General features: G+C 40.5%; 52 protein-coding genes and 3 tRNA genes (1 of these 55 running past the window's edge). 32 read left to right on the forward strand and 23 right to left on the reverse strand.

From position 1 onward, the window contains the following. Positions 1–21: 21 nt before the first annotated feature. The 4 genes from A6E06_RS00280 to orn form a co-directional block, all read right to left on the reverse strand. Positions 22–98: transfer RNA gene (locus A6E06_RS00280), tRNA-Met, on the reverse strand. Between the two features lie 157 nt (positions 99–255). Then, positions 256–332, reverse strand: a tRNA-Met gene (locus tag A6E06_RS00285). Between the two features lie 54 nt (positions 333–386). Further along, positions 387–462: transfer RNA gene (locus tag A6E06_RS00290), tRNA-Gly, on the reverse strand. 144 nt (positions 463–606) lie between these two features. After that, positions 607–1,152 carry an oligoribonuclease gene (gene orn, locus A6E06_RS00295; protein WP_065592932.1) on the reverse strand — a complete coding sequence of 182 codons (546 nt, stop codon included), beginning with the start codon at positions 1,150–1,152 and terminating at the stop codon, positions 607–609. Positions 1,153–1,250: 98 nt separating this feature from the next. Between orn and rsgA the strand changes: the two genes are divergently transcribed. The 3 genes from rsgA (at position 1,251) to A6E06_RS00310 (ending at position 4,221) form a co-directional block, all read left to right on the forward strand. Further along, a complete protein-coding gene (gene rsgA, locus A6E06_RS00300) occupies positions 1,251–2,306 on the forward strand; it encodes a small ribosomal subunit biogenesis GTPase RsgA (protein ID WP_065592931.1) in 1,056 nt (351 codons plus the stop codon). 58 nt (positions 2,307–2,364) lie between these two features. After that, positions 2,365–3,228: an archaetidylserine decarboxylase gene (gene asd, locus A6E06_RS00305; protein ID WP_065592930.1), complete on the forward strand. Its 864-nt coding sequence runs from the start codon at positions 2,365–2,367 to the stop codon at positions 3,226–3,228. A gap of 105 nt (positions 3,229–3,333) precedes the next feature. Continuing rightward, on the forward strand, positions 3,334–4,221 hold the full coding sequence (locus A6E06_RS00310) for a DMT family transporter (protein ID WP_065592929.1): 888 nt from the start codon (positions 3,334–3,336) through the stop codon (positions 4,219–4,221). A 40-nt stretch (positions 4,222–4,261) separates the two neighbouring features. Here the strand turns inward: A6E06_RS00310 and epmA are convergent, their stop codons facing one another. After that, positions 4,262–5,236, reverse strand: a complete 975-nt coding sequence (gene epmA, locus A6E06_RS00315; protein WP_176713265.1) for an elongation factor P--(R)-beta-lysine ligase — start codon at positions 5,234–5,236, stop codon at positions 4,262–4,264. Positions 5,237–5,642: 406 nt separating this feature from the next. On the opposite strand from epmA, the gene frdA reads away from it, so the two are divergent. Genes frdA through frdD form a run of 4 tightly spaced genes read left to right on the forward strand, consistent with a single transcriptional unit; the run spans position 5,643 to position 8,966 of the window. After that, entirely contained in the window at positions 5,643–7,463 is a 1,821-nt protein-coding gene (gene frdA, locus A6E06_RS00320) for a fumarate reductase (quinol) flavoprotein subunit (protein ID WP_065592927.1), read from the forward strand. Beyond that, a complete protein-coding gene (locus tag A6E06_RS00325; RefSeq protein ID WP_065592926.1) occupies positions 7,463–8,206 on the forward strand; it encodes a succinate dehydrogenase/fumarate reductase iron-sulfur subunit in 744 nt (247 codons plus the stop codon). Before frdA ends, A6E06_RS00325 begins: the two co-directional genes overlap by 1 nt. Before the next feature lie 2 nt (positions 8,207–8,208). Then, positions 8,209–8,592, forward strand: coding sequence for a fumarate reductase subunit FrdC (frdC, locus tag A6E06_RS00330; protein WP_012551226.1), 384 nt, complete (start codon positions 8,209–8,211; stop codon positions 8,590–8,592). A gap of 11 nt (positions 8,593–8,603) precedes the next feature. Next, entirely contained in the window at positions 8,604–8,966 is a 363-nt protein-coding gene (gene frdD / locus A6E06_RS00335) for a fumarate reductase subunit FrdD (RefSeq protein WP_017022845.1), read from the forward strand. A gap of 140 nt (positions 8,967–9,106) precedes the next feature. On the opposite strand, the gene efp is transcribed toward frdD, so the two are convergent. After that, on the reverse strand, positions 9,107–9,673 hold the full coding sequence (gene efp, locus A6E06_RS00340) for an elongation factor P (protein WP_012551228.1): 567 nt from the start codon (positions 9,671–9,673) through the stop codon (positions 9,107–9,109). A 32-nt stretch (positions 9,674–9,705) separates the two neighbouring features. Between efp and epmB the strand changes: the two genes are divergently transcribed. Next, complete coding sequence (gene epmB, locus A6E06_RS00345; protein WP_065592925.1) at positions 9,706–10,728, forward strand: EF-P beta-lysylation protein EpmB; 1,023 nt, start codon at positions 9,706–9,708, stop codon at positions 10,726–10,728. Between the two features lie 105 nt (positions 10,729–10,833). Here epmB and pfkA read toward each other — a convergent pair whose 3' ends face one another. From pfkA to A6E06_RS00360, 3 genes are all read right to left on the reverse strand, one after another. Beyond that, positions 10,834–11,796, reverse strand: coding sequence for a 6-phosphofructokinase (pfkA, locus tag A6E06_RS00350; RefSeq protein WP_065592924.1), 963 nt, complete (start codon positions 11,794–11,796; stop codon positions 10,834–10,836). A 218-nt stretch (positions 11,797–12,014) separates the two neighbouring features. Next, the gene (gene fieF / locus A6E06_RS00355) at positions 12,015–12,920 is read right to left on the reverse strand and encodes a CDF family cation-efflux transporter FieF (RefSeq protein WP_065592923.1); all 906 of its coding nucleotides are present in this window, start codon (positions 12,918–12,920) and stop codon (positions 12,015–12,017) included. Between the two features lie 161 nt (positions 12,921–13,081). Further along, complete coding sequence (locus A6E06_RS00360; protein WP_065592922.1) at positions 13,082–13,585, reverse strand: CpxP family protein; 504 nt, start codon at positions 13,583–13,585, stop codon at positions 13,082–13,084. A gap of 195 nt (positions 13,586–13,780) precedes the next feature. Here A6E06_RS00360 and A6E06_RS00365 point away from each other — a divergent pair, with 195 nt between their 5' ends. The 3 genes from A6E06_RS00365 (at position 13,781) to A6E06_RS00375 (ending at position 16,515) form a co-directional block, all read left to right on the forward strand. Next, positions 13,781–14,467, forward strand: a complete 687-nt coding sequence (locus tag A6E06_RS00365; RefSeq protein WP_065592921.1) for a response regulator — start codon at positions 13,781–13,783, stop codon at positions 14,465–14,467. An 18-nt stretch (positions 14,468–14,485) separates the two neighbouring features. Continuing rightward, a complete protein-coding gene (cpxA, locus tag A6E06_RS00370; protein ID WP_065592936.1) occupies positions 14,486–15,862 on the forward strand; it encodes an envelope stress sensor histidine kinase CpxA in 1,377 nt (458 codons plus the stop codon). 173 nt (positions 15,863–16,035) lie between these two features. Continuing rightward, a complete protein-coding gene (locus A6E06_RS00375) occupies positions 16,036–16,515 on the forward strand; it encodes a tRNA (cytidine(34)-2'-O)-methyltransferase (RefSeq protein WP_065592920.1) in 480 nt (159 codons plus the stop codon). A gap of 73 nt (positions 16,516–16,588) precedes the next feature. Here A6E06_RS00375 and cysE read toward each other — a convergent pair whose 3' ends face one another. The 4 genes from cysE to A6E06_RS00395 all read right to left on the reverse strand — a co-directional run bounded on the left by cysE (position 16,589) and on the right by A6E06_RS00395 (position 19,676). Further along, entirely contained in the window at positions 16,589–17,410 is an 822-nt protein-coding gene (gene cysE, locus A6E06_RS00380) for a serine O-acetyltransferase (RefSeq protein WP_065592919.1), read from the reverse strand. Between the two features lie 18 nt (positions 17,411–17,428). Beyond that, on the reverse strand, positions 17,429–18,460 hold the full coding sequence (gene gpsA / locus A6E06_RS00385; protein ID WP_141676850.1) for an NAD(P)H-dependent glycerol-3-phosphate dehydrogenase: 1,032 nt from the start codon (positions 18,458–18,460) through the stop codon (positions 17,429–17,431). 163 nt (positions 18,461–18,623) lie between these two features. Next, entirely contained in the window at positions 18,624–19,094 is a 471-nt protein-coding gene (secB, locus tag A6E06_RS00390) for a protein-export chaperone SecB (RefSeq protein WP_065592917.1), read from the reverse strand. Between the two features lie 129 nt (positions 19,095–19,223). Further along, the gene (locus A6E06_RS00395; RefSeq protein WP_065592916.1) at positions 19,224–19,676 is read right to left on the reverse strand and encodes a rhodanese-like domain-containing protein; all 453 of its coding nucleotides are present in this window, start codon (positions 19,674–19,676) and stop codon (positions 19,224–19,226) included. Between the two features lie 221 nt (positions 19,677–19,897). On the opposite strand from A6E06_RS00395, the gene A6E06_RS00400 reads away from it, so the two are divergent. Further along, a complete protein-coding gene (locus tag A6E06_RS00400; RefSeq protein ID WP_065592915.1) occupies positions 19,898–21,043 on the forward strand; it encodes a murein hydrolase activator EnvC in 1,146 nt (381 codons plus the stop codon). A 107-nt stretch (positions 21,044–21,150) separates the two neighbouring features. Here A6E06_RS00400 and A6E06_RS00405 read toward each other — a convergent pair whose 3' ends face one another. Continuing rightward, on the reverse strand, positions 21,151–21,684 hold the full coding sequence (locus A6E06_RS00405) for an FxsA family protein (RefSeq protein WP_065592914.1): 534 nt from the start codon (positions 21,682–21,684) through the stop codon (positions 21,151–21,153). 434 nt (positions 21,685–22,118) lie between these two features. Between A6E06_RS00405 and aspA the strand changes: the two genes are divergently transcribed. Then, positions 22,119–23,567: an aspartate ammonia-lyase gene (gene aspA, locus A6E06_RS00410; protein WP_065592913.1), complete on the forward strand. Its 1,449-nt coding sequence runs from the start codon at positions 22,119–22,121 to the stop codon at positions 23,565–23,567. Between the two features lie 168 nt (positions 23,568–23,735). Beyond that, positions 23,736–25,037 carry an anaerobic C4-dicarboxylate transporter gene (locus A6E06_RS00415; protein WP_065592912.1) on the forward strand — a complete coding sequence of 434 codons (1,302 nt, stop codon included), beginning with the start codon at positions 23,736–23,738 and terminating at the stop codon, positions 25,035–25,037. A gap of 68 nt (positions 25,038–25,105) precedes the next feature. Here A6E06_RS00415 and A6E06_RS00420 read toward each other — a convergent pair whose 3' ends face one another. Beyond that, the gene (locus tag A6E06_RS00420; protein ID WP_065592911.1) at positions 25,106–25,531 is read right to left on the reverse strand and encodes a universal stress protein; all 426 of its coding nucleotides are present in this window, start codon (positions 25,529–25,531) and stop codon (positions 25,106–25,108) included. Between the two features lie 213 nt (positions 25,532–25,744). On the opposite strand from A6E06_RS00420, the gene A6E06_RS00425 reads away from it, so the two are divergent. From A6E06_RS00425 to A6E06_RS00445, 5 genes are all read left to right on the forward strand, one after another. Further along, positions 25,745–27,595, forward strand: a complete 1,851-nt coding sequence (locus tag A6E06_RS00425) for a protein-disulfide reductase DsbD (RefSeq protein WP_065592910.1) — start codon at positions 25,745–25,747, stop codon at positions 27,593–27,595. Between the two features lie 107 nt (positions 27,596–27,702). Then, positions 27,703–28,503: a glucosamine-6-phosphate deaminase gene (gene nagB / locus A6E06_RS00430; protein ID WP_065592909.1), complete on the forward strand. Its 801-nt coding sequence runs from the start codon at positions 27,703–27,705 to the stop codon at positions 28,501–28,503. 675 nt (positions 28,504–29,178) lie between these two features. Next, positions 29,179–31,131 (forward strand): PTS mannitol transporter subunit IICBA, encoded by a 1,953-nt coding sequence (locus tag A6E06_RS00435; protein WP_065592908.1) that lies wholly within the window; start codon positions 29,179–29,181, stop codon positions 31,129–31,131. A gap of 79 nt (positions 31,132–31,210) precedes the next feature. Further along, positions 31,211–32,359 carry a mannitol-1-phosphate 5-dehydrogenase gene (locus tag A6E06_RS00440; protein ID WP_065592907.1) on the forward strand — a complete coding sequence of 383 codons (1,149 nt, stop codon included), beginning with the start codon at positions 31,211–31,213 and terminating at the stop codon, positions 32,357–32,359. A 49-nt stretch (positions 32,360–32,408) separates the two neighbouring features. Then, on the forward strand, positions 32,409–32,939 hold the full coding sequence (locus A6E06_RS00445; protein ID WP_065592906.1) for an MltR family transcriptional regulator: 531 nt from the start codon (positions 32,409–32,411) through the stop codon (positions 32,937–32,939). Positions 32,940–32,958: 19 nt separating this feature from the next. Here A6E06_RS00445 and arsJ read toward each other — a convergent pair whose 3' ends face one another. The 4 genes from arsJ to A6E06_RS00465 all read right to left on the reverse strand — a co-directional run bounded on the left by arsJ (position 32,959) and on the right by A6E06_RS00465 (position 36,121). Further along, on the reverse strand, positions 32,959–34,170 hold the full coding sequence (arsJ, locus tag A6E06_RS00450) for an organoarsenical effux MFS transporter ArsJ (protein WP_065592905.1): 1,212 nt from the start codon (positions 34,168–34,170) through the stop codon (positions 32,959–32,961). 68 nt (positions 34,171–34,238) lie between these two features. Continuing rightward, a complete protein-coding gene (locus tag A6E06_RS00455) occupies positions 34,239–34,736 on the reverse strand; it encodes a dual specificity protein phosphatase family protein (protein WP_065592904.1) in 498 nt (165 codons plus the stop codon). Between the two features lie 30 nt (positions 34,737–34,766). After that, a complete protein-coding gene (locus tag A6E06_RS00460) occupies positions 34,767–35,768 on the reverse strand; it encodes an ArsJ-associated glyceraldehyde-3-phosphate dehydrogenase (RefSeq protein ID WP_065592903.1) in 1,002 nt (333 codons plus the stop codon). Positions 35,769–35,791: 23 nt separating this feature from the next. Beyond that, positions 35,792–36,121 carry a metalloregulator ArsR/SmtB family transcription factor gene (locus tag A6E06_RS00465; RefSeq protein ID WP_065592902.1) on the reverse strand — a complete coding sequence of 110 codons (330 nt, stop codon included), beginning with the start codon at positions 36,119–36,121 and terminating at the stop codon, positions 35,792–35,794. A 243-nt stretch (positions 36,122–36,364) separates the two neighbouring features. Here A6E06_RS00465 and A6E06_RS00470 point away from each other — a divergent pair, with 243 nt between their 5' ends. Continuing rightward, the gene (locus tag A6E06_RS00470) at positions 36,365–37,351 is read left to right on the forward strand and encodes a sensor domain-containing diguanylate cyclase (RefSeq protein ID WP_065592901.1); all 987 of its coding nucleotides are present in this window, start codon (positions 36,365–36,367) and stop codon (positions 37,349–37,351) included. A gap of 64 nt (positions 37,352–37,415) precedes the next feature. Here A6E06_RS00470 and glmS read toward each other — a convergent pair whose 3' ends face one another. Both glmS and A6E06_RS00480 read right to left on the reverse strand, forming a co-directional pair. Beyond that, positions 37,416–39,248, reverse strand: coding sequence for a glutamine--fructose-6-phosphate transaminase (isomerizing) (gene glmS, locus A6E06_RS00475; protein ID WP_065592900.1), 1,833 nt, complete (start codon positions 39,246–39,248; stop codon positions 37,416–37,418). 120 nt (positions 39,249–39,368) lie between these two features. Beyond that, on the reverse strand, positions 39,369–40,133 hold the full coding sequence (locus A6E06_RS00480) for a DeoR/GlpR family DNA-binding transcription regulator (RefSeq protein ID WP_065592899.1): 765 nt from the start codon (positions 40,131–40,133) through the stop codon (positions 39,369–39,371). 226 nt (positions 40,134–40,359) lie between these two features. Between A6E06_RS00480 and A6E06_RS00485 the strand changes: the two genes are divergently transcribed. From A6E06_RS00485 to A6E06_RS00500, 4 genes are all read left to right on the forward strand, one after another. Next, entirely contained in the window at positions 40,360–40,989 is a 630-nt protein-coding gene (locus A6E06_RS00485; protein ID WP_065592898.1) for a response regulator transcription factor, read from the forward strand. 85 nt (positions 40,990–41,074) lie between these two features. Beyond that, positions 41,075–41,698, forward strand: coding sequence for a MarC family protein (locus A6E06_RS00490; protein ID WP_065592897.1), 624 nt, complete (start codon positions 41,075–41,077; stop codon positions 41,696–41,698). Positions 41,699–41,901: 203 nt separating this feature from the next. Continuing rightward, positions 41,902–42,168 (forward strand): DUF4212 domain-containing protein, encoded by a 267-nt coding sequence (locus A6E06_RS00495; RefSeq protein ID WP_065592896.1) that lies wholly within the window; start codon positions 41,902–41,904, stop codon positions 42,166–42,168. 10 nt (positions 42,169–42,178) lie between these two features. Continuing rightward, positions 42,179–43,882, forward strand: a complete 1,704-nt coding sequence (locus A6E06_RS00500) for a sodium:solute symporter family protein (protein ID WP_065592895.1) — start codon at positions 42,179–42,181, stop codon at positions 43,880–43,882. 105 nt (positions 43,883–43,987) lie between these two features. Here the strand turns inward: A6E06_RS00500 and A6E06_RS00505 are convergent, their stop codons facing one another. Further along, on the reverse strand, positions 43,988–47,434 hold the full coding sequence (locus A6E06_RS00505; protein WP_065592894.1) for a PAS domain-containing hybrid sensor histidine kinase/response regulator: 3,447 nt from the start codon (positions 47,432–47,434) through the stop codon (positions 43,988–43,990). Between the two features lie 133 nt (positions 47,435–47,567). Continuing rightward, on the reverse strand, positions 47,568–48,713 hold the full coding sequence (locus tag A6E06_RS00510; RefSeq protein ID WP_065592893.1) for a 3-phenylpropionate MFS transporter: 1,146 nt from the start codon (positions 48,711–48,713) through the stop codon (positions 47,568–47,570). A gap of 214 nt (positions 48,714–48,927) precedes the next feature. On the opposite strand from A6E06_RS00510, the gene A6E06_RS00515 reads away from it, so the two are divergent. The 8 genes from A6E06_RS00515 to dusB all read left to right on the forward strand — a co-directional run. Next, on the forward strand, positions 48,928–50,760 hold the full coding sequence (locus A6E06_RS00515) for a putative nucleotidyltransferase substrate binding domain-containing protein (protein ID WP_065592892.1): 1,833 nt from the start codon (positions 48,928–48,930) through the stop codon (positions 50,758–50,760). A 5-nt stretch (positions 50,761–50,765) separates the two neighbouring features. Beyond that, entirely contained in the window at positions 50,766–51,407 is a 642-nt protein-coding gene (locus A6E06_RS00520) for a 3'-5' exonuclease (RefSeq protein ID WP_065592891.1), read from the forward strand. Positions 51,408–51,611: 204 nt separating this feature from the next. Continuing rightward, positions 51,612–53,561 (forward strand): acetate--CoA ligase, encoded by a 1,950-nt coding sequence (gene acs, locus A6E06_RS00525; protein WP_065592890.1) that lies wholly within the window; start codon positions 51,612–51,614, stop codon positions 53,559–53,561. 452 nt (positions 53,562–54,013) lie between these two features. Then, a complete protein-coding gene (gene aroQ / locus A6E06_RS00530; RefSeq protein WP_065592889.1) occupies positions 54,014–54,463 on the forward strand; it encodes a type II 3-dehydroquinate dehydratase in 450 nt (149 codons plus the stop codon). Between the two features lie 31 nt (positions 54,464–54,494). Continuing rightward, complete coding sequence (accB, locus tag A6E06_RS00535; RefSeq protein WP_065592888.1) at positions 54,495–54,953, forward strand: acetyl-CoA carboxylase biotin carboxyl carrier protein; 459 nt, start codon at positions 54,495–54,497, stop codon at positions 54,951–54,953. Positions 54,954–54,964: 11 nt separating this feature from the next. Then, the gene (gene accC / locus A6E06_RS00540) at positions 54,965–56,308 is read left to right on the forward strand and encodes an acetyl-CoA carboxylase biotin carboxylase subunit (RefSeq protein ID WP_065592887.1); all 1,344 of its coding nucleotides are present in this window, start codon (positions 54,965–54,967) and stop codon (positions 56,306–56,308) included. A 115-nt stretch (positions 56,309–56,423) separates the two neighbouring features. Continuing rightward, positions 56,424–57,308, forward strand: a complete 885-nt coding sequence (gene prmA, locus A6E06_RS00545; RefSeq protein ID WP_065592886.1) for a 50S ribosomal protein L11 methyltransferase — start codon at positions 56,424–56,426, stop codon at positions 57,306–57,308. A 195-nt stretch (positions 57,309–57,503) separates the two neighbouring features. Next, a protein-coding gene (gene dusB / locus A6E06_RS00550) for a tRNA dihydrouridine synthase DusB (protein WP_065592935.1) crosses the window boundary here: on the forward strand, positions 57,504–57,671 show its beginning. 801 nt of this gene lie beyond the right edge of the window; the window shows 168 of its 969 coding nt (coding positions 1–168); it begins with the start codon at positions 57,504–57,506; its stop codon lies off the right edge, out of view.

The raw sequence follows: 57,671 nt of genomic DNA on the forward strand, positions 1-57,671 counted from the left end.
ATAAAGCATTCAATCTAAATATGGTTGCGGGAGCAGGATTTGAACCTACGACCTTCGGGTTATGAGCCCGACGAGCTACCAAACTGCTCCATCCCGCGTCCGAATGCATTGTTAAGTACAATGAAACTATATGCCATTTTTACTTAGTAAGTAAAAATATCGTAATACCAGATTCTGGAAACCTCAGCTAATGCGAAGCTTTCAATCGAATCGAATACTACATGATTAACGCTATAAAAGCATTAAATCAAAATATGGTTGCGGGAGCAGGATTTGAACCTACGACCTTCGGGTTATGAGCCCGACGAGCTACCAAACTGCTCCATCCCGCGTCCGGATGCATTGTTTAAGTACAATGAGACTTTAAGCCAATTTCAAAAAGAAATTGGAGCGACACACGAGGCTCGAACTCGTGACCTCAACCTTGGCAAGGTTGCGCTCTACCAGCTGAGCTAGTGTCGCATTCTGATAAGGAGTAGCTCCTCGTTCAGAGGCTGCGAATTATACGAGTAAAACGTGATGATGCAAGCGGATTTTGAAAAAAAAACGAAATTTCTTTAAAACCCGCAAAATTCGCTCAACAAACAATCAAATTGATCTAGTTCGTTAAATTGTGAAGATATTTTTACGGTAATACTTCAATTCAGCGATAGATTCACGGATATCATCTAATGCTAAATGTGCCCCTGTTTTTTCAAAGCCATCAAGTACTTCAGGCTTCCAACGGCGAGTAAGCTCTTTAATTGTGCTCACGTCAACATAACGATAATGGAAATACTCTTCCAATTTTGGCATGTGCTTATAAAGAAAACGACGATCTTGGCCAATGCTATTACCACAAATTGGCGATACGCCTTTTGGCACCCACTTTTCAAGAAACGCAATCGTCTCTTCAATGGCTGACGCTTCATCATGTTCACTTGCATTTACTCTAGCTACCAAACCACTATTAGTATGTGTATTGGTACACCAGTCATCCATTTTAGCCAACTCATCTTTTGATTGATGAATAGCAATAACAGGCCCTTCTGCTAAAATATTTAGCTGAGCATCAGTTACAATGGATGCGATTTCGATGATTTTATGAGTTTCAGGATCTAAGCCTGTCATCTCCAAATCAACCCAAATCAGGTTTTGATCATTAATTGCCATAGAGAGTTGCCTATTTTGTAACTAAAAAGGGTATGATACTCGGGCCGATTTATCTTTCAACATAAAACTGAAAGCCAACCTACAAGTGAAATCATTTCGTGGCAAAGAAGAAAAAGCTAACTAAAGGCCAAGTACGCCGAGTACGTTCAAATCAAAGCAAACGTATTGAAAAAATAAAAACCACCATCGAGTGGGATGAATCTTCATTAGAAGCCGCTAAAGAAGGTCTAGTGATCACTCGCTTTGGCCAACATGCGGATATTGAAGATCCAGATACTAAAGAAATACATCGTTGTAATTTACGTCGAGGTATTGAAAGCTTAGTTTCTGGTGACCGCGTGATTTGGCGCCCTGGAACAGAAGTACTTGCAGGAATATCAGGTGTTGTAGAAGCAGTTAAGCCACGAACCTCTATGCTGACTCGCCCAGATTATTACGACGGTATCAAACCTGTCGCAGCTAACGTTGACCAAATGGTGATTGTCTCTTCTATTCTTCCTGAACTCTCACTAAACATTATTGACCGTTACCTTATCGCTTCAGAAACGTTGCACATCAAACCGTTGATCGTACTGAACAAAGTGGATTTATTGTCTGAAAAAGAATTTATTGATGTGAGACAAATCCTAAGTTTATATGAAGATATTGGCTATAAAGTAAAATATGTCAGTAAAGAATCAGGCTATGGCGTTGAAGAGCTTGAAGCCGAACTAAAAGATCACATTAATATTTTTGTTGGTCAATCTGGTGTAGGGAAATCAAGTCTTGTTAATGCCTTAATGCCTGAGCTTGAAATAATGGAAGGTGCGGTATCGGAAAATTCGGGTCTAGGTCAACACACAACAACAGCGGCACGTTTGTATCATTTCCCTCATGGCGGTGATCTTATTGATTCCCCTGGAGTTCGTGAATTTGGCCTTTGGCACTTAGAAAAAGAAGAAGTGACTGAATCCTTTATTGAATTCAAAGGTTTCATTGGTGGCTGTAAATTTAGAGACTGTAAACATAAAGATGATCCCGGCTGCATTCTTCAAGAAGCCGTTAAGAGTGGTAAAATTGCTAAACTACGCTTTGATAGTTACCACCGGATCATTGAAAGTATGTCTGAGAATAAGGCGAACCGTCAATTCTCTCGCAGCAAAAAAGCCGATTAATAAACAAAGTGAAGATGTGGTAATATTCATCTTAATTGATAACTAGTAGGCAAATAACGTGTCAGATAATTTAAAAATAGGGTTACAGTATTTAACCCCAAAACACGCACTTACTCGTTTAGCTGGCAAATTAGCCTCAGCAAAAATGGGTTGGTTAACCACTGCGGTAATTAAGTGGTTCATTAAACAATATAAAGTTGAAATGAGCGAAGCTAAGAACCCAAATCCTGAAGCATATTCTACGTTCAATAACTTCTTTGTTCGTGAATTAGAAGACGGTGCTCGCCCAATCAATGAAGATGAAGATGTCATTTCTCATCCTGCAGATGCTTGTGTAAGTCAATTTGGTCCGATTACTGACGGTCAATTAGTTCAAGCTAAGGGTCATGTATATTCAGCTCAAGAACTGCTTGGTGGCGATGAAGAGCTGGCTGAAGAATTTATGGGCGGCGAATTCGCAACTCTGTATTTATCACCACGCGATTACCACCGTGTACACATGCCTTGCGATGCCACATTACGTAAAATGATTTACGTTCCTGGTGATCTTTTTTCTGTAAACCCATTAACCGCAGAGAACGTACCAAACCTATTCGCTCGTAATGAACGTGTGGTTTGTATTTTTGATACTGAATTTGGTCCTATGGCTCAAGTTCTTGTTGGTGCAACTATCGTTGGTAGTATTGAAACAACATGGGCTGATACGGTTACTCCACCTACAGGCCCTGCGGTTAAGACGTGGCATTACCCTCTTTCTGGTGATGATGTCATTCGCTTTAAGAAAGGGGAAGAAATGGGTCGCTTTAAATTAGGCTCTACGGTTATTAACCTATTTGCTCCTAATTCAATTAAATTTGATGCATCAATGGAAAATGGCGTTCCAACTCGTATGGGTACTCCATTTGCGCATATTGCAAAATAAATAATTTACTTAAAATAAAACCAAAATAGCGAACCTTGTGTTCGCTATTTTTTTAAGTTCAGATAATCTAAAACTAATGAATAAAAAATAATCAATGGAATGATAATGGGATATGAATGGTTAGCACTTGGTGCTGCGTGCTTATGGGCACTATCAAGCATGATTTCAGTTGCACCCGCTCGTCATCTTGGTGCATTTGCTTATAGCCGATGGCGAATGGGCTGCGTAACCATTATGTTATCGAGTCTTGCTTGGTTTACGGGTGGTTGGTCCTCTATTGAGTCCTCTCATTTATACCCAATGATGCTTTCTGGTTTTATTGGCATCTTCATTGGAGATACCGCTTTATTTGCCTGCTTTAATCGTATGGGCCCTCGACAAGCCGGATTACTCTTTTCTTGTCATGCCTTATTCTCCGCTATTCTTGGCTATTGGTTATTTAATGAAACCTTACAAGGGTGGGAGCTTATCGGTGCCATCTCTGTATTTTCTGGCGTCTCCATTGCTATTTTCTTTGGGAAAAAAACGGATAACCAAGATACATGGGAGGAAGTAAAAGGAAATATTTGGATCGCAATCGCTCTGGGCTTACTTGCCGCTTTTTGCCAAGCGCTTGGCGGTGTGATCGCAAAACCGGTGATGCTAACCAGTGCAGATCCTATTGCAGCTTCCGCAATTCGAATGGCCTCAGCTTTTGCGGCTCATAGTTTATTAAGATTAACTAACCTACCCATTTCACGCCCTATCACTCCGATTAACCTTCGTATTTTAGGCATTGTCGCTTTGAACGGATTTCTTGCAATGACAATAGGTATGACCTTAATCTTATATGCCTTACAAGAAGGAAATGTAGGTATGGTTGCCTTACTTTCTTCTACCACACCGATTATTATTTTGCCTTTATTGTGGCTATACACAAAAAAAGCACCTAACCGCTTTGCGTGGTTAGGTGCTTGTTTAGCGGTGATTGGCACTGGACTTATCGTTAGCTAATCGCTGTAAGTCAATGCACACTCACTTCTGTGGATTAGTATTACGCTCTATCAAAAGGAAAAGCCATCACTTGATCGATGTGCTTTTCCCCCATTGCTAACATGATCAAACGATCAATGCCTAACGCCACACCAGCGCAATCGGGAAATCCTGCTTCTAATGCTGCAATCAAATGATAATCGATCGGTTGCTCAATCAAACCCATTGATTTTCGTTTCGCATTGTCCTCTTCAAAACGAGCGAGTTGTTCCTTCGCATTATCAAGTTCATGGAAACCATTCGCTAATTCAATTCCTTTAAAATACACCTCAAATCGCTCAGCGACCCTAGAGTCTTCAGGATTAATTTTAGCAAGAGCTGCTTGAGAAGCCGGAAAATCATAAACACAAACTGGCACCGTTTGTCCTATTTTCTCCTCAACGCCCATACTAAATAGCAATTGTAATAATGTATCTCGGTCTTCTTCAACATCAGCAATGTCTGACAACCCTAACGGTGCTGCTACAGCTCTAAGTTCATCCATCGATGCTTCTAATGGACAAGCACCAAGCACTTGAATGAAAGCCTCTTGGTATGTCATTCGTTCAGCATCGTCACATTTTAAAACAAGTTTAAGTAACTCATTCATTTCATCCATCAATTGATGATGATCAAACGTTGGGCGATACCATTCCAACATCGTAAATTCAGGGTTATGAAAACGCCCAGCTTCTTCGTTACGGAAGGCTTTATTAATTTGGTAAATCGCACCACTGCCCGCAGACAGTAAGCGCTTCATATGAAATTCTGGACTGGTCATAAAATACAGATGTACGCCATCTGCGTAACCAGGGCCAACAAAATCAGTTTGAAACGTATGAAGGTGCACATCCGTCACGGTTGCATGACTCATTGCTGGCGTATCCACCTCCATCACTTTTCGCTCAAAGAAGAATCTACGGATTAAAGCAAGAATATCAGCACGTTGCTGTAATTGTTCAATTGATGCGCTCGGCATCCAGTTTTGACTAGTCATAATTTTATACATTAGAAAAACTTATCCAAAATGATACCTGATAACCGATTTCAAGGTTACCTATTTTTTAACTTTATAAATCCCCTTAACCTTCAAGGGGATACAGGTCTGATAAGAATCATTATCACTTACAAAGCAACAACTTAACTACAATTTAACGCCAAAATTAACAGCTGTAACTAGTTGACGGAGATCACATTATTCACAATAAACCACCCCATTAGTGGTACTTGCACTACAAAACTTTATCCATATCAATTTTTATTCTAAAAGCTCATTTAGAATGGCATCAGAATTTTTAAGTTATTATTTGCTCTTTTTTGTCACATGAGCAGGCTAGATTCACATAATTGATCATATTTGTATGGTTAATTTAATTTTTTATCTTTTATCCCGGAGAATAACTGTGAAAACTATAACCACAGATATTGCAGTGATCGGCGCGGGCGGTGCAGGTCTACGTACCGCTATAGCAGCAGCAGAAGCGAACCCAGAGCTTAACATTGCTCTAATCTCAAAAGTTTACCCTATGCGTTCGCACACTGTTGCCGCTGAAGGTGGATCCGCAGCCGTGACCAAGGAAGAAGATACACTAGACAATCACTTCAACGATACTGTTGGTGGTGGTGATTGGCTGTGTGAACAGGATGTTGTTGAATACTTTGTAAAAAATGCATACCGCGAGATGACTCAATTAGAACAATGGGGTTGTCCTTGGAGCCGTAAAGAAAATGGCGAAGTTAACGTTCGTCGTTTTGGTGGTATGAAAGTTGAACGTACGTGGTTTGCTGCCGATAAAACCGGTTTCCACATGCTTCATACTCTGTTCCAAACTTCAATGAAATACCCTCAAATCAATCGTTTTGACGAATATTTTGTTGTTGACCTTCTTGTTGAAGAAGGCCAAGTTCAAGGTCTTATTGCTATTCATATGGCTGAAGGCGAACTTATCTGTATTAAAGCAAAATCTGTTGTATTAGCAACGGGTGGCGCAGGTCGTGTTTACCACTGTAATACCAATGGCGGTATCGTAACTGGTGATGGTATGGCTATGGCATTCCGTCATGGTGTACCTCTACGTGATATGGAATTCGTACAATATCACCCAACAGGTTTACCAGGTACTGGCATCTTGATGACTGAAGGTTGTCGTGGTGAAGGCGGTATCATGATCAATAAAAATGGTTACCGTTACCTACAAGATTACGGTATGGGTCCAGAAACTCCTATCGGTGAGCCAAAGAACAAATACATGGAACTGGGTCCTCGTGACAAAGTTTCACAAGCATTTTGGCATGAACTTCAAAAAGGCAACACTATTAAACACCCACTGGGTGATGTAGTGCATTTGGATCTTCGTCACCTAGGTGAAGAATACCTAAATGAGCGTCTTCCGTTTATCTGTGAGCTATCAAAAGCTTACGTTAACGTTGATCCAGCTAAAGAACCAATTCCAATTCGCCCTACAGTTCACTACACCATGGGTGGTATTGAAACGGATAAGAACAACGAAACAAACATCAAAGGCCTATTCGCGGTTGGTGAATGTTCATCTGTTGGTCTTCACGGTGCAAACCGCTTAGGTTCAAACTCTCTAGCTGAACTTGTTGTATTTGGTCGTCTTGCTGGTGAAAAAGCCGCTGAACGTGCCGCTGAATTCACAACTTGGAACGATGCTTCTATCCAAACTCAAATCGAAGCTGTTGAAGCTCGTATTGATGCTTTACTAGCACAAGAAGGCGATGAAAACTGGGCTGATATCCGTACTGAAATGGGTCACTCAATGGAAGCTGGTTGTGGTATCTACCGTAAAGAACACGAAATGCAAGATACGGTTGATAAACTGGCTGAGCTGAAAAAACGTTACAAAAACATCAGCATCAAAGATAAAGGCAAAGTATTCAATACAGACCTTTTATACGCAATCGAAGTTGGTTATGGTCTTGAAGTGGCTGAAACAATGGCTCACTCAGCAATTTTACGTAAAGAATCTCGTGGTGCACACCAACGTTTAGACGAAGGTTGTACAGAGCGTGATGATGTAAATTACTTAAAACACTCATTAGCGTATTACAACGAAGATGCTGCACCAACAATCAAGTACAGCAGCGTAACTATTACTAAATCTCAACCAAAAGCTCGCCTATATGGTGAAGCAGCAGAGAAAGCAGCAGCAGAAGAAGCGGCAGCAGAGAAAGCCGTGAAAAACGCAGAGGAGCAAGCATAATGACAGCTGGCAAAAGAGTCCAAAAAGTAAGCATTCTGCGTTATAATCCAATGACTGATGCTGAACCACACCTACAAACATTTGATGTACCTTGTGATGATACAACCTCTGTATTAGACGCATTAGGCTACATCAAAGATAACCTAGATAAAGACCTGTCTTACCGTTGGTCTTGTCGTATGGCGATCTGTGGTTCTTGCGGCATGATGGTTAACAATGTTCCTAAGCTTGCATGTAAAGCGTTTTTACGTGATTACCCAAATGGCTTAACCATTGAACCATTAGCTAACTTTGCTATTGAGAAAGATTTAATTGTTGATATGACGCCGTTCATTGAGCGCCTAGAAGCAATCAAACCTTACATCATTGGTAATGACCGTACTCCTGAGCAAGGTCCAAACAACCAAACTCCTGAGCAAATGGCAAAATACAAACAATTTGCTGGTTGTATCAACTGTGGTCTATGTTACGCAGCCTGTCCTCAATTCGGTCTAAACCCTGAATTTATTGGCCCTGCAGCACTAACAATGGCACATCGTTATAACCTTGATAGCCGTGATAGTGGTTCTTCTGAACGTATGAAACTAATCAATGGCGACAATGGTGCTTGGGGTTGTACGTTTGTTGGTTACTGTTCTGAAGTATGTCCAAAACACGTTGACCCTGCTGCGGCAGTAAACCAAGGTAAGATTGCATCATCTCAAGACTTTCTTATCGCAATGCTTAAACCTCAGGAGGCATAAGGATGAGCAACCGTAAACCTTACGTTCGCGAAATGACACGTACGTGGTGGAAAGATCACCCTTTCTACCGTTTTTACATGGTTCGTGAAGCAACCATTCTTCCATTGATTTTCTTTACTATCTGTCTGCTTGTTGGTTTAGGTAGTTTAGTAAAAGGTCCACTGGCTTGGGCTTCATGGTTAGATTTCATGGCAAACCCTATTGTGGTTGCTTTGAACATTGTTGCTTTAGCGGGTAGCTTATTCCATGCTCAAACTTTCTTTAGCATGATGCCGCAAGTAATGCCGATTCGTCTGGGTGGTAAAACACTAGATAAAAAAGTGGTTGTGCTTGCACAATGGGCTGCAGTTGCAGCAATTACATTACTTGTATTGGTTATCGTTTAAGGAGAGTTATTGTGGTAAATCTTAATCCAAAGCGTTCTGACGAACCTGTATGGTGGGGCTTATTTGGTGCTGGCGGCACTTGGTTTGCGATGCTAACACCAGTAACAATCCTTGTTCTTGGTATTTTAGTACCACTTGGCGTGATCGGTCCTGAGTCAATGAACTACCTACGTGTTGCTGGTTTTGTAACAAGCATCATTGGTGCATTATTTGTGATTGGTTCAATCTCAATGCCAATGTGGCATGCAATGCACCGTGTACACCATGGTATGCACGATCTTAAATTCCACACAGGCACTGCAGGCAAAATTGCTTGTTATGCAACGGCAGCATTAGCAACCGTTCTTTCTGTTGTGTTTATCTTTATGATCTAGTCTGACTTCAGATGAATAAAAAAAGGTTGGCTTTATGCCAACCTTTTTTGTTTCTGTCATATAAATAACAACATATTCACGCAATAAAAAAGGCCACCGAAGTGACCTTTTATGCAAAATAATCTCGATCTATATCGAAATTACTTCACACGACCTACGTATTCACCCGTACGAGTATCTACTTTCACTACTTCACCAATAGCGATGAACAGTGGAACACGAACAACAGCGCCTGTTGCTAATGTAGCTGGTTTACCACCAGTACCTTGAGTATCACCTTTCAGACCTGGATCTGTTTCAGTCACTTCAATCTCAACAAAGTTTGGCGGTGTCACCGTAATTGGATTATCATTCCAAAGAGTCACAGTACAAGTGTTGTTTTCTACTAACCATTTAGCCGTGTCACCAACCGATTTAACATCAGCAGCGATTTGCTCAAAGCTTACGCTGTTCATGAAATGGAAGAATTCGCCATCGCTGTACAAGTAGTCAAGCTCTACGTCGACAACATCAGCAAGCTCGAAGCTTTCACCTGATTTAAATGTTTTTTCTAGTGTTTTACCAGAAAGCAATTTGCGAAGTTTTACACGGTTGAATGCTTGGCCTTTACCAGGTTTAACATATTCATTGTCGATAATTGAGCATGGCTCGTTATCAAACATAAATTTCAAACCGCCTTTGAATTCATTGGTACTTACTGACGCCATGATTTCCTCTTAACATCGTTGAGTTATAAATAATGTCACACATAATAACCCGAAATGACGCTCCTGTTGAGCAAAACTGGCTCAAAGAGATCTCAAATGCGATCTCAGATCCTCATCAACTGCTTTCAACTCTAGGAATTGATAGCTCACCTTGGGAGAAAGGATTAGAAGCGAAAAAGTTATTTGCGTTACGTGTGCCGACAAGTTTTGTCGATCGAATGGAGTTTGGCAACCCTTTTGATCCTTTATTACGCCAAGTATTGCCTTTAGATCAAGAATTCGAAGTACATGACGGATATTCGACCGATCCTCTTGACGAACAAGATAACGAACAACCCGGATTACTGCATAAATACAAAAACCGTGTTTTGTTAATTTTGAAAGGAGGCTGCGCGGTAAATTGCCGTTATTGTTTCCGTCGCCATTTTCCTTATGAAGATAATAAAGGCGGGAAATCCGTCTGGAAAAAATCCATAGATTATATTGCCGAGCATCCTGAATTAAACGAAGTGATTCTTTCTGGTGGTGATCCTTTGATGGCAAAAGACCATGAGATAGAATGGTTAATTCAACATTTAGAGACCGTTCCTCATATTAAGCGTCTTCGTATTCACAGCCGTTTGCCTGTGGTCATACCTAACCGAATTACAGATAAATTATGTTCGTTGTTTTCTGAAACTTCGATTCAAATAATTTTAGTTACGCACATCAATCATGCGAATGAAATCAATGCTGAGTTCACTGAAAAAATGACTCAACTAAAGTACGCTAACGTAACCCTACTAAACCAAGGTGTCTTACTTAAAGGGGTGAATGATACCGCTGAAACGTTAACTGATTTAAGTGAGGCATTATTTGATGCCGGTATTCTGCCTTATTACCTTCATGTATTAGATAAGGTTCAAGGTGCTGCTCATTTCTTTGTTTCTGATAAAGAAGCGAAACGGCTAATGGGAGAGTTAATCGAAAATGTATCAGGCTATCTCGTACCAACATTAACAAGAGAAATCGGTGGTCGTAAAAGCAAAACACCACTCGACCTATATCTGGAATAAACTCAGTATTTAAAATGGTACGTTAAAATACATTCCGTTTTTCAGATACAAAAAAACCGAAGCTTATACTTCGGTTTTTCTTTTATAACTTAGTAGTACTCTAAATTAGAATAACTCTTCCGCTACTTTATAAAGTTCTAACTTCTCAGGACGACGCATGTTTTCGATTGCATCGATGATATCGTGGTGAACAAGCTGTTCATTTTGAATACCAACACAACGACCACCATGGCCTTCAACAAGTAACTTAACACCGTAATTACCCATACGAGATGCTAAAATACGGTCGAATGCACCAGGCTGACCGCCACGTTGAATATGACCAAGAACCGTAGCACGAGTCTCACGACCTGTTTCTGCTTCGATTTCTTTTGCTAGAGCGTTTACATCAGTCATCAATTCAGTAATAGCGATGATTGCGTGCTTTTTACCTTTCGCAATACCGTCTTGAATATTTTGAATTAATGCTTCTTTATTTAAGCCAGTCTCTGGAGTAATTACGTACTCACAACCACCCGCGATTGCAGCCATTAATGTTAAATCACCACAGTGACGGCCCATAACTTCTACAATAGAAATACGTTGGTGAGAAGACGATGTATCACGCAAACGGTCAATCGCATCAATCACTGTATTTAATGCCGTTAAGTAACCGATTGTGTAATCCGTACCTGCGATATCATTATCGATAGTACCCGGAAGACCAATACATGGGTAACCCATTTCAGTTAGCTTCTTAGCACCCATGTAAGAACCATCACCACCGATAACGATTAACGCATCAATGTCGTGTTTCTTAAGGTTTGCGATCGCTTTTTCACGAACAGAGACTTCTTTAAATTCAGGAAAACGAGCTGAACCTAAGAACGTACCGCCGCGGTTGATCATATCAGATACGCTATGGCGCTCTAATTTCTCGATACGATCTTCAACAAGACCTAAGTAGCCATCATGAATACCAAATACTTCTAGGCCTTGCGTTAGTGCTGTACGAACAACACCACGAACTGCCGCATTCATACCCGGCGCATCGCCACCACTTGTTAAAACACCAATCTTCTTGACCATGGTTACCCTCTAATATGGTTGGGAATTTCAATTTCAATTTTTAATACAGCAAGCAAACTCCCTTATCCGCTCACCATTAATAATCTGTAATTTTTTTTCTTATGTAAGAGTATTACCAGTTTACTGAAAAAGTTCGTTGATTCACATCAGAATCAATCACAACTATTTCATTTTTCTGTTACGAACAAACAATAACTGCTAATAATACTACTGAACTCTTATGGAAACTCTGTTTGTTCTCTGTCTGAGTCTAGCACAACTGAAAGCGGGTCTTGATGAATTATAATATCCGAATGCGGAAATACGGTTAAAAGCTCATCTTCCACTTTATCGGCAATAATATGTGCTTTCACTAACGGCATTTGATCTGGCAACTCTAAATGCAATTGAATAAAACGCGTTGGCCCAGCAAGACGGGTTCTTAAATCATGAATACCTTCAACACCATCTACACGGCAACACGCCTCTCTTATCTGTTCTAACTCTTCAATCGGCAATTGTCTATCAAGCAATGACTGAATAGCTTCATACGCCATTTTAAATGCACTAACCAATATATAAACACCAATAATCAACGCAAAAATAGCATCCGCTTCATGCCAACCATACCAACTTAATGCCAGCGCCAACATAATGGCCGCGTTCATAAAGAGATCGGTTTTATAATGCAGTGAATCCGCCGCAATGGCTTGGCTTCCCGTTTGCTTAACGACCCATTGCTGAACCATGACAAGCCCAAAGGTGAGTACAATGGCAAAGCCACTAACATACACCCCAAGCTCAGGGTTTATAACGTCTTGAGGACGGAAAAAACGTTCTACCCCATTCAATAGTAAGAAACACGCCGAACCTGAAATAAACATCGCTTGAGCGAGTGCCGCTAAAGATTCAGCCTTCCCATGACCAAAACTATGCTCTTCATCTGGCGGCTGAAGCGCATAACGCACCACCAGTAAGTTGGTAATAGAAGCCGCCATATCCAGCAAAGAGTCGACTAAAGAAGCCAATAAGCTTACCGAACCCGTTACCCACCACGTACCTAGCTTCACAAGCATTAAGATTGTGGCGACAATCGTTGCAAGCCAAGCTGCCATCGTTACTAAAGAGGCGTATTTTTTAGTCATGAATCTTCCGTTTCTTATAAATCAGCTCTCTAGTATAAAGCCTTAACTTGATGATCGTTATTCAATTTATTAATAAGTACCTAACAAAGTTACCGCAATAAAAAAACGAGCCTTTATTATGCATAAAGACTCGTTTCAATTTATACGTAAAATACGTGTAATTATTTAGCGCAATCAGCTCTGTATTTATCTTGATTTTCTTTAAATTCTGCTTTTTGCTCTGGGGTTAAAATATTCATCATATCGTGACGTTTCTTAATCATATCAACACGGTGGTCAATTTGTTTTTGTGACATCTTCTCTGCTAAATCACGAACCGCAGATTCATCAAAGTTATCCGCTAAAATAAGATTTTGCATTGCCTCATGGTCAGCTTTCATTTCCGCTGTTGGTTGACGTTTTTCACCTTTTCTTGCTTTATGTTCTGCTTTACGAGCATCGCGCATTTCGTCTAGTTGATCTTCTTGAGCATCGGTTAACTCAAGATCTTTAAATGCTTTTTTATTGGCTTTCATCATGCACTTACCACCATGCATACCTTCACCACCCTTCATGCCGCCTTTCATTCCACCTTCATGATGACCACCAGCTGCAAATGCAGAAGCAGACGCTAAAGAAAGAGGAAGTACTACCGCACCTAAAATCATTTTTTTCATCATGTTCATTATAATATCTCCGTTACAGAAAATTCAGTTTGCTCAAAGGCAGCTCGTTGCTGCTTGGTATGGAATAAGAATAGCTCAAGTAAAGTAAATGAGTGTCTTTTGAGCGTAAATCAACGTAAAGAGCATTTCCAAGGTTGGTATTCACCCATTATTTGGCGATACTATATCCATAAGATATTAAGCAGGTGAATAATAATGGCAAAGATTTTATTGGTTGATGATGATGTGGAACTGACCGCATTACTTAAAGATATTTTAAGCTTAGAAGGCTATAACGTTGTAGAAGCCAATAATGGGATCGAAGGGTTAGCAGCAGTTACTGATGATCTTGATCTTATCTTGCTTGATATCATGATGCCAAAAATGAACGGCATGGATATGTTACGAAAATTACGTGAAACGAACGAAATCCCCGTATTAATGCTGACAGCAAAAGGCGAAGAAATTGATCGAGTCATCGGCTTAGAACTTGGTGCAGATGATTACCTACCTAAACCATTTAGTGACCGAGAATTACTCGCTCGTATTCGCGCTATATTGCGTCGCACACAAAGTAAAAACAAAGAAAATCATAATAGCAGCAGTATCAAATACCAAAACATTGAGATTTTCATTGGTAAGCAAGAAGCCTATCATGATGGCGTATTATTAGACTTAACCGGAACTGAATTTGGATTATTGTCTCAGTTTATTCAAAAGCCAGGAGAGATCATCTCTAAAGAAGAACTTAGTTTAGACGTATTAGGTAAACGTCTTGCGCCTTTTGACCGAGCCATTGATATGCACGTATCAAATCTACGTAAAAAATTACCACCTCTATCTGGAGAAAAGCCTCGTATTAAAACATTACGTGGTCGTGGCTATTTATTTGTAGAGGAATAACTCTTGTTTGCAAAAAAAATGAAGTTTCCTATTCTCTCGAGTTTATATAGTCGTATCTTTGCCATTTTTTGGTTTACCTTACTGCTGGTTCTTATCGGGGTCGTTATCGGGCCTAACTTCGATCCTCGCTCTCGCCATAATATAGCCGCAGAACAACTGACAAAAATGACACAAATTGCGGCTTACATTACAGGCAAATACTCCGAACGAGATGACCTCAAGTCCACACTAAAAGTGATCAGCCATAAAGCGCATAAACATGACGAAAATCTAGATCTTTTTTTTACCACGCCAACAGGAGAGATCTTAGATAAACCCAAAGAATTACGAGGGCAAAAAAAAGCATTACTTAACTTTTTGACCTTATCTGATGACCCCAAACTACCACAACAAAAGCTCTATGGTAGAACCATGATGGCAGGTCCGTTTGATATCGTGATCGCTCATGAAACCGTTTATATGTACGTAGGACGATATTGGAAAAAGCCTCCCCCTTTTATCCTTCGTATTTTAGATAAACCAATACAGCTCTTGCTCGTCACCATGCTCGTTAGTACTCCGTTTTTATTATGGTTAGCTTGGGCGTTAAGCCAACCAGCAAGACGATTACAAAAAGCGGCCGAACGGGTTGCTAGAGGTCAATTTGAAAAAGACGAAGCCTTAGAGAAAGGCCCAAGAGAATTCAGAAAAACAGGACAGAGCTTTAACCAAATGGTGGGATCATTAAACACAATGATCTCAGGGCAGCAGCGGTTGCTCTCCGATATTTCACATGAATTGCGTTCACCATTAACTCGCTTACGAATGGCTACTGCACTTGCTACCCGTAAACAAGGGGAAAGTGCTGAATTATCTCGTATTGATATGGAAGCAGACCGACTTGAACAGATGATTTCAGAGTTATTAGAGCTATCTCGTATTCAAGTGAACAGCCACCAAGAACGAGAGAAGACAGATGCTTATACGCTTTGGTTTGATATATTAGAAGACGCCAAATTTGAAGCTGAACATATGAACAAAACACTCACGTATTTAGGATTAACAGAAACGCCTATTTTTGGTAATCCTAATCTGCTGATGAGTGCGATAGAAAACGTCATAAGAAACGCGATTAAATATGGTAATGATGTCATCACCGTTCATCTCGCTGTACACGAGAAGTCATTAGTCATTCACGTTGATGATAATGGAGAAGGGGTTCCAGAAGATGAACTGAATGATATTTTCAAACCTTTCTACCGAGTATCTACCGCGCGTGATAGAAGCAGTGGTGGTACAGGATTAGGTCTTGCTATCACTGAAAGTGCAATGCACCAACATAGTGGTACTATCATTGCGAGCAAAAGCCCTCTGGGTGGACTACGAATGACGATTACGTTACCTATCGAAAAGTAGCACCTCTATAAAGCATGACTTATTTTAAGGTAAGTCATGCTTTCAATCTTGCCAACTAAAACAAGTTTAGACTGTATTCAACTCAATTTTTCTTCACAATGATCTGATCAACTACTTATCCCGATGGGTATTAGATATACTGCGTTTACTTTCCGTTTATTCAAGAGTTCATTATGTTTGAGATTGCGCTGTACGAACCTGAGATCGCACCAAATACAGGTAACATTATTCGACTGTCTGCTAACTGTGGTGCAAATCTGCATTTAATTGAACCATTAGGATTTGATTTAGAAGAGAAGAAACTTCGCCGAGCTGGGTTGGATTATCATGACTTGGCTCATGTAAAGCGCCATAAAGATTACGCAGCCTTTCTTGAATATTTAGAAAATGAAAGCGAAGGTGAGCACCGTATTTTTGCTTGTACCACTAAAACGACAGGCCATCACACAACGCCAAGTTATCAGAAAGGCGATGTATTATTGTTTGGTCCAGAAACCCGTGGCTTGCCTGCTGATTTAATTAATGCATTACCAATGGAACAACGCGTTCGTATTCCTATGATGGCAGACAGCCGCAGTTTAAATTTATCAAACTCTGTTGCCATCATCGTATTTGAAGCATGGCGTCAAATGGGGTTCGAAGGCGGACTTTAATCCCTTATCATGGCAAAAAAATAGCCACTCAATAGTGGCTATTTTTATACGTATTAATTAGAGAATAGTTTAGTTAAATCCCATCCCCTGACATAAAGGTTTGTGATTTACCATTAAACTGTTGGTCCATATCAAGAGATGGCATTTCAGAACTCGGACGACCAACGATTTTAGCAGGAACACCAGCAACTGTAGTATGAGGTGGAACCGCTTGAAGTACGACTGAACACGAGCCGATCTTAGCACCAACACCCACTTCAATATTACCCAAAATCTTCGCACCAGCACCAATCATAACGCCTTGACGGATCTTAGGATGACGATCACCACACTCTTTACCGGTACCGCCTAGTGTGACATCCTGCAGAATCGAAACGTCATTTTCGACCACAGCCGTTTCGCCTATAACAATGCCCGTAGCATGGTCAAACATGATCCCTTTACCAATGGTAGCCGCAGGGTGAACATCCACCTGACACGCGACTGATATTTCATTTTGTAGGTAAGTGGCTAATGCTACGCGCCCTTGCTTCCATAGCCAGTTCGATACACGGTAACCTTGCAGCGCGTGATAACCTTTTAGGTACAATAAAGGCATTGAGTACATTGAAACCGCAGGATCTCGAGTTACCGTCGCACAAATATCGCACGCGGCCGCATCCGTAATACTTGGATCGGAGGCGAACGCCTCTTCCACCACTTCACGAACCGCCATTGCAGGCATTGAAGCCGTGGCTAATTTATTCGCAAGAATGTAACTTAATGACGCCGCTAAAGTTTCATGTTTAATGATGGTGGCATGATAAAAGCTTGCAAGTATGGGCTCTTGCTCAGATTGCTCGCGCGCTTCCTGAACAATTTTTTCCCATACTTTGTGTTTCTTACATTCATTCATCTTCATACCATCCTTGAATTACGATTCTGATTTTTTGTCGCGTGCTAATAAATCCTGCGCAGCGATTCTTGCATCTTTCCCTTGATACAATACTTGATAAATTTGCTCAACTATAGGCATTTCTACGCCCATACGTTCTGCAAGCAAAAAGACTTCTTTGGTATTTCTATACCCTTCTACAACTTGTCCAATTTCAACTTGGGCGCTTTCCACATCTCCACCTTTACCTAAAGCAAGGCCAAAACGGCGATTACGCGACTGGTTATCGGTACAAGTTAAGACTAAATCACCTAAACCAGCCATGCCCATAAAGGTTTCCGCTTCTGCGCCCAATGCAACACCTAGGCGTGTCATTTCAGCTAAACCACGGGTAATCAATGCCGTACGCGCATTCGCACCAAAGCCAATACCATCAGACATACCTGCACCAATAGCAATTACGTTTTTCACCGCACCACCAAGTTGCATGCCTGTAAAATCATTATTTGCATATACGCGGAACGTTTTTGAACAGTGTATTTTCTCTTGAAGATCTTTTACAAATTGCTGATCAGGTGATGCCACAGCTATCGCTGTTGGCATACCAGAAGCAAGTTCTTTAGCAAAAGTAGGTCCAGATAGCACAGCCAGAGAATGCGATTCACCCAAGGCTTCTACTGCCACTTCTTTTAATAAACGACCTGTTTCAGGCTCTAATCCTTTTGTCGCCCAACACACGCGAGAATCTTCACGTAAAAATGGTTTCACATTACCTAACACCAAGCCAAACACATGACTTGGAACAACAACAAGTAAATCACGGCTCGCTTGAACTGATTTTTCAAGATCAGTTGACATGATTAATGATGGTGGGAAAGCAACACCTGGTAAAAACTCTTCATTTGCACGATCAGCTTCAAGGCGATCCATATGTGCAGCTTCATGGCCCCATAAGATCACTTTTGCGCCATTGCGAGCAAGAGAAATAGCAAGAGAAGTTCCATATGAACCAGCACCAAGTACGGTCATTGATATATCAGAGTAATCAGTTTGTGTTGTCATTGTGACCATCCAAAACAAGTATCAAAAGATACAGTAGTAATAAAAACAAAATGCACTTGTTATCAAAATATAGGAGCTATAAAAACTATAGGACTATATTAGATAAAAAAGTGCATTTATTCTCTACAAATTAATCAATAACAAAGAGTCATCAATTTTTCGCGGTCAAAGATTACGCTTGAGCTGGTGCTTCTGCGTTTTCTTGAGCTTGGTTTTGTAGGTAATTCATGAACAATGCGTCAAAGTTAACTGGCGCAAGGTTAAGTTGTGGGAACGTACCTTTAACGACTAGGCTAGAGATTGTTTCACGAGCATATGGGAAAAGGATGTTCGGGCAGAATGCACCTAGGCAATGTGCTAGTTGAGCTTCTTCCATTTGACCAGCAGTAAAGATACCGCCTTGTTGAACTTCACATAAGAATGCCGTTTCTTCTTCGTTTTTAACCGTTACAGTTAAACGTAAGATTACCTCATAAACACCTTCGCCTAGTTCACGGCTTTGAGTATCAAGGTCCAGTTTAACATCTGGATTCCACTCTTTTTGGAACATAGTTGGTGAATTAGGCGCTTCAAAAGATACGTCTTTTAGGAAGATGCGTTGAATTGCAAAGTTTTGTTGTTCTTGTTGTGCTGCTTCAGCCATGAGAAAGTCCTTTATATTTAAATATGTATGAACGCAGAATAACGATATAGGGCTACTCTGCATTCGTGATATCTAAAAAGTGAGCCAGATATCACATCAAAATGAATCGATTGCTTAGGAAATGGGCAATTACTTTTTATTTTTTGCCGACTTAGCTTTTACCAACGGTAGGTTAGCTTCATTCCAAGAGATCAAACCGTTTTTAAGAAGTTTAACTTGCTCAAAACCCGCTTTATGCAAATCATTTGCAGCAGCTTGAGCCGTTTGACCTGTTTTACATACAACAATAATTGGGGTGGTTTTTGAGTTTTCAAGACCAGATAAGTTACCTGCTTTGATGTCACTTGGTAAAATGTGACGCGCATCCGTAATGTGACCTGATTTAAAATCATCTTTAGAGCGAACATCTAACACAATCGCATTTTCGCGGTTCATTAGCATCGTTGCTTGTGCTGAATCTATTTCTTGGTAGCCCGATGTTTTTTGTTTTACTACGTTTTGAATTAACGCAACAATAATACCAACCCAAACAACAGCTAAAATCATGTTGTTGGTTACAAAATCGATGATTGACGTTTCCATATTCTTTATCTCTGATTTTTGGATAACCACATGCCATTAGACAGTTCAGTTACCATAGGCGCTAAAATTAAGGCGAAAGTATACCCTAGGGTTTCTTTTGAAACTAGCGAGGATAAAAAAACAGCCAAATACAGCTAAAATGCTGTGATATTGGTTTTACAATTGAGACCAAACACAAACTCTGCCTAGTCAGAGTCCACTCTATCTGAAATAATGCGGCAATGAACATATCCCTTTTAAATACGTTTTTTTCTTTTCGTAAACTCTGTACGACGGCGTTAGTGTGTCTGACATTTAGCTTTCCTATTATCTCTCATGCTAATGACGCAGAATTAAAGGGAATGAAGCAAGAAATATCTCGTCAAAACTCACTATTAAGTAAACAGAAAAAAGAACTCTCTAGCCTCCAAACTAGTTTGAAGGAACATGAATTATCCATTGCCAACGCCTCTCAAAAAACACGCAAGGCAAAGCAAGAACTACACACATTAGAGACCTCTATTGCTGACTTAAAACAACAGCAGTCCGAGCTAACTCAGCAACAAGTGGGTCAGATTGAAATTCTAAAAGACTTGCTAGTTAACTACTATTTCACGAGTCGAAACAATCAACTGTCGAACGTGTTGAGCGGTGATGATGTTAATAAAATAGATCGTATGACTCAGTACGCTCAACGTTTATCAGAAGCCAGAGTCGGTGCTATATCTCAATTAGAGTTCACCACAATGCAACTGAAAGAAAAAGAAGCCTCTTTACTTAAGCAACAACAACGACAAACGGAGCTTCTTGCACAATACACAAAAGAAAAACAGACACTACAAACATCTCAAAATAAACGTAAGAAAACCGTTTCAAGCATCAAAAAGCGCATTTCGAATGATAATGGTTATTTAAATGAACTGCAGCAGAATGAAAAACGTTTAAAAGTAGCGATTGCTAAAGCAAAAGCTAAAAACAATGTCCCTATGGATGGCATTGCCCGCCAAAAAGGTCGTCTACCTTGGCCAATCGAAAATCCTAAAACATTGCATAGTTTTGGCACCAAACAAACCGGTCAATTAACGTGGAAAGGCATGGTATTAGCAAGTGAATATGGCACTCCAGTTAAAGCCGTATATTCAGGTAAAATTGTTTTTGCAGACTGGTTGCGAGGTTACGGTTTAATGGTCTTAATCGATCACGGTAAGGGTGACATGACCTTATATGGCTACAACCAAAGCCTAATGAAGAAAGAAGGCGATAAAGTACGCGCAGGGGAAACCATTGCAGTGGTTGGTGACAGTGGGGGTCAAGACAGACCGTCTTTATACTTTGAAATCCGCCGCAACAGTAAAGCACAGAACCCTCGTTCTTGGTTGAAGCGTTAGTCATTACTTAATTAATCAGTAAAGTCAGACAGTAAAAAAGCCGCATTATCTCTATTTATATAGAAGGATAACGCGGCTTTTTTTATTCAATTCAGATAGCGAGTAAATTATTTTAAGGTTTTGTTTGGATCATCTTCTTTACGCTGATATTCACCTTCAAACACATCACCTTGTTGATCATTCTGTCTTGTTTGATCAAACGGATTTCCTTGGTTAAAAGGACCATTTTGATCGAAGCCACCACCGAAACCGGCATGAAATCCACCTTGTGATGCTCCGATACCATTCACCTTTATTCGGCTCATTAATTGTTTTGCTAAATACGCCCTTGGCGCAGGCAGTAAAACCAGCATTCCTAACGCATCAGTCATAAAACCTGGGACAAGCAATAGCACACCGGCAATAGCAAGCATGACGCCTTCAACGATTTGCTGAGCTGGTAACTCGCCTTGCTGCATTTTTGATTGTACTGACATCAAAGTCTGAATACCTTGACTACGAACTAATGACGCACCAACAAAGGCGGTGACCAATACCAATCCAAGCGTCGGCCACATTCCTAACATGCCCCCAACTTGCACAAACAGTGCAATTTCAATTATGGGAACAAAAATAAACAGTAATAATAAAATAGGAAACACAACACACCTCGATTGGATTTAAGACGATCTTTCGCTTTATATTTCTTTATTTAGTGTAGCAGGCATTAACCGCAAACCACTTTTTATCTCTCTATTATGATAGATGCGGCACTTCTGTTCAATTTTCAAGAAAGAACTCTGTAAAAGAGTGTAAACAGCCATCAAATTCATTAACTCAAGTAGCAGTTATATAACCTATAAAGTAAAAATATTAACAACTAGTGAGAGCATTATCTCAATTTGAAATATTTTGCAAAAACTCGACGTAAAAAGTGATCAAGTTAACACTTTTACCACTAAAGAGGTGTATGATGACGTTAAAACAAGGCATCAGGTACGATATTGATCACCCTCTGACGAACGGACTCTACTCGCAGATATGGTCACTTGGAAAAAAATCCAATAATTAAAATATAGAACCTTAAAGGCTTACTATGACTCAGATGCTTGATTTAGAAAAAACAAATACTGCAACTCGTATTGAAGAAGATTTACTTGGTGAACGCCACGTTCCCGCTGATGCTTACTACGGTATCCATACTCTTCGTGCGATGGAAAACTTCAACATTTCAAACGTCACTATTTCTGATGTTCCAGAATTCGTTCGTGGCATGATCTTCACTAAAAAAGCAGCTGCATTAGCAAACAAAGAATTGGGTGCAATTCCTTCACAAGTTGGTGAGTACATCATCAAAGCATGTGACTTAATTCTTGAAACTGGCAAATGCATGGATCAGTTCCCTTCAGATGTATATCAAGGTGGCGCTGGTACTTCTGTAAACATGAACGCAAATGAAGTTATTGCAAACGTTGCTCTTGAACTAATGGGCAAAGAAAAAGGCGAATACGACATCATTAACCCTAATGATCACGTAAACCGTTCTCAATCAACTAACTGTGCATACCCAACAGGTTTCCGTATTGCTGTATACAACAGCATGATGAAATTAATCGAAGCGATTGAATACCTAAAAGGTGCATTCGATCTTAAAGATCAAGAATTCCGCAATGTTCTAAAAATGGGTCGTACTCAGCTTCAAGATGCAGTTCCAATGACAGTAGGTCAAGAATTCCACGCTTGGGGTATCTTACTGAAAGAAGAAGTTAAAAACCTTAACTACACAGCGCAACTTCTTTTAGAAGTGAACATTGGTGCAACGGCAATCGGTACTGGCTTAAACGCGGCTACAGGTTACCAAGAAGCAGCGGTACGTCACCTAGCTGAAGTAACTGGCCTAGAGTGTGTTGCAGCTGAAGATTTAATCGAAGCAACGTCTGACTGTGGTGCTTACGTTATGATCCACGGTTCGCTAAAACGTACTGCGGTTAAACTGTCTAAAATCTGTAATGACTTACGTCTTCTTTCTTCTGGTCCTCGTGCAGGTCTTAATGAATTGAACTTACCTGAGCTTCAAGCCGGTTCTTCAATCATGCCAGCTAAAGTAAACCCAGTAATTCCAGAAGTTGTAAACCAAGTATGTTTCAAAGTAATTGGTAACGACACTACAGTAACTTTCGCTGCTGAAGCGGGTCAACTGCAATTAAACGTAATGGAACCTGTAATTGGTCAAGCTCTTTTCGAATCTATCGAAATCTTGAAAAATGCATGTGTGAACTTACGTGACAAATGTATCGACGGTATCACGGTAAACAAAGAAGTATGTGAAGCTCACGTATTTAACTCTATCGGTATCGTTACATACCTAAACCCATTCATTGGCCACCACGAAGGTGACATTGTTGGTAAGATTTGTGCTGAAACAGGTAAAAACGTTCGCGATGTAGTTCTTGAGCGTGGCCTTCTAACAGAAGAGCAACTAGATGACATCTTCTCAGTAGAAAACCTGATGCATCCGCAATACAAAGCAAAACGTTACGAATAATTCGTAGCACCTCAAATAGCGAGCTCACTGAAGCTCGCTTTTTTTTATACTCATTATTTTACTGATAATAAAATCAAGTAATCATTCATACTTTTATTGAATTGCTGTATATAACTGCTCAATAAAAATCTGAATAATTATTTTAAATTCAAACATTGGAGTTACATTATGATTGCTGTACAACTTCTTGTCGTACTGCTGTTCATCTATTTAGGTGCACGTATCGGCGGTATTGGTATCGGATTTGCGGGTGGCGCGGGCGTTCTTGTCCTTACCATGATCTTAGGTTTAGACGCGGGTTCTATCCCTATCGATGTTATTTTAATCATCATGTCTGTAATCACGGCTATTGCAGCAATGCAAGTGGCTGGTGGTATGGATTGGTTGGTTGACCTAGCAGAACAATTCTTACGAAAAAACCCAAAACGTATTACTTTCTACGCACCAATCGTGACTTATTTCATGACAATGCTAGCAGGTACAGGCCACACTGCGTTCTCTACACTTCCAGTTATTGCTGAAGTAGCGAAAGAACAAGGTGTTCGTCCATCTCGCCCTCTTTCTATCGCTGTTGTTGCCTCTCAAATTGCAATTACCGCGTCTCCAATCTCTGCGGCAGTTGTTTTCTTCTCTGGTATTCTTGAGCCACTAGGTGTGGATTACTTAACGCTATTAGCGGTATGTATCCCATCAACATTCCTAGCATGTATGGTTGGTGCATTTGTTGCTAACTTCCTAGGTTGTGAGCTAAAAGATGATCCTGTTTATCAAGAGCGTCTTGCAAAAGGCCTTATCAAGATGAACGGTGCAGGTAAGCGTGAAATCTTACCAACAGCAAAAACGTCTGTTTATATCTTCTGTGCAGCTATCGTAGCCGTTGTTGCTTATGCAACGATGATCAGTGGCAGTGTGGGCCTGATTGAGCATCCAACGATTGGTCGTAATGAAGCTATCATGGCGCTAATGCTAACCGCTGCTGCCGCTATCGTAACGTTCACTAAGATTGATGCGTCTAAAATTGCAAACGCAGCAACATTCAAATCAGGCATGAGTGCGTGTGTGTGTGTGCTTGGTGTAGCATGGCTTGGTGATACGTTTGTGTCTTCTCACATTGGTGAAATAAAAGAGTTCTCGGCTGAGATCCTTGCACAATATCCGTGGATGCTAGCGATTGTTTTATTCTTTGCTTCAATGCTTCTTTACTCTCAAGGCGCGACAACTACCGCTCTAATGCCTGCAGCCCTTGCGATTGGTGTTGCTCCAATTACGGCAGTTGCTTCGTTTGCTGCAGTAAGTGCACTGTTTGTACTTCCTACTTACCCTACGCTTCTTGCTGCGGTAGAAATGGATGACACTGGTTCAACTCGTATCGGTAATCTTGTATTCAACCACCCATTCTTCATCCCGGGTGTTGCAACGATTTCGACGTCTGTTGCACTAGGTTTTGTATTTGGCGGTATTATTCTTTAATTAAGAAAATGCACATACACCACCAAAAATGGCAGCTAATTTAGCTGCCATTTTTTATATCCAGTCAACTATGACTTAATCGGCACAACCAGTATATCAATAGGCGAATGATGAATGAGGGGCCGTGAATACGAAATTATTTTACTGAGAAAATCATGGTGATGCCCGCAAATCAATAAATCTACGCCATTCTCTTTTACCGCTGCATCAACTTTATGACTAAGATCCCCAGTTCCCACCCAAAAGCTCTCAATAGGAAAGTCAGTGTATTGCTGAAAATCAGCCAGCCATTTATTTGAAGGTTCATTGAGCGGTTTGCGATCAGGCTCTGCTTGTATATCTATCAGCTCTGGATAAATTTCTCCATGAGTACCATCAATATGAATATATGACACTTTTGCACCGACTAACCTAGCCATAGAAACCGCTCTATCAATCAGAACATGACTCTCTTTTGACAGATCCAATGCGACAAGGATATGTTTGTATTTCATCACAACGCCCTCTTCATCTATTAGTAAATTAAGCATAGTTTTAGTCAGGAGAAAATAGTGTCGTTGAGATCTCGAAATGATAACAAATCATAAAAAACAGACCGACAGACTCATTAGAAACGAGCTGATCATTACGGCAATTGATACTATACTTGTCGAACTCTTGACCATTTCGATAGTCATATCCATATCTATTTTTATAAAGACTCCCACATGACGAATTTACTCCGATTTCGAGCTGCCCTTTTATCATTCTTCATTCTATTCATTTCTTTCGCTCCACAAGCATTAGCTGCGTTTGATTTAACCAAACTACAGAATCAACCAGGTTCTTCTTTTGTAACCGTAAATGAAGCGTTTCCTTTTAACTTTATGCAGCAAGGCGATCGCGTTTATTTAGATTGGCAAGTAAAGCCTGATTACTATTTATATCAACAACGTATTTCAGTTACTGCTAATGGTGCTGAAATTGCGGATTTAGTTATGGAAGAAGGCACACCTCATAACGATGAATTTTTTGGTAATGTAAACATATATACAGAGCCTCTTACGATCACAGTTCCTCTTATCTCGGTTAGTGATAATGCAGAGTTAACCGTGCGATACCAAGGTTGTGCCAAAGCCGGGTTCTGCTATCCACCTGAGATCCGTAAAATTCCACTATCCGCACTAACAGGGTTAAGTTCGTATCAAGATGAAGCGGCCAACACCCATGTTGTGGCAAAAAGTGATAACGCACCCGTTAGCGTAGAAAAGAACACATCGTTAGCTCCTGAACCAAAAGTCATATCTCAAACTCAACAGCAAGAACTGGCTGATAACTTGGGTGATGCTTGGTGGACTCCCTTTTTATTCTTAGCGCTTGGTATTGGACTTGCATTCACACCTTGTGTACTGCCTATGTACCCTATCTTAACGGGTATTGTTTTAGGTGGCGGTAAACTGTCTCATGGCAAAGCTTTCAAGCTCTCTTTTGTTTACGTGCAAGGCATGGCATTAACCTATACCTTACTTGGGTTAGTGGTTGCTTCGGCAGGCATGCAATTTCAAGCGGCACTACAGCATCCTTATGTATTGATTGGTTTGAGCATCATGTTTGTGTTGTTGGCACTGTCCATGTTTGGGGCTTACACCATTCAACTGCCAAGCAGCCTACAAACCAAATTAAACGACATCAGTAACCAACAAAAAGGCGGTAACTTAGGTGGTGTATTTGCGATGGGTGCTATCTCAGGTTTAGTGTGCTCACCATGTACGACTGCACCATTATCTGGTGCGTTACTTTATGTCGCAAAAAGTGGGGACTTACTAACAGGCGCAGTTGCGTTGTATGCCTTGGCGATTGGTATGGGTATCCCATTAATTTTAGCCGCCGTATTTGGTAATAAACTGCTACCAAAAGCGGGCGTATGGATGACGTATGTGAAGACCCTGTTTGGTTTTATTCTTCTCGCGGTTCCTGTGTTCTTATTGGAACGTATTCTTCCTCATAGCATTACGCCATTTATTTGGTCTGCATTGGGTATTGCTGCGTTTGGTTGGTTATACCATGTTAAAGCGACGATGCCTCAATCATGGAAAACGAGTGTGGCTGGGATCATCGCGATCTTAGGTATTGTTGGCTCAGCAATTCCGGTGATTGATGCTATTTCAGGGAAAACCAATACAGAAGTAAGCACCACCACTCAAGCTGTTACATTTAAAAAGATAACTACGATTGAAGATTTAAACCGAGAATTGGAAGCTGCCAAAGCTCAAGGAAAGCCTGTGATGCTCGATTTTTATGCCGATTGGTGTGTCGCGTGTAAAGAGTTTGAAAAATACACCTTTCATAATGAAGCTGTAGAACCAAAGCTTGCTGAGTTCATTTTATTACAGGCAGACGTAACCAAAAATAGCCCTGAAGATATTGCACTGCTACAACAACTAAAAGTTCTTGGCTTACCAACCATCGATTTTTGGAATGCTAATGGCGATTATTTATCAGACTCTCGTCTTACTGGATTCATGAAAGCAGAGCCGTTTATTCAGCATTTGCAACAAAATGTGAGCTTGGTTGAATAATTTTGCTCCTTTATTGACCAAAATCATTAGCATTACTAAGGCACTTATTTTACAATGCGAATTAACGCAATTAAGCGAACAATTATATTAATTTTTTGAGGTATATGATGAGACTTATTCCATTAAACCAAGCAGAACAAGTAGGCGCATGGTCAGCACAACACATTGTTAACCGCATCAATGAGTTTAACCCAACAGCAGAGCGTCCATTCGTTCTTGGTCTTCCAACTGGTGGAACTCCTCTTAATACTTACAAAAAGCTAATTGAACTGCACAAAGCAGGTAAAGTAAGCTTTAAGCACGTAGTTACATTCAACATGGATGAGTACATCGGTCTTGATACTAACCACCCTGAATCTTACCGTACTTTCATGTTTGAAAACTTCTTCAACCATGTAGATATCCAAGAAGAAAACATTAATCTTCTTAACGGTAACACTGACAACCACGAAGAAGAATGCCAACGTTACGAAGACAAAATTAAGTCTTACGGCCGCATCAACTTATTCATGGGTGGCGTAGGCAACGACGGTCACATCGCATTCAACGAACCAGCTTCTTCTTTAGCATCTCGTACTCGTATCAAAACACTAACTGAAGATACTCGTATTGCTAATTCTCGTTTCTTTGATGGCGACATCAACCAAGTGCCTAAGTTTGCATTAACTATCGGTGTTGGTACGTTACTTGACTCTGCTGAGATCATGATCCTAATTACTGGTCACAATAAAGCACTTGCTCTGCAAGCCGCTGTTGAAGGATCTGTAAACCACATGTGGACAGTATCAGCACTTCAACTTCACCCTAAATCAGTAATCGTTTGTGATGACGCATCACAACAAGAACTGAAAGTGAAGACAGTTAAGTACTTTAAAGAACTAGAAGCTGAAAACATTACACACGTTTAAGATTCATTGTTAATAAATACAAAAGGAGAGCTAAATCAGCTCTCCTTTTTTATACACTCCGAATAACCCTCCTCCCAAAAACACCTTAAATCCCCCTCAACTTTGATTCTCTTATTCTGACAATCGTTTTCCATATACTCTTTTATTAAAAAAATCTCGTAATAATGCTTTCATTATTGGTATCAAAACGACAATTCATCCCAATTAATAAAATAGACAACAATTACTATGCAACACCAAAGGAGTACTTTTATCTGTAATTAAATTTCATTTTACTGGTCGAGAAATAGAGCCATTTAATTCGAGGAATGAAAGAAATCAGAAAGTGAGAGGCAGATCATATTGATTTTTTATTATTTAAATAATAATTCACTAATAGTGATGAGCGTCACTATTTACAGGAAAGAGGAATAACTCGAAATGAGATGTTGCGCATTTAATTATCATTGACAAATTGAATTTGATCGAAATGTAGCAAAGTTTCATACTCAAAATGCTAGCTAGATCTACTTAATTTGTATTTGGAAAGGTGAATTTGTGGGGTGTCTCACGAATTTCCCGTTATCGGTTCTATTAAAAAATCTATGGTAAATTATGTCTGTACTTAGAAATTAACCAATGGCTTTGGCGAGCCATTTTAGAATATTTAATAAAACCTCAAACGGGGAATCACTTATGATATCACCAGATGCAAAGATCAAGATACAAAATTTTGGTCGTTTTTTATCAAATATGGTAATGCCTAATATTGGTGCGTTTATCGCATGGGGCTTTATCACTGCTTTATTTATCCCAACAGGTTGGATCCCTAACGAAGCGTTAGCGAAACTTGTTGGCCCTATGATTACGTATCTACTTCCACTGCTAATCGGTTATACCGGTGGTAAATTAGTGGGCGGCGAACGTGGGGCTATCGTTGGTGCAATTACAACAATGGGTGTTATTGCTGGTACTGATATACCAATGTTCATGGGCGCAATGATGGTTGGTCCTATGGGTGGCCTAGCGATTAAGCTGTTCGACCAAAAAGTCGATGGTAAAATCAAAAGTGGCTTTGAAATGCTAGTAAACAACTTCTCTGCCGGCATTATTGGTATGCTGTGTGCGATTGTTGCTTTCTACTTTATTGGTCCTTTTGTTAAAGTATTATCAGCCGGTCTTGCCGGTGGTGTTAATTTCTTAGTCGAGGCTGGTCTTCTTCCTTTAACGTCTATTTTTGTTGAACCCGCAAAAATTCTCTTCTTAAATAACGCGATTAACCACGGTATTTTCTCTCCTCTTGGTATCCAACAAGCAAACGATACTGGTCAATCTATTTTCTTCTTAATAGAGGCAAACCCAGGTCCAGGTCTAGGTATTCTTCTTGCTTACATGTTCTTTGGTAAAGGCTCTGCAAAACAAACGGCTGGTGGGGCATCAATAATCCATTTCTTTGGTGGTATCCACGAAATTTACTTCCCATACATTTTGATGAATCCACGTTTAATCCTTGCTGCTATTGCTGGTGGTATGACGGGTGTTTTCGTTCTCACTCTATTTAATGCTGGCATAGTTGCTCCTGCATCTCCTGGTTCTATCTTTGCCATTTTATTATTAACACCAAAGGCATCGGCTGTCGGCGTTATCTGTTCAATTTTATCAGCAACAGCGGTTTCATTTACTGTGGCGGCACTGCTAATGAAAATGCAAGCAACCTCTGATGAAGATGACGGAACTTCATTAGATGATGCAACATCAAAAATGCATGACATGAAGTCAGGTCCAAAAGGCAGCCCTTCAGGTATCACAGCAGAAAAAAGCAATTCACCTAAATTAACCAATATCCAAAAAATCATCGTAGCGTGTGACGCTGGCATGGGTTCAAGTGCCATGGGAGCCGGACTTCTTCGTAAAAAAGTCCAAGCTACAGGCCTAAATATTAGCGTAACAAACTGTGCTATCAATAACTTACCTACGGATGTCGATATTGTGATTACTCATAAAGATTTAACGGACCGTGCACGTAAGCACGCAGAAAACGCAGAGCATATTTCATTAACCAACTTCTTAGATAGCCATATCTACAACGATTTAGTCGCACGCATTATGGCATCAACTTACCCAGAAGCCGCGAACGATGATGAAATGCCACAAATATCTCCAGTAGCAGCGAATGATGAGTTTTTTGAACCACAAAAAGCACAACCATTTCAAATTGAAGAAAAAAATATCCACCTTGGATTAACCTTCAAAACAAAAGAAGAAGCGATTCAATACGCCGGTGAGCAACTTGTCTCTCTTGGCTACGCAGAACCAGAATATGTAGCAGCGATGTTTGATCGTGAAAAACTAGTACCAACCTACCTTGGTGAATCCATTGCCGTACCACATGGAACAATAGAAGCCAAAGACCGAGTAATTAAAACAGGTATCGTAATCTGTCAGTACCCATCGGGAGTTCAATTCACTGAAGACGAAGATGACGTTGCTAAATTGGTTATCGGTATCGCAGCTAAAAATGATGAGCATATTCAAGTAATTACATCAATTACCAATGCGCTTGATGAGCCTGGTGCCATTGAAAAATTAACATCGACTAACAGCGTTAGTGAGATGTTAGCAATTCTTTCAGGCGAACAAGCAGCATAACAATCATATAGAAAATATAGATCAACTCTCCCCCTATAGGGTTGTTCTATCTCCTAATATCAAATTGAAGGTAATTATTATGAAAGCAGTACATTTTGGCGCAGGCAATATCGGTCGTGGTTTTATTGGTAAAGTTCTTTCTGATTCAAACGTCGCTGTTACATTTGCAGACGTTGATGCTCCATTAGTTGATCAACTTTGTCATGACCAGTCATACAAGGTGAAAGTCGTTGGTTCTGAATGCCAAATAGACACCGTTACACACGTAACTGCGGTAAACTCGACAAGTGACGATGTGATTGAGCGCATTGTACATACCGATTTGCTAACAACCGCGGTAGGTCCTAACGTATTAAATATTATTGCGAAAACCATCGCAAAAGGCTTAACCAAGCGTTTTGAAGCAAACAATAGTTCACCACTAAATATCATTGCTTGTGAAAATATGGTTCGAGGTACTACTCACCTTAAAAACGAAGTCTACTCTCATCTTGATGAATCTTTTCATGCTCGTTGTGATGAGTTAGTTGGTTTTGTCGATTCCGCGGTTGACCGTATTGTTCCACCGTCAGAAGCGGCGAATGACGACTTACTTGAAGTGACTGTGGAAAGCTTCAGTGAATGGATTGTTGATGAACAACAATTCAAAGGTGGCGTACCTAATATTGCTGGAATGGAAAAAACAGACAACTTAATGGCGTTTGTTGAACGCAAGCTTTTCACCCTAAATACCGGTCACTGCATCACCGCTTATCTTGGTGCGTTGAAAGGCCATGAAACAGTACGCGATGCCATTCAAGACCCTGAAATTAGAGCGGAAGTAAAAACAGCAATGGAGGAAAGTGGCGAAGTACTTATTCGTCGTTACGGTTTTGATAAAGAATTACACGCCGCTTATATCGAGAAAATTTTAGGCCGCTTTGCCAATCCATACTTACGAGATGAGATTGATCGCGTTGCACGTCAACCAATCCGTAAATTAGGTGAAAATGATCGCTTAATCAAGCCCTTATTAGGTACAATAGAGTATGGGACAGAGAATAAAACACTATTAAAAGGTATCGCTGCCGCATTTAAATACGTGAATAATACCGACCCTCAAGCTGTTGAACTGCAAGCTCGCTTACATGAGTTTGGTTTAAAATCAACATTAGCTCATTATACTGGGTTAACAGAAGACAGTTCAGAAGCAGAAAAGATTGAAGAAATCTTTAATACATTAAATTAATAAGAAACAATTAGAGAGGCGTAATGCCTCTCTCTTTTATGGCTATTTTATGACAGAAGTAATAAACGAATCACACATCATTGAGCGACTAGACGATGCACCTTCTGTGCGTGGTTTTTTTATCATTGCTGTCGATATTCTTAATGAATCTATCGACGGTTTAATTCAACGTATTTTTCGTAAAGATGATTTCGCAGTTCAATCCGTGATCGGTCCATTGCTTCAAGACTCTGGTCCTCTAGGCGATTTAAGTGTTAGGTTAAAACTGCTTTTTGGCTTAGGTGTATTACCAAATAATACCTATCATGATATTGAAGGTTTAATACAATTACGTAATAAGTTGAATGCTGAAATGAACGAACTTCAGTTCACTGACCCACACGTTATTACACCTATAAATTCACTTCATTTAGTGAAAAGAATGGGGATGAATCAACTAGACATCACCCCACAAAATGATGATGATGATCTGATGTTCTATCAAATGCAAATAGACCGACAAAAACAAATGATCCGTTCAGGTTTATCATTAGCGATTGTCGATATTTGCTCTGAACTCCAAAAAGAAAGCCCATTTTAATGACTTTCTTTTTTCCATCTTACCCCGCAACTCTTTTAGGTAATTTAACCGAGATGAGTGTCGTTAGTAACAAGAATCCAAATGATACCCACAAGCACGCAGCAAATCCTGCCATTTGAAAAACAACCCCTGATAAAATAGTCCCAATTAAGCGTCCCATCGCATTTGCCATATAATAAAAACCAACATCCATCGACACCCCATCACCTTTGGCATAGCTGACAATTAAATACGAATGCAGCGATGAGTTAACCGCAAAGACCGCACCAAAAATCAATAAGCCAATCACTATAACGTATTGAACTTGCCATTCAATTTGTACTAAGTAAGCAATCACTCCAGTAACAACCGACAGTATCGCAACCCAATACAACGCGGCCCTGCCATCTGGCGTACGTCCTTGTGCTTTACCTGTTATTTTTGGTGCAAAGCCTTGCACAAACCCATAAGCAATAACCCACAATGCTAAAAAACCACCGACTAACGAATGGTCCCAACCAAACACGCTACCTAAATAAATAGGCAATGCCACCACAAACCATACATCTCTCGCGCCAAACAAAAATAAACGTGCCGCTGATAAAATATTAATTTGATCTGATTTTGAAAACAGTTGAGTAAACTTAGGTTTGGATTTTGCTTTTCCCATGTCACCATCAAGCAAAAATACACTGCCGATAAATACAACAAAAAGTACGCTCGCCATTGCTATCACGGCAAGTTGGAATCCAATCGTGGTTAATAACAACCCACCTAAAAAGAACCCCGCACCTTTTAGGGCATTTTTAGACCCCGTTAAAATAGCAACCCACTTATAAAGCGCCCCTTCTTGATCGCTCGGAACTAAGGTTTTAATTGCACTTTTGGCACTCATTTTATTAAGATCTTTTGCGATACCTGACAATGCTTGTGCCGCCATCACCCAAGGGATCGTTAACCAAACACTTGGTAATGCCAGCATCAATAATGCAATCACTTGCATTACCAACCCCACGTTCATGGTTTTATTAAGCCCTAACCGAGCCCCTAACCATCCACCAAGTAAGTTAGTCACAACACCAAAAAATTCATAAAACAAAAAGAGAGAAGCGATCGCTAACGAGCTGTAACCCAAATCATGAAAGTACAACACCACCAACATACGTAATGCACCATCAGTAATGGTGAAATTCCAATAATTGAAGGTCACAATCATGTACTGACGTACGCTATGGCTTAATTGAGAAAACATAAGAAACGTCCAATATAATAAAAAGGTCCCAGAACAAAGTTACATTCTGAGACCCTCTCTAAAGAAAATTATTTCTGTGCTATGGTATTGATGTAATCAATTTGCACTGGTTTAGTAAAAGCACCAGGACGTAAGGATTGAACCTGCAACTTAATCACATCCAGATCCCACCCCAAATCCAATAATAGATGCCCTGCTAATAATCCAGTACGACCAGAACCACCCATGCAATGCATTGCTACTTTGCCATTATTTTCTAATACTTGTTGCAGCTCTGGCGTTGCTGATTTCCATTGTGCTGAAAACTCATCACCAGGAGCGCAATCATCTTCAATTGGCAAATAAAACCATTTCATGCCTAGACGTTGCACTTCTTCACCAAGAGAGCCTACGCCTTTTTCTGTTAATTCATCTTGGTTTAATGCCGTTGCTACCGCTTCAACACCTTGTGCTTTTAATTGCTCTAATGAGGTCGTTAACTCAACCCCTTTTGTTCCCGGACACGGAGTCAAAATTAATGCGCCATTAGTGCCTGTAACCGGTAATTCCCAAATAGGATGTGTCATTTTAAATTCCTTAAACCAATGCCATTAATATTAAGCTAGACCAACGTTACGAACCAACTCAGCAGTACGAGTTGCATAACCCATTTCGTTGTCATACCACGCGTAAATCTTCACCATGCGCTTACCAACAAGCATAGTAGATAGTGCATCAACAATCGTTGAGCGTTGGTCGCCTTTATAATCAATCGATACGAGTGGACGCTCTTCGTAACCTAAAATACCTTTTAGATCACCATAAGCGGCATCCTTTAATAACTGATTTACTTCTTCAACCGTGGTGTCTCTTTTTACTTCAAAAATGATATCTGTCAGTGATGCATTCGCCAAAGGAACACGTACCGCATGGCCATCAATTTTATCTTTTAGCTCAGGGAAGATTTCTACAATCGCTTTAGCAGAGCCCGTTGTTGTTGGGATCAAGCTCATACCACACGCACGAGCACGGCGTAAATCTTTATGCGGTGCATCTAAAATAGTTTGCGTATTGGTTAAATCATGAATGGTTGTAAATGCTGCATTTTCGATACCTAACTCCTTATTGATAACTTTAACAATTGGAGCGAGACAGTTGGTAGTACAAGATGCAGCAGTCACGATTTGGTGAACCGCTGGGTCAAAAATATCGTCGTTAACACCAACCACAATGTTCGCTACCCCTTCTTCTTTCACCGGAGCAGACACAACCACACGCTTAACGCCTTGTGCTAAGTATTTATCTAAAAATACGCGCTTACGGTGCACGCCCGTCGCTTCAATCACAACATCACAACCAGACCAATCAACCGAGTCGATGTCTTTTTCTTGCGTGGTTTTAAGCTTTTGGTCACCGATGATCATAATACTTCCATCGGTAGTCACTTCATGGTTCCAACGGCCTTGAATTGAATCAAACTCAAGTAAATGCGCCAATGTATGGGTATCACCCGCCACATCATTAATCTGTACAAATTCCAGTTCAGGCCAATCAAATGCAGCTCTTAATGCCAAGCGTCCAATACGGCCAAAACCGTTAATTCCTACTTTAATTGTCATCGTTTTCTTCTCCCTAAATGAAGTTAGCAACACGCTTTCATTGCGTTTAATTTATCAGTGTCTTTTTGATATTGGGCTTGCAAACAATTCGATTGCTTCAACCCATCAATAATTTTATTTAACCAACCCGGTAGATTTGTACTAACTTGATAATAGACCCACTGTCCTTCACGGGTATCGACCAATACACCAGATTGACGTAGCTGAGCTAAATGACGAGAGATCTTTGGTTGGCTTTCTTCTAACGCTTCAGTCAATTGATTTACACATAAACGACCTTCACGAGCGATAAGTAACAAACAACGAATTCGAGTTTCATCAGAAAGCAGTTTGAAAAATTGATGAGGTAACATAACGAACCTTAAATATGGATATATGCATTTCCATATATCCTATACACTGTAATGCAAAAATCAATAGAAAAAATACCGAGTAACAAAAAGTTCATATAAAAAATAGCGATTCAGCAATCACTTTTCTAAACTAAAAGATAAACAGTGTGCTTTTAAACTTAATACAATGAAATTAACATTTAATAATGATAGTTTTATAACTATACAAAATTTAGATAATAGCCGATTTACATGGATGTGCGTATGACAGCTTTTTTTGCTTCTCGTTTTAATTCACAAGACTGCATAATTGACCTATCAAAATGGCAAGAGCTTGCAGATTTAATTGTTGATATTTTTGGCGCAGATTGTGGCGCTATTATTGAGTTTACAGGTCATTCTTTTCATACTCTTGTAAGCAGTAATAATGAAACAAGCTTCCTTCACCAAGGCTCTCAATGGTCCAGTGACAGTAAAAGTTTTTGCCGTACGATTGTTGAAACAGGCAAAGAGCTATATGTTCCTAATGCATTAAAGAGTGAATATTGGATTAACGCACCTGCCGTTAAAAATGGCCCAGTGCGCTCATATTGCGGAGTTCCCGTCTTTTACCCTGATGGTTCTATTTATGGCACCATTTGTGCCATAGATACAAAGCATACTGATTATAAACATACATTAGTTAAGCTATTACTTCACCTTTCAAAACTAATCACTGCTGACTTAAAAATGGCAGAAGCAGCTGAGCTGCATAAAAAAATGGCTCTTACTGACTCAATGACAGAGTTACTTAATCGTCGTGGATTAGGCATTTTAGGTAAACAAAAACGAAAAGATGCTAAACGATACCAAGACAGTATCGGAATACTTTATCTTGATATTGATAATCTAAAGCAAGTAAATGATAAATTTGGTCACTCCACGGGAGATAAATGCATTCAAATTTTGGCTAGTATTCTAAAAAATGAAGTCAGAGAATCCGATCTTATCGCTCGTACTGGTGGTGATGAATTTATTGTCTTAACGCTAATAAATAAAGAACCAGAAACCGAGCTCAATGCCCTTTCATTACGTATTCGTCACCATTACCAAGAGAAAACACAATACCAATCAGGCTTAAATATCAGTAACATCAGTATTGGTCAGCACCTTGAACCCTATAACTCAACAACCACGCTGAAAGACATGTTCATGAATGCAGATACCGCTATGTATAAAGAAAAAGATAAAAAAAAAGCCATCAATAAATAATCAAATAAAAACGGCAGCCTTATGTGAGGCTGCCGTTTTTTATTTCGTTATCAATGAGTAAAACTTACTCAACCGTTACCGCTTTTGCTAAGTTACGTGGCTGATCGACATCCGTCCCTTTAATTAAGGCAACATGATACGAAAGCAACTGCATTGGAACCGTATAATAGATTGGTGCAGTTATATCGCTAACATGAGGCATGGTAATGATCTTCATGTTTTCATCGCCTTCAAAGCCCGCTTGCTCGTCCGCGAAAACATACAGTAACCCGCCACGAGCACGCACTTCTTCTACGTTTGATTTTAATTTTTCTAATAAATCATTGGTTGGTGCAACCACTACCACTGGCATATCCGCATCAATCAACGCTAATGGACCGTGCTTTAATTCACCGGCGGCATACGCTTCCGCATGAATGTACGAAATCTCTTTTAATTTCAGCGACGCTTCCATAGCGATTGGATAAAACTCTCCACGCCCTAAAAATAGCGTGTGTTGCTTGTCTGCAAAGTCAGGGGCTAACGCTTCGATTTCTTTATCAAATGACAGTGCTTTTTCTATTTGAGCGGGCAAAGCGTGCAAGGCTTCAACGATCTCTCTCTCTTTCTCTTTTGAGATACGATTTTGTTGTTTACCTAATGCCGTCACTAACATCAATAACGCCGCAAGCTGAGTGGTGAAAGCTTTAGTCGATGCCACACCAATCTCTGTTCCTGCTCGCGTCATAAAGGCAAAATCAGATTCACGAACAAGAGATGAACCAGCAACATTACACACCGTCATTGCACCCATGTAACCACGCTCTTTTGCTAGACGAAGGGCCGCTAACGTATCAGCCGTTTCACCCGATTGAGATAACGTAATTAATAAGCTATTTGGACGCGTTACAAATTTACGGTAACGGAACTCAGAGGCAATTTCGACATCACAACTAACACCAGCAAGTGACTCAAACCAATAACGAGCCGTCATTCCCGCGTTGTAAGAAGTACCACATGCGATGATTTGTACGTGTTCTACTTTATTTAGGATCTCAACAGCATTAACGCCAATGCTTTCTGTTACAACAGAGTCATGAGTAATACGACCTTCCATTGTATTGATTAATGCTTTTGGCTGCTCGAACACTTCTTTTTGCATGAAGTGACGATATTGACCTTTATCTCCCGCATCATGCTCGGCGTTCGATTCTGTCACTTCACGCTCAACTTGTTCGCCATGCGCATCAAACACTCGAACATCACGACGAGTAATTTCAGCAACATCCCCTTCTTCAAGGTACATAAAGCGACGAGTTACGTTCAATAACGCCAATTGATCTGACGCTAAAAAGTTTTCACCCACACCACGACCAATAACGATTGGGCTACCAGATCGAGCAACAACTAAACGCTCAGGATCACGACGATCCATTGCAACAGTACCGTACGCACCATCAAGTTGAATCGCTGTTTTTTGTACCGCTTCAATCAAAGAATCCGACGTTCGTAATTCCCACTCAACTAAGTGTGCAATAACCTCGGTATCTGTTTGAGATTCAAACACATAACCGCGCTCTTTTAATAGCGCACGTAATGATTCGTGATTTTCAATAATGCCATTGTGAACAATCGTAATATCACCAGAAACGTGTGGGTGAGCATTAATTTCAGAAGGTTCGCCATGCGTTGCCCAACGAGTATGAGCGATACCAGTACCACCGACCACGTGTGATTCATTGACTGCATCCGCTAATTCTTTAACCTTACCCAAACGACGTAGTCGAGTGTAATTACAGTCCGCATCAACAACCGCAACACCAGCCGAGTCATAACCGCGGTATTCTAAACGGCGTAATCCTTCAACTAATATTTCAGCTACATCTCTTTGTGCAACAGCACCTACGATCCCACACATGGCAATACTCCATTATTCTATTTTTAAATTTAGTGGTACCAATCTTCATAATGCGATTGGTCTAGATAATGAGCGGGCAACAAAAAGCTCATTATTGATATTCTTTATTGAAGAATTAAATCACTGAGCTCTAATGACTCGTACGTTATGTGACTCAATTTTTTGTTGGTGTTCTTGGCTTAAATCATTATTGGTAATCAACACGTCAATGCTGTCCCATGGCAATTCTACATTGGGAATTTTTCGACCAATTTTTTCTGATTCAACCATTAAAATAACTTCACGAGCGACTTCAGACATCACTCGACTTAATCCCACCAGTTCATTGAAGGTCGTGGTTCCACGCTCTAAGTCAATACCATCTGCACCAATGAACAACTGATCAAAATCATAGGATCTTAATACTGACTCGGCCACTTGACCTTGAAATGAGTCAGAATGACTGTCCCATGTTCCCCCTGTCATTAATAACGTGGGTTCGTTTTCAATTTCTTGCAACGCATTGGCGACGGGCAGTGAATTAGTCATGACGACCAATCCATTTTTCTTCGACAGTTGGTTGATCAATGCCGCAGTTGTACTGCCACTATCAATAATAATCCTGTTATGATCTTTAATGAATTCAACCGCTGAAATCGCCAGAGATAACTTTCGATTCGAAACTTCTTCGCAGTTGTCTTCTTGAATAATATTCGAAGGCATTAGCACTGCTCCGCCATACTTACGCATTAGTAAACCATTCTTCTCTAACTCTGTTAGATCTTTACGAATAGTTACTTCTGAGATATCAAAGAGCTCAGAAAGCTCTTCAACTGTAATTTCTCCTTTCTCTATTAATAAAGATAGGATCATATGACGGCGTTGTTTTGTGTTTCTCTTCGACATAAAAAACTCAATAAGTTTCGATTTGAAAGGAGTTTAGTTTCGTTTTAATTAATTGTCTAGAGTTAGAAATTAATTCGTTTTAAATATTAAGATCTCGAGATCTGATCTTATTTAATGAAAACAAGAAATAAGTTAGAGATACAGCGCAGACTTTAGCGTCTAAAAATTGCTCAAAAGGCGGTTAGATGTTAATTTTATTGAACAACTTATAAGGAACATTGTAGCCATGGACGATAACTACACCATTATTATTGCGGATGATCATCCCTTATTTCGCAATGCACTTTTTCAATCCATTCATATGGCGATCAGCGGTGCAAATCTACTTGAAGCTGATTCACTTGAAGCCTTACTTAAGGTATTAGAAAAAGAGCCCGATCCAGATTTACTTCTATTAGATTTAAAAATGCCAGGAAGTAATGGGATGTCAGGATTAATTCATCTTCGCTCTCAATACCCTGATTTACCTATTGTTGTAGTATCAGCAAGTGAAGAAGCCAGTATTGTCTCACAAGTAAAAAGCCATGGTGCCTTTGGTTTCATCCCTAAATCAAGTGATATGCGAACCTTGATCTCTGCACTCAATCAGATTTTAGCCGGAGATTCTTACTTCCCCGCAGGTTCGATTAAAAACTCACAAGCCTGCGACGATTTAGCCACCAAAATTACGAGCCTTACTCCGCAGCAATACAAAGTTCTCGGAATGCTTTCTGATGGGTTGCTTAATAAACAAATTGCTTATGACTTAGATGTATCTGAAGCCACAATAAAAGCGCACATGACAGCCATTTTTAGAAAGTTAGGGGTAAAAAATAGAACCCAAGCCGTTATTCTATTGCAACAAACTGAAAGTTAACTTTGATATAACATACTGGTCTATAAATTAAGGTATATTACCCGTTCATTTTATCCCTCTGTTTAACCTAACTCTGGGAGAGTTCATGATAAGCATCCTCGTTACTCAATTCGTTGTTCTTTGGGCTGTTATTGATCCTATTGGTTCTGTACCCGTTTATCTTTCACAAACTCAACATCTATCGGCTAAGCAACGTAAAGTTGTTGCTTTAAAAGCCGTTGCTATTGCCACCTCTGTCCTGTTATTTTTCCTCGTTATTGGTCAATTACTATTAGAAGCGATGCAGATTCCATTACCCGCGTTTCAAGTTGCAGGGGGATTGGTTCTTCTCATCTTTGCCTTAACAATGATTTTTGGTGAGAGTAAACCCGAACAAGAGCAAAAAATGAGTGAAGAAATTAGTCATTCAGATCTCGCAGATTTAGCGGTTTACCCTTTAGCGATTCCCTCCATTGCTTCTCCAGGCGCAATGATGGCAATTGTGATGCTAACGGATAATTCTCGATATTCCTTTTTAGACCAATCAGTGACTGCAGCGGTCATGATTGTGGTGCTCATCATTACTTTATGCCTTCTACTTGGGGCTACCTTTATTCATAAAATAATAGGTAATGTTGGCGCAGCTATCATTAGCCGTGTAATGGGGCTAATTTTAGCCGCCGTTGCCGTAAATAACCTGCTACTTGGAATTAAAGATTTCTATTTTTAATCACTTATCCAAGATAATACCTCTTAGACCTTGGTATTGATTAACATAAACTTAACACGAAAAATCACAACCCACCTCACATAAAACGCTCATATTTTGGGCGTTTTTCTTTATCTGCTCGACTAAAGTTGCACTGCTTTCTTTCTTTCTCACTGCTAATCTCTTTTTGGTTACATATTATTAACATTAAAAAGGAGCTGGCTATGGCGTTCGAAACAAAAGAACAAGCACAAGCCTATTGGAAGGAAAATCTAAGGATCATGGGTGGATTACTTTTCATCTGGTTCGCAGTCTCATTTGGTGCAGGCATCTTGTTTGTTGAACCACTAAATGCAATTCAAATCGGTGGCTTTAAATTAGGTTTCTGGTTTGCTCAACAAGGCGCTATCTATACCTTTGTTGCCCTAATATTTATTTATGTAGTTCGAATGAACTCATTAGATAAAAAATACAACGTACAAGAAGACTAGAGGAATTAGCATGGATATCCAAACTTGGACGTTTATATTAGTAGGTATTACTTTTACCCTTTATATCGGTATTGCGATATGGGCAAGAGCTGGCTCAACCAGTGAATTTTATGTGGCTGGCGGTGGGGTTCATCCTATTGCCAACGGCATGGCAACCGCAGCAGACTGGATGTCGGCAGCGTCGTTTATCTCTATGGCAGGTATCATTTCTTTTGTTGGTTATGATGGTGCCGTTTATCTTATGGGTTGGACTGGCGGGTATGTTCTTTTAGCCTTATGTCTTGCACCTTATTTACGTAAATTTGGTAAGTTTACTGTGCCAGATTTTATCGGTGAGCGTTATTACTCGCGTACCGCTCGTATGGTGGCTGTTTTCTGTGCCATCTTTGTTTCTTTCACTTATGTGGCAGGACAAATGCGTGGTGTGGGCGTTGTATTCTCTCGATTCTTAGAAGTTGATATTAACGTTGGCATCATCATTGGTATGGGTATCGTATTTTTCTATGCGGTACTCGGTGGCATGAAAGGCATCACTTATACGCAGGTTGCTCAATTCTGTGTCCTCATTTTCGCCTTTCTTGTTCCTGCGGTTTTCACCTCTATCATGATGACAGATAATGTTTTCCCTCAACTTGGCATGGGCTCCACTGTGACCGGTTCAGAGGTATATCTACTGGATAAACTCGATGGATTAACGACTGAACTTGGCTTTACGCCATATACCGATGGCTCTAAGAGCATGGTTGATGTCTTCTTTATCTGTGCCGCTCTTATGGTTGGTACTGCGGGTCTACCTCATGTAATTATTCGCTTCTTCACGGTTCCTCGCGTTAAAGATGCACGTATTTCTGCGGGTTGGGCATTACTGTTTATCTCATTCCTATACACCACAGCACCTGCGGTTGCCGCGTTTGCTCGTGTAAATATGATTGAAACCATTAATGGAACCGACAACCAGGGGGTTGCAGCGGCTGATGCACCGAGTTGGTATAAAAACTGGGAAGACACGGGTCTAGTCGGTTGGGAAGATAAAAATGGCGATGGAAAAATGTTCTATTCTGGTGATGAACGTAATGAAATGGACATCAACCGAGATATCATCGTTCTAGCATCACCTGAACTAGCAAATTTACCAAACTGGGTTGTTGCATTGTTGGCTGCCGGTGGCTTAGCCGCTGCATTATCAACGGCTGCTGGTCTACTACTGGTAATATCGACCTCTATCTCTCATGATTTATTGAAAAAAGGCTTTAAGCCAAATATGACAGATAAGCAGGAATTGCTCGCCGCCCGACTTGCTGCGATTGTTGCCATCGTTGGTGCTGGTTACTTAGGGATTAATCCTCCGGGCTTTGTAGCACAGGTGGTCGCGTTCTCCTTCGGTTTAGCCGCAGCGTCCTTCTTCCCTGCTATTATCTTAGGTATTTTCTATAAGAAGATGAATAAAGAAGGGGCGATTGCAGGTATGGTTTCAGGTGTCGTATTCACTACCGCTTATATTGTTTACTTTAAATTCATTAACCCCGCAGCAAGTACACCTGATAACTGGTGGTTTGGTATCAGCCCTGAAGGGATCGGTACGCTAGGTATGTGTCTGAACTTCATAGTCTCGATTGCAGTAAATAAAGTAACGGCTGAAGTACCACAAGATGTACAAGATTTAGTGGAATCTATTCGTTACCCTAAAGGTGCGGGTGAAGCTCACGACCATTAATCTGATAATGTTCAGTTTAATAGAACCAGAGTAACGTCAGAAAAATAATTTGGCTGATATGAAAAGGGAGTTAGTTATGCTAGCTCCCTTCTTTTATGATGAGTCCTAAACCACTGAGGTAGTGTGGCGATTTAACACAGACCTTAATTTTAACGGTTTGACTGGCTTTGCAATAAAACCAAAACCATTACTTTTAATACTTTCTAGTAAATCCTCAGTTTTATCTGCGCTGATCATCACCCCTTCAAAGTTATTACCTAAACGTAAGCGACATTGTTGTAATACTTCTAAGCCCGTTCTGTCGTTATCCAATCGGTAATCTGAGAAGATGACATCGGGTACCCAATCGTCTTCTAAACAACGTAAACTTCCCATTAAGTCTGTCGCTGTTTTTACTTCACAACCCCAACGTTCAAGTAGTGATTCCATGCCAATTAAAATGTCTGGTTCATTGTCCACACACAACACGCGAACCGAACTTAATGGTAATTCCGGCTTTTGGGTTATGGTAGGCGTATCGCTTTCAAGCGCCACACCACGCTCCAATGTGACAGAAAACACCGAGCCTTTATTGACCCATGAACGTAAAGAAATGGTATGACCAAGTACATGAGAGATCCCTCTAGCTATCGCCAATCCCAACCCTAACCCTTGATCAGCTCGTCCCTGATCGACACGAGTAAACTCCTCAAAAATAGCTTGTTGTTTCTCTTCTGCAATACCAATGCCGCTGTCCCATACATCAAGACGAATTTTACCTTCGACTCTTCTGGCACCAAGAACCACTTTTCCTTGAGGGTTATATCGAAAGGCGTTGGTTAAGAAATTCTGTAATACTCGACGTAATAATTTTGGATCGGATTCCACCACCACATCAGAATGAATCACCGAAAAATCAATCCCTTGTTGTTTCGCTAGAGCACCAAATTCAGCCTCTAAATTAGAGAGCATATGGTGGAGCGAAAAGCCGTGAACATTGGTTTCTAACTTACCCGCTTCTAAACGAGAAATATCCAATAAATCACCTATTAACTCTTCTGCCGCCCCTAATGCACTTTCAATATGCCCTGATATTTTCTTTGTCTCACCATCTTTAGCCACTTCACTTAATGAAGAGGCAAACAAACGGGCAGCATTCAAGGGTTGCATTAAATCGTGGCTCACTGCCGCTAATAATCGTGTTTTTGAATGCGAGGCTTTTTCAGCACTTTGGGTAGCACCCACCAATCGCTGATTCAATTTTTCTAATTCTTTGGTTCGTTCATGCACTCGAAACTCTAGGCTTTCATTGGTTTCTTTTAATGCTTTTTCTGCCTGTCTAAAAACGGTAATATCGGTAAAACTCATCACAAAACCGCCATTCGGCATCGGATTTCCTTGTACCTCGATCACCTGCCCATCCGCTCTGATCCGTGAAGAAACATGACGCGTTCCTCTTTCTAAATGCTCTACTCGTCGTTGAACGTGTATTTCAGGATCCCCCGGACCACACAATCCTTGCTCTGCATTATGACGAATTACATCCGCAATCGGTCGACCAACTTGAATAAGTCCTACCGGAAATGTAAATAATTCCAAATAACGTTGGTTCCATGCGACCAACTTCATCTGTTTATCAACCACTGCAATACCTTGGCTTATGTGCTCAATTGCTCCTTGTAATAAGCCTCGACTAAAATCATAAAGCTCCGACGCTTCATCTACGATGGTCGCAACTTCTTCCAATTGCATATTTCTCCCTCGCAATGCAGAGGTTAATACCAACCGAGAAGAGGAAGCCCCAAACACTCCAGCAAGAACACGTTCCGTGTGCCTAATTAATTGAGAGGTGGCTTGTTGCTGTGGCAGTAATTCTTCATCATGCTGTTCTGCAAACTGACGAAACGCTTTTCTTGCTCTTTTTCTACCAACAAAACGAGAAGCCAACATTTCAAGTTCGGCAACCGTCACGCGAGTTTGGTATACGCTTACGTCCTCACTTTCAGGCAATGGAGCACCCACAAAAGCCGCAGCTTGTAAGCGTTCACTTAGCGATGCTCGTGTAACCAAAGAAACAAGAATAAATAACACGGCATTTAAACCTAGACTCAACATCATTCCCCAATCAGACGTTTTTACATCCAATTGTTGTAACCACTCTGGAGGTGTAATTATCCACAATAAAAAGTTATCTTCTGCACTGCCTGCTAGCATTTGAGTTTGACTCATTAAGGTAATTAGCCACACTACAAAGCCAATCGCTAATCCTGCATAGACCCCTTTTTTATTTCCTTGTCTCCAATACAAACCACCAATAAGCGCCGGTGCAAATTGAGCTATCGCTGCAAACGCTAATAATCCAATAACAGAGAGGGAATCTATTGAATCTAACGCTTGATAAAATCCCCACGCACCCACTAATAACAATACTATCAACAACCGTCGAATCGTCACTAATAACTTAGAAAAATGCCCAAATGTACGAGCATTTGTTTTTACCCTACGTAATAACAAAGGCAATACGAGATCATTTGAAACCATGATAGCAAGCGCAATCGTCGAGACAATAACCATACCACTTGCCGCAGACGTTCCCCCGACAAAAGCCAGCAGCGCCATATGCTCGGCACCAATCGATAATGGCACACTAATAACAAATGCATCGCTCACACCACCAGCAAGTAATGCCTGACCCGCCCATGAAATAGGTAAAACAAATAACCCCATCAAGAATAAATAGAGAGGAAATACCCAACGAGCGGTTCGTAAATCTTGCGCTTGTTCGTTCTCTACCACCGTTGTGTGGAACTGACGAGGCAAACAAATAATCGCCGCCATTGTTAATAAAGTATGGAACAGTAACGTTATTAAATTAGGCGATTGGTAGGTTTCTTTTGCTACGGTAATCAAATCAACATTCGGATCTGAATACGCCAAATATAAAATGAAACCGCCAACCGAAAGAAAGGCAACAAGCTTAACGATGGATTCAAATGCAACAGCCATCATCAAACCTCGATGATGCTCCGTCGTATCTATATGTCGAGTCCCAAATAGGATGGTAAAAATAGCGAGCGCGCCACCCACAAACCAAGAGATATGACCATCTTGATACCCTAAATCTTGCGCTAAATTAGGGGCAACAAGATCAAGCCCCATGGTTATCCCTCGTAATTGCAACGCTATATAAGGAAGAATACCAATCACTGCAATGACCGTAATAACACCGGCCAAGCCTTGAGATTTACCGTAACGAGCCGCAATAAAATCGGCAATGGACGTAATGTGCTCTCGCTTTGCAATCAGAATAATTCGGGCTAAAAAACGCCATGCAAAAACAAAAACAAGAATGGGGGCAAGATAAATAGGAAGGAAAGCCCACGGGTTATTGGTGGCTTGGCCTACGGTGCCATAAAAGGTCCAAGAGGTGCAATAAACGGCAATAGAAAGGCTGTAAATCCATGGCCGATAACGTGCAAGCCACCCTTTTTGGCGATCACCATACCAAGCAATTAAAAATAGTAACCCTAAATAAGCCAGCGAAACTGGCACTACAATCCATCCTTGTGTCATCACTCATCCTTAGTGATACCAAACTAGATTTTTTATTTAAAAAAACGCTAGAAAGGTACAAATACTCTGTAGCACCATTCTAGCGTTTTATTATTGCTTCGTTTTTAACCAAGCCAACAAATGTGATTAGGGCCTATTTATCTTTTATTTTATCCAGTTTAATCATCAGAGCAAAAATACCCATTGCCGCCATTATCCAGAAAATATTCGCGCCCCACGCTTCATAACCCCAACCACTTAATGTCGTCATTAAGGCAATAAACGCACCCAAAGGAATTGCGTTATACAGGGCTTGCAGAGGGATCATCTTGTTTTGAGGGAATTTTTGAATGTATTGAATCGCCGCTAAATGCGCCATTGCAAAGGTAACACCATGCAATGCTTGAACAAATACTAAGGCAACTAAATCAGTGGTAGCCGCGGTCAGACCCCAACGAACTATTACCCCTACTGCTGCCACTTTAAATAAGGTTGATATTTTCCAGCCCGCAAACAATTGTTTACTGAACGCGAATATCATCACTTCAGCGACCACACCCAAGCTCCATAAGTAGCCAATCGTACTTTCTTGATAGCCTGATTCTTTCCAATAAATAGAGCTGAAACTGTAATACGCAGCATGACTGCCTTGGATTAGTGACACTAAAATAATAAATTTTAAGACTGGCGTTTCACTTAACAGTGAAAGTAATTTTGGTCGAGTTTGATCTTCTTCGGCTACCGAAACCGGCATAGGATTTGGATTTCGCATCACTAAGAATAGTGCCGCTAATATCCCAGCTATCGCAGTATAAACGATCATATCCGTACCAAAGCCAGAGACTAGATAACCAACAACCGTCGATCCCACAATAAAACTCACAGACCCCCATAAACGCGTTCGACCATAATCCAATAAATTATTTTTTGCGTAGTAATTTGTCATCGCATCTGACAATGGAACGGCTGGCCCGCATGACAAATTAAATAATACGGTGACAAATGCCATCCACCAGAAATTACCGCCATTAATTAAAAACAAACCAAGCGCGACTAAGGAGGCGAGCGTCAATACTCGTAATGCAGGGATTAAATATTCCACTTTATGTAAACGAGGGGTAATCACTAAATTCGCAACACAACGCGTCGCAAAACCTAAACCAATTAAAACGCCGATATCTCCAGCAGATACCCCCTGATCTTCAAACCACAACGCCCAAAAAGGTAAATACACGCCGTAGGCAAAAAAGAATCCACCAAAATATTGAGAGATCCAAGCAAAGGGAGATACGCGAAACATGACAATGTCCAAAAGGAAATAAAAAGAGGCGAACATTATGGCATCGTATTGATTTATAAAAAGGGAAAACAGAACAGATGAAAACTGCACCTTTTAAAATGTGACTTCGGCTTCAATTTTTAATCAATAAATAAGAGACCTAGACTAAAGTCGTCTTCATTATTTAGTGATTTATAGTGAAAATAAGCACACTAACCAAGGTAAGGATGGAGCTATGCCAAGTGAACTCAATTTCTCAATTGCTCCATTCAATACTCTAACAACTCAAGAACAAGAGCAATTAACCCGTCATGTCGATATTGCCTATTTCCGAACGGGAGATACATTACTGCATGAAGGGCAAGAGCCTGAAAATGTCTTCATCATCATAAAGGGAGTTGTTGAAGAGCGTTCAAATAGCAATGGAGAGATCTACGCGCATTATACCCATGATGATCTTTTTGATATTCGATCTCAATTTGAAGGTTCCGCCAAACACACCTATCACGCAATCGAAGATACATTATGTCATCTTCTTCCTAGCTCTGTTTTTCTCTCTTTATATAAAAATAATCATGCCTTTTCTGCCTATTTCAATAACAGTTTAGCCAAACGAAAAGCATTAATTACACAAGCTCACCAACAACAAAACCTCGCCGAATTTATACTCACCAAAGTGGATGATGATACGATTCAAGAGTGCCTCGTTGTCGATGGAAATACGTCATTAAAACACGTCACGCATTTACTCAAAGAAAATAATGCAGACGCTTTATTTGTAGAGTTGAATCAATACGACAAACGACATCAAGCAACCAGCAACCACTTACCTTTTGGCATTATTACTCGAACCGACTTATTGCACGCCTTAATGCTTGATGGGCTTGACCCTAATCAGCCCGCGGGACCAATAGCAACTTATCCTATTGTTCATGTTCATAAGGATGACTACCTCTTTAACGCCATGACGTTAATGACTCGACATCGAGTAAAACGCGTTGCTGTTCTCGAAAATAATCAACTCATTGGCATGTTAGATATGACACAAGTCTTGAGTCTTTTTTCAACACACTCCCATGTCCTTACGTTACGGATCGCTAGAGCACAAAGCATTGAAGAGCTCGCAATAGCAGCCAACAGTCAAACGCAACTCATTGAAACTTTAATTAATAATGGTATTCTAACTCGATTTATTATGGAGTTAATCTCAACCGTTAATGAACAAATCATTGAAAAAGCATTCAGTTTGATTGTGCCTAAAAGCTTACATAATCATTGCTGCTTCATTGTCATGGGCTCTGAAGGTCGAGGAGAACAAGTCCTAAAAACAGATCAAGACAATGCCTTAATCATTGAAGATAACGTTGAATGGCCCAATGTTCATACGTTGATGAAAAAGTTAACCCAAACACTACAACAATTAGGTTACCCATTATGCAAAGGAAACATAATGGTAAGTAATCCTCATTGGGTAAAAACAGAGGGAGAATGGCTACATTATATTGAAAAAATATGCACTGAACATAACGGCAATAACATGATGAATTTAGCTATTTTTTCTGATGCTCAAGCCATTGCAGGTAATCGCGAGTTACTTACCCCCTTAAAGCAATGCATAACGAATAAACTCAACGATAATGATCTCATCCTCAGTTTTTTTATTCGTCCCGCTCTTCAATTTACCGTTCCATTGACTTTGTTTGGCAATATAAAAAATAAAAAAGAAGGGATTGATATCAAGCAAGGCGCTATTTTTCCCATTGTTCACGGGATCCGAACATTGTCACTAGAGCAAGGGATTGATAAAACCAACACTTTCCAACGTATTGACGAATTATGCCAACGTAAAGTACTCGAACCATCGACAGCAGATAATTTAAGTGAAGCCTTAAAGCTATTTTTCAAATGGCGCTTACGTCATCAATTACAAGAGAAAACAGCTCAACTCACTAATCATATTCACATAGAACAACTTGATAGAACTGAACGGGATTTATTGCGCCACAGTTTACACATCGTTAAAAAATTCAAAGAATGGCTTGGTTATCATTATCAGATCAGGGATTAATAATAATGAATCGACTACAACGCTGCTGGTGGCACTATAAATTACGAACTCATCCACATCGTGAGTTATTTACTCCTTACTCTGGAGATGAGTTGGTTTCTATAGATTGTGAAACCACTAGCCTTGACCCGAATTATGCCGAATTGGTCTCAATTGCTGCTATCAAAATAAAAAATAATCGAGTACTCACAAGCCAGACCCTTCATCTAAAATTAAGACCTCCACAGAGCCTGACTTCTGATTCAGTTAAAATACATCAATTAAGACACCAAGATTTAACTCACGGGATATCAGAAAAAGAGGCCCTTGAGCTGCTCATTAAATTTATTGGACGCTGCCCAATTGTTGGGTACCACATTCGTTATGATAAGAAGATTTTAGATCGCGTCTGCCTACGTCACTTCACTCACCCCCTACCAAACCGACTTATTGAAGTGAGTCATCTTTATCATCACAAATTAGAAAGACTATTACCTAATGCGTATTACGATTTAAGCATTGAAGCGATTTCTCGACATTTAGACCTACCACAGGCCGAACGCCATGATGCCCTTGAGGATGCCATTGCTGCTGCTCTTATTTATGTGCGCTTAACTTATGGGGATTTTCCCGATCTACCTAAAATAAGAAATGCTCACAGTTACTGATCTGCCTCTCAAAAACCAACTCTTATCTGGTCAAAAATTCAGTAAACCTTTCTTTCTCTGACTAAAGTCTAATTGTTGAAAACACATTTCTAGCAGAAAGTAATATCAACCCTACTAATAAAAGAGCAGAGCCAATGAAGGCACTGCCATAAATTCAGCGACATACTAATCTGGATATTTGCTGTATTCACAAGGAGAACCAACATGAGTGACATTCACGTATACCCAGTCAATCAAGACATCGCCAACAATGCACATGCCGATGAAGATAAATACCGTGAAATGTACCAGCAATCCGTTATTAACCCTGAAGGTTTCTGGCGTGAGCATGGACAAATAGTCGATTGGATGACTCCTTACACTAAAGTAAAAAATACCTCTTTTGATACTGGCCACGTAGACATTAAATGGTTTGAAGATGGCAAACTCAATGTCTCTGCAAACTGCATTGATCGCCATCTTGCCACTCGTGGCGATGAAGTCGCTATTATTTGGGAAGGCGATGATCCACAAGATGATGCGTCAATTACCTTCAACGAACTTCACGAACAAGTGTGTAAATTCTCAAACGCACTTAAGAGTCAAGGCGTTCGTAAAGGCGATGTCGTGTGCATTTATATGCCAATGGTTGCTGAAGCAGCCGTTGCAATGCTTGCTTGTACTCGTATTGGTGCAGTTCACACGGTTGTTTTTGGTGGGTTCTCACCAGAAGCATTGGCAGGTCGAATTGTTGATTCCGATGCGAAAGTCGTGATCACCGCCGATGAAGGCGTTCGTGGCGGTCGTACCGTACCTCTAAAGAAAAACGTCGACGATGCATTAAATAACCCTGAAGTCACAACCATTGAAAAAGTGGTTGTATTCCAACGTACTGGTAATGACATTGAGTGGACTGAAGATCGTGATGTATGGTGGCATGAAGCAACAGCGGTTGCGTCTGCGCATTGTGAACCAGAAGCAATGAATGCAGAAGATCCTCTTTTCATTCTTTACACCTCAGGCTCAACAGGTAAACCAAAAGGTGTATTACACACCACTGGCGGCTACCTTGTTTATGCAGCAATGACCTTCAAATACATCTTTGATTACCAAGAAGGTGAAGTCTTCTGGTGTACCGCTGATGTAGGTTGGATCACTGGCCATACTTATTTAATCTACGGACCTCTCGCTAATGGCGCAAAAACCATTCTGTTTGAAGGTGTGCCAAACTACCCAAGCACTAGCCGCATGAGTGAAGTGGTCGATAAGCACAACGTAAATATTCTTTATACTGCACCAACAGCCATTCGAGCACTCATGGCTCACGGTAATGACGCAGTAGAAGGAACCTCAAGATCCTCATTACGCGTGATGGGATCCGTCGGCGAACCAATCAACCCTGAAGCATGGGAATGGTATTACAACACCATTGGTGATGCTCGCTGCCCAATCGTTGATACATGGTGGCAAACCGAAACGGGTGGGATCTTAATCTCTCCTCTTCCTGGTGCAACCGCATTAAAACCGGGTTCAGCAACTCGTCCATTCTTTGGTGTTCAACCTGCTTTGGTTGATAACATGGGTAACATTATTGAAGGTGCTGCCGATGGAAATCTCGTGATTACCGATTCATGGCCGGGGCAAATGCGCACCATCTACGGTGATCATGACCGTTTTGAACAAACGTACTTCTCAACCTTTAAAGGGATGTATTTTACCAGCGATGGCGCTCGACGTGATGAAGATGGGTATTATTGGATCACTGGCCGTGTTGATGACGTATTAAATGTTTCGGGTCATCGAATGGGCACCGCGGAAGTTGAATCCGCGCTCGTTTCTTTCAGTAAAATCGCAGAAGCAGCAATTGTTGGTGTTCCACATGATATTAAAGGCCAAGCGATTTACGCATACATCACCCTAAATTCGGGTGAATACCCAAGTGCGGAACTTCATAAAGAAGTCAAAGATTGGGTGAGAAAAGAAATTGGACCTATCGCTACACCTGATTTTTTACACTGGACAGATTCGCTGCCTAAAACTCGTTCAGGAAAAATCATGCGTCGTATTCTTCGTAAGATAGCAACGGGAGATACCTCTAATCTAGGAGATACTTCTACATTGGCGGACCCAAGTGTTGTTGATAAACTCATTGAAGAGCAAAGAAAAATTGCCTAAATAGAACAATGAAAATTCTCTCGTAGAGTAAAAACTCAGCTTAGTAAAAAAGCCACTATTAAACATAATAGTGGCTTTTTTCTTGTGACTTCTAGCTCAAATTGACATAACAATTTCTTCCAAAAGAATTTCTGATGAATAAACGAAATCAAAAACTGTATAATTGTTCCACAAGTTAGAAGTATTTGTTAATTAACAGATAAAACAACAGAACTTAACCATTCGATTAGATTCTAATTGTCATATTCAAGCCAAAATGCGTTTTATTTTTTGAACAACAAATGAAACTTAGAGCTGATAAGACCAGTATTTTGCTGCGATTTGCTGTGATATTGTCTATAATTGCTTTTTATGAGCATTCGCAAGACAAAAATTGCAAAAGTTCATCGAATCTAATATAAAAGATGTGCTTTTTTTACTTTAACTGTAAAAACAAGGAATTTAGCATCACAATGTCTACTCAATCGCGAATTTTAGTTCTCAATGGCCCGAACCTTAATCTATTAGGTCTTCGAGAGCCTGCACATTATGGCAGTCAAAATTTAGAACAAATTGTCAATACTCTTACCGTTCAAGCGAATGCATTGAATGTTGAACTTGAGCATTTACAATCTAATCGTGAATATGAGCTGATCGAAGCTATTCATAATGCATATCAACGTATTGATTTCATTATTATCAATCCAGCAGCGTTTACTCATACGAGTGTCGCTTTGCGTGACGCATTGCTTGGTGTTGATATTCCTTTTATCGAAGTACATTTATCTAATGTCCATGCTCGCGAACCTTTCCGCCACCACTCTTATCTTTCCGATAAAGCCGTAGGCGTGATTTGTGGGTTAGGCGCAGATGGCTACGAATTTGCTTTGAATGCAGCGATAAAACGCCTGCGTTCAAATTAATCACTGAATATAAAACAGAAGAGATGACACAATGGATATCCGCAAAATTAAAAAACTAATTGAACTAGTTGAAGAATCTGGCATTGCTGAACTTGAGATCTCTGAAGGTGAAGAATCAGTACGCATCAGCCGTGCTGTTGCCCCTATGGCTCAATTAGCACCAATGCAACCATACCCAGCGCCAGTCGCTCCTGTTGCTGCTCCAGCGGCACTACCTGTTGCCGCTCCAGTGGTAGAGACTCCTACAGAAGTCGCAGGTCACAAAGTGCGTTCTCCAATGGTTGGTACTTTCTACGGCGCTTCTAGCCCGGATGCAAAACCATTTGTTAAAGTTGGTCAACAAGTCACTGCTGGTGATACTCTTTGTATCGTTGAAGCAATGAAAATGATGAACCAAATCGAAGCAGATAAATCGGGTGTTGTTACCGCGATTCTAGCTGAAGACGGTAACCCGGTTGAGTTTGATCAACCTCTTGTTATCATCGAATAATAGAGGCTGCTATGTTAGATAAATTAGTTATTGCAAACCGTGGTGAAATTGCACTACGAATCTTGCGAGCATGTAAAGAACTTGGCATTAAAACTGTTGCTGTTCACTCTACTGCTGACCGTGATTTAAAACACGTATTGCTTGCAGATGAAACAATCTGTATTGGCCCTGCTCGCAGTGCTGACAGCTACTTAAACATCCCTCGAATCATCAGCGCGGCAGAAGTAACAGGGGCAGTTGCTGTTCACCCAGGTTACGGTTTCTTAGCTGAAAATGCTGATTTTGCAGAGCAAGTTGAACGTTCAGGCTTCATCTTTGTTGGTCCAAAAGCGGAAACTATCCGTATGATGGGTGACAAAGTGTCTGCGATCAGCTCAATGAAAAAAGCAGGTGTACCTTGTGTACCTGGTTCTGACGGCCCGTTAGATAACGATGAAGCAAAAAATAAATCATTTGCTAAACGTATCGGCTACCCAATTATCATCAAAGCCTCTAGCGGTGGCGGTGGTCGTGGTATGCGTGTTGTTCGTGCAGAAAAAGACCTTATTGAAGCGATTGCAATGACTCGTGCTGAAGCGACTGCGTGTTTTGGTGATGGTACGGTTTACATGGAGAAATTCCTTGAAAACCCTCGCCACATTGAAGTACAAATCATTGCTGACGGTCAAGGCAACGCAATACACCTTGGTGAACGTGATTGTTCTATGCAACGTCGTCACCAAAAAGTGGTTGAAGAAGCTCCGGCTCCAGGTATCACTGAAGAGATGCGTAAATACATCGGTGAGCGTTGTACGCGAGCTTGTGTTGATATCGCTTATCGTGGTGCTGGTACTTTTGAATTCCTATACGAAAATGGTGAATTCTACTTCATTGAGATGAATACACGTATTCAAGTTGAGCACACGATTACTGAAATGGTAACGGGTATCGACTTAATCAAAGAGCAACTGCGCATTGCTGCAGGTCAACCTCTTTCTTTCACTCAAGATGATATCAAGCTACGTGGCCACTCTATTGAGTGTCGTATAAATGCTGAAGATCCTGTTCGTTTCCTACCTTCACCAGGTAAGATTACACGTTTTCATGCACCTGGTGGCATGGGCGTTCGTTGGGAATCTCATATTTATACCGGCTACACAGTGCCACCACATTACGACTCAATGATCGGTAAGCTAATTACTTACGGTGAGAACCGTGATGTTGCTATCGCTCGTATGAAGAACGCATTAAGCGAAATGATTGTTGAAGGCATTAATACTAATATCTCTTTACACTTAGATATTATGAATGATGAAAACTTCCAACACGGCGGTGCGAATATTCATTATCTTGAGAAAAAATTAGGTCTTCAATAAGGCATAATTTTCATTCTTTAAGCTAAGAAATAAATAAAGGCCGTGAGTGATTACACTCACGGCCTTTTTCTATGATAAAATTCGCCGATATTTTCAACTAAATAAAGTGATCCCCATGCCTTGGATTCAAGTAAAACTAAATGCAACATCGGAAAATGCTGAACTCATCAGCGATATGCTAGTAGAAGAAACTGGTGCACTTTCTGTTACATTTTTAGATGCTAAAGATAGCCCTATCTTTGAACCTCTTCCTGGAGAGACTCGTTTATGGGGTGAAACAGACATTGTTGCTCTTTATGATGCAGAAACCGACATGGATTTAGTCATTACACAATTGAAAGCAAGCACCATTCTTGATGACCATTTTGCTTACAAAGTAGAGCAACTTGAAGATAAAGATTGGGAACGCGAATGGATGGACAACTTCCACCCAATGAAATTTGGCGAACGCTTATGGATTTGCCCAAGCTGGCGTGAAATCCCAGAACCTGACGCTATCAACGTAATGCTTGATCCTGGCCTTGCATTCGGTACAGGTACGCACGCAACAACCGCACTTTGTCTTGAATGGCTAGAAAGCATCGATCTTACTGGTAAAACAGTTATCGACTTCGGTTGTGGTTCTGGCATCTTAGCGATCGCAGCGATCAAATTAGGTGCAGCGAAAGTTGTTGGGATCGACATTGATCCTCAAGCGATCACTGCATCAAAAGACAATGCCACTCGCAATGGTGTTGCAGATCAACTAGCGCTTTTCCTTCCTCAAGACCAACCTGAAAACCTAGTTGCTGATGTGGTTGTCGCTAATATTCTTGCAGCCCCTTTACGTGAGCTTTCAAGTATTATTACGGCTCATGTGAAACCAGGTGGCGTACTAGCTATGTCTGGCGTGCTCGATACTCAAGCAGATAGTGTTGCTTCATACTACTCAGATAACTTCACTCTTGATGCAATTGCAGAGCAACAAGAATGGTGCAGAATCTCTGGAATTAAGAAGTAACGGCCTCCAAGACCTACTCTTCCTAGAAAAAACTTCAATGCCTCAATACTAAATTTGAGGCATAAAACCATCTAATTGACTGAAATATAAACAAATTGCACAAACAATTTGTAAATGCTCAAAATTTGGTCTTTTCAGGCGAGGAAAAAATGCGTAAAATGCGCGCCCTTGCCGACACAAACGTGCGTGGATGTTTTGCAGATAGGTAAATATACATTAAAGAACAATCTTATCGTTGCTCCTATGGCTGGTGTGACTGATAAACCTTTTCGTGAATTGTGTATGCGTTACGGCGCAGGCATGGCTGTAAGCGAAATGATGTCTTCTAATCCAAAACTGTGGAAAACATCTAAGTCCCAAAAT

Source organism: Aliivibrio sp. 1S175, from assembly GCF_001690985.1.
GTDB lineage: Bacteria > Pseudomonadota > Gammaproteobacteria > Enterobacterales > Vibrionaceae > Aliivibrio.

Bases quoted from the DNA above. Each gene is read 5' to 3' on its own strand.
- A6E06_RS00505 (WP_065592894.1), bottom strand. From the start codon at position 47,434: ATGACACAAGGATGGATTGTAGTGCCAGTTTCGCTGGCTTATTTAGGG.
- gpsA (WP_141676850.1), bottom strand. From the start codon at position 18,460: ATGGTCACAATGACAACACAAACTGATTACTCTGATATATCAATGACC.
- epmA (WP_176713265.1), bottom strand. From the start codon at position 5,236: ATGACTAGTCAAAACTGGATGCCGAGCGCATCAATTGAACAATTACAG.
- acs (WP_065592890.1), top strand. From the start codon at position 51,612: ATGAGTGACATTCACGTATACCCAGTCAATCAAGACATCGCCAACAAT.
- accC (WP_065592887.1), top strand. From the start codon at position 54,965: ATGTTAGATAAATTAGTTATTGCAAACCGTGGTGAAATTGCACTACGA.
- frdC (WP_012551226.1), top strand. From the start codon at position 8,209: ATGAGCAACCGTAAACCTTACGTTCGCGAAATGACACGTACGTGGTGG.
- accB (WP_065592888.1), top strand. From the start codon at position 54,495: ATGGATATCCGCAAAATTAAAAAACTAATTGAACTAGTTGAAGAATCT.
- A6E06_RS00415 (WP_065592912.1), top strand. From the start codon at position 23,736: ATGATTGCTGTACAACTTCTTGTCGTACTGCTGTTCATCTATTTAGGT.
- pfkA (WP_065592924.1), bottom strand. From the start codon at position 11,796: ATGGTCAAGAAGATTGGTGTTTTAACAAGTGGTGGCGATGCGCCGGGT.
- secB (WP_065592917.1), bottom strand. From the start codon at position 19,094: ATGGCTGAAGCAGCACAACAAGAACAACAAAACTTTGCAATTCAACGC.
- A6E06_RS00365 (WP_065592921.1), top strand. From the start codon at position 13,781: ATGGCAAAGATTTTATTGGTTGATGATGATGTGGAACTGACCGCATTA.
- A6E06_RS00490 (WP_065592897.1), top strand. From the start codon at position 41,075: ATGATAAGCATCCTCGTTACTCAATTCGTTGTTCTTTGGGCTGTTATT.
- orn (WP_065592932.1), bottom strand. From the start codon at position 1,152: ATGGCAATTAATGATCAAAACCTGATTTGGGTTGATTTGGAGATGACA.
- A6E06_RS00440 (WP_065592907.1), top strand. From the start codon at position 31,211: ATGAAAGCAGTACATTTTGGCGCAGGCAATATCGGTCGTGGTTTTATT.
- A6E06_RS00470 (WP_065592901.1), top strand. From the start codon at position 36,365: ATGACAGCTTTTTTTGCTTCTCGTTTTAATTCACAAGACTGCATAATT.
- A6E06_RS00420 (WP_065592911.1), bottom strand. From the start codon at position 25,531: ATGAAATACAAACATATCCTTGTCGCATTGGATCTGTCAAAAGAGAGT.
- A6E06_RS00500 (WP_065592895.1), top strand. From the start codon at position 42,179: ATGGATATCCAAACTTGGACGTTTATATTAGTAGGTATTACTTTTACC.
- A6E06_RS00520 (WP_065592891.1), top strand. From the start codon at position 50,766: ATGAATCGACTACAACGCTGCTGGTGGCACTATAAATTACGAACTCAT.
- A6E06_RS00515 (WP_065592892.1), top strand. From the start codon at position 48,928: ATGCCAAGTGAACTCAATTTCTCAATTGCTCCATTCAATACTCTAACA.
- aroQ (WP_065592889.1), top strand. From the start codon at position 54,014: ATGTCTACTCAATCGCGAATTTTAGTTCTCAATGGCCCGAACCTTAAT.
- glmS (WP_065592900.1), bottom strand. From the start codon at position 39,248: ATGTGTGGGATCGTAGGTGCTGTTGCACAAAGAGATGTAGCTGAAATA.
- aspA (WP_065592913.1), top strand. From the start codon at position 22,119: ATGACTCAGATGCTTGATTTAGAAAAAACAAATACTGCAACTCGTATT.
- A6E06_RS00510 (WP_065592893.1), bottom strand. From the start codon at position 48,713: ATGTTTCGCGTATCTCCCTTTGCTTGGATCTCTCAATATTTTGGTGGA.
- efp (WP_012551228.1), bottom strand. From the start codon at position 9,673: ATGGCGTCAGTAAGTACCAATGAATTCAAAGGCGGTTTGAAATTTATG.
- A6E06_RS00395 (WP_065592916.1), bottom strand. From the start codon at position 19,676: ATGGAAACGTCAATCATCGATTTTGTAACCAACAACATGATTTTAGCT.
- A6E06_RS00480 (WP_065592899.1), bottom strand. From the start codon at position 40,133: ATGTCGAAGAGAAACACAAAACAACGCCGTCATATGATCCTATCTTTA.
- A6E06_RS00310 (WP_065592929.1), top strand. From the start codon at position 3,334: ATGGGATATGAATGGTTAGCACTTGGTGCTGCGTGCTTATGGGCACTA.
- A6E06_RS00375 (WP_065592920.1), top strand. From the start codon at position 16,036: ATGTTTGAGATTGCGCTGTACGAACCTGAGATCGCACCAAATACAGGT.
- A6E06_RS00445 (WP_065592906.1), top strand. From the start codon at position 32,409: ATGACAGAAGTAATAAACGAATCACACATCATTGAGCGACTAGACGAT.
- A6E06_RS00455 (WP_065592904.1), bottom strand. From the start codon at position 34,736: ATGACACATCCTATTTGGGAATTACCGGTTACAGGCACTAATGGCGCA.
- epmB (WP_065592925.1), top strand. From the start codon at position 9,706: ATGTCACACATAATAACCCGAAATGACGCTCCTGTTGAGCAAAACTGG.
- A6E06_RS00425 (WP_065592910.1), top strand. From the start codon at position 25,745: ATGACGAATTTACTCCGATTTCGAGCTGCCCTTTTATCATTCTTCATT.
- A6E06_RS00435 (WP_065592908.1), top strand. From the start codon at position 29,179: ATGATATCACCAGATGCAAAGATCAAGATACAAAATTTTGGTCGTTTT.
- A6E06_RS00485 (WP_065592898.1), top strand. From the start codon at position 40,360: ATGGACGATAACTACACCATTATTATTGCGGATGATCATCCCTTATTT.
- fieF (WP_065592923.1), bottom strand. From the start codon at position 12,920: ATGACTAAAAAATACGCCTCTTTAGTAACGATGGCAGCTTGGCTTGCA.
- A6E06_RS00400 (WP_065592915.1), top strand. From the start codon at position 19,898: ATGAACATATCCCTTTTAAATACGTTTTTTTCTTTTCGTAAACTCTGT.
- A6E06_RS00465 (WP_065592902.1), bottom strand. From the start codon at position 36,121: ATGTTACCTCATCAATTTTTCAAACTGCTTTCTGATGAAACTCGAATT.
- A6E06_RS00360 (WP_065592922.1), bottom strand. From the start codon at position 13,585: ATGAACATGATGAAAAAAATGATTTTAGGTGCGGTAGTACTTCCTCTT.
- cysE (WP_065592919.1), bottom strand. From the start codon at position 17,410: ATGAATGAATGTAAGAAACACAAAGTATGGGAAAAAATTGTTCAGGAA.
- prmA (WP_065592886.1), top strand. From the start codon at position 56,424: ATGCCTTGGATTCAAGTAAAACTAAATGCAACATCGGAAAATGCTGAA.
- nagB (WP_065592909.1), top strand. From the start codon at position 27,703: ATGAGACTTATTCCATTAAACCAAGCAGAACAAGTAGGCGCATGGTCA.
- A6E06_RS00495 (WP_065592896.1), top strand. From the start codon at position 41,902: ATGGCGTTCGAAACAAAAGAACAAGCACAAGCCTATTGGAAGGAAAAT.
- cpxA (WP_065592936.1), top strand. From the start codon at position 14,486: ATGAAGTTTCCTATTCTCTCGAGTTTATATAGTCGTATCTTTGCCATT.
- A6E06_RS00325 (WP_065592926.1), top strand. From the start codon at position 7,463: ATGACAGCTGGCAAAAGAGTCCAAAAAGTAAGCATTCTGCGTTATAAT.
- arsJ (WP_065592905.1), bottom strand. From the start codon at position 34,170: ATGTTTTCTCAATTAAGCCATAGCGTACGTCAGTACATGATTGTGACC.
- A6E06_RS00460 (WP_065592903.1), bottom strand. From the start codon at position 35,768: ATGACAATTAAAGTAGGAATTAACGGTTTTGGCCGTATTGGACGCTTG.